Below are 57,671 nucleotides of genomic sequence, written 5' to 3'. Positions count from 1 at the left end.
CACGGTGCTCGCCAGCGTGGTACGCCGCCAGGCGAGCCGGGTCCGCTCCGGCTGGAGCCCGGGGTCGCGCGCCTGGCCCGCGTGGGCGGTCATCCCTCCCACCCGACGAGTACGACGACGACCATCGCCACGGCCACGACGGCGACGACGATGCTCAGCAGTGCCGGGAACCGCGAGACCGGCAGATCCTCGCCGCGGCGCATGGCCCGCTCGCAACGCATCCAGTGGTTGACCGCGCGCAGCGAGCACAGCACGCCCGCACCGAGCAGCGCCAGCGCCAGGCCCACGCGCCAGGCCCAGCGCAGGTCCGGCAGGAACTGGTCCACCGCGAAGCCGCCGCCGATCAGGGCGAGGGCGGTGCGCAGCCAGGCCAGGAAGGTGCGTTCGTTCGCCAGCGAGAAGCGGTAGTCCGGCGTTCCGCCCTCGCTCCGGACCTGTTCCGGGGCGAACCAGAGCCGGACGTTCCGTCCGAATTCGATCACGCTTACGACTTTATCCAGCTTCAGTCGGCGTCGTCCGCCGGGGGCTGCCGCTCCCAGTCCCTCAGCCGCTCGTACGCCGCCAAACCGTCCGGCACCCACTCCCACTCGCTCAGCCGGCGCTCCACCTCCGCCTCCGGCAGGAAGGCGTGCCAGGCCACCTCCTCCGCCTGTGGGCTCACCGGCAGCTCGCAGCGGACCTCGTAGACCGCCGACCACCACGTCTGGCCGGCGCCGTCGTCGTACAGGAACTTGAAGAGGAAGCGCGGGCTCGGCAGCCCGGAGATGCCGAGTTCCTCCTCGGCCTCGCGCAGTGCGGCTTCGTCGTAGGACTCGCCCGCGCCGACCACTCCGCCGACCCACATGTCGTAGAGGGAGGGGAAGACCAGCTTGGTGGCGGTGCGCCGGTGGACGAAGAGGCGGCCTTCCGCATCTCGGGCCTGGATGAAGACGCAGCGGTGGCGCAGGCCCTTGGCGTAGGCCTCGCCGCGCGGGGACTGGCCGATGACCTGGTCGTTCTCGTCGACGATGTCGAGGATTTCGTCTGCGGGGCTCGTCATGCCGCCATCCAAGCAGGACGGGGTCAGCCGCGCTGCAGGGCCTCGGCCCGCTCCGGCTTCGTCGTGCCGCTCGGCATGCACGGGTGCAGGCCGAGCAGGACGATGCCTCCGACGATCGCCGCGAGGCCCGCCGCCTCCCAGGCGAGGGCGCCCGTGTCGGTGCGCAGGCGGTCGCCCAGGAAGCCCACTCCGCACAGGATGCCGGCCAGTGGCTGGGCGGCGGTGAGCGCGGGCAGCGACATCCGCAGCGGCGCGGTCTCGAAGGCGCTCTGGACCAGGATCAGGCCGGCGACCCCGAGCGCCGCCACGCCGTACGGCTGCCAGCCCGTCACCAGCTCGGTGAGGCCGCCCTGGGTGAAACGCTCGCCGCTGACCCGGGTGAGGGCGTCCTGGACTCCGTAGAGGAGACCCGCGGCGAGGGCGAGGAGGACGGGGGCGGCGCTCAGCCGGGAGCGCTTCGCGTACGTCGTCAGGAGGAGGGCCAGGCCGATCATGGCGCCGATGATCAGCCAGTGCCGGAAGGGGTCGCTGACCGCGGTGCCGCCGCGTGGCTCGCCCGCGACGATGAAGGCGGTGACGCCGCCCGCGAGCAGGGCGAGGCCGGTCCAGCCCTGGCGGCCCAGTGGCTGTCTGGTCTGCTTGCGGGAGAGGGCCAGGGCGAACAGGAGGTTGGTGGCGAGGAGCGGTTCGACCAGGGAGATCTCGCCCTGGCTCAGCGCTATCGCGCCGAGGACCATGCCGGCCACCATCAGCGCGATGCCGCCCAGCCAGCGCGGCACCTGCATCAGGTCGAGGAGCAGACGTGGTGAGAGGAAGTCGCTGAGGGGTGCCCGCTGGGCCGCGTTCTGCTGGAGCACGAATCCGAAGCCCAGGCAGCAGGCAGCGCTCACGGCGAGAATCAGAACCAGAACGGACACGCTGCGTACCTCGAGTCAGATGGGCCGGGCCACGGGGTGCGTAGTGGGTGACTGTAGCGTCCCAGGGCCCGGCTTGCCCCTGGGAGTGCCCGGATCGGGCCGTCGACTCGGTCACGTCTCCCCGAAGAGCAAGGGCGCGGCCGCGGTCGTCCCGCCATGGTGGGGTGCGGGGGCGTGCGGCGCCATGGTGTGCGCCACACGCATGACCGCGTGCGGCGGAACGAACGTCCCGCGCGATCACAATTGCCCCGCCAGTAACGGAAGTTGACGCGTGTAACAACCGTCCCTCCCTTGACGCAAAGCGTTGGCTGGGGGTTTGCTGTGCGTGACCAGCTGACGGCAAACCGATATCAGGCCGGACCGATACCAGACGTCGAGCCGCGTCGCGTGAGGAAGATCCCGCGGTGTCCCCACCCCCGCCCCCCTTCGGCCGGGGCCGCAAGCGCGCGGCCCAGCCCCTCGACGCGGCCCTCGACGACGCCGAACTCGTCGCCGCCCGGGCCGCGTTGACGCAGGGGCGGTGGCAGGCCGCGCGGTCGTTGCTCGTTCAGACGGGGGACGACTGGGACCGCCGCGGGCACCGGGTCACCGTGCTCGCGCTGGAGCCGTACAGCGCCGCCTGGGCGCGGGACTGGCTGCTCGCCGAGCCCGACTCCGCCGACGCCGCCGTACTGCTCGCGCTCGCCCTCGTCCAGCGTGCTTTACGGGGCAAGGAGAAACCGGAGCGCGCCCGCGAGGCCTGCCGGGACGCCGCCGCACTCGTACCCGCCGACCCCACCCCGTGGCTCGGCCTGCTCATGCTGGAGCGCGACCCGGGCCGGGACTGCGAATTGCTCTTCGCCGAGGTCCGCGGACGGTACGCCGACCACCACCACGCCCACCACCTGATGGTCGCCCGCCTCGCCGAGCGGCACGCCGACGCCGGCCCGGACCCGCTGCACGAGGTCTACGACTTCGCCAACCGCTCCGCCCTGCACGCCCCCGCCGACTCCCCCCTCGCGATCCTCCCGGTCGTCGCCCACGCCGAGCGCTACCGCGTACTGGCCGCCGCCGGGCACGAACCCGCCGACCCCGCCGCCTCCGGCCACTGGAGCGGACGCCGGGCCCGGCAGGTGATGAAGGCCGCCTTCGACTGGTGGCTGGAATGGGAGCACGAAGGCCACCCGCGCCGCCTGGTCGACCTCAACTTCCTCGCCCACGCCAAGGTCTGCGAGGGCCGCGGCGCCGAGGCCGCCGCCCTGTTCCACCGCATCGGCGAGCACGCCACCCCCGCCCCCTGGTCGTACCCGGACCGTGATCCGCACTCCGCCTTCCGCGCCGCGCGTGCCACCGCGCTCGGCACGGCCTGACACTCCCGACCCCGACAGAAGGACGGTCCCCCGAATGACCACGGGCAGTTCCAACGCGAGCAGAGCCGCCGCGGGCGGCATCAGTACCTATCTGGGGCAGGAGCGCGCCCTGCGGGCCGACCGGCTGGGCGCGGGCGGCCTGTTGCTCTCCGTGCTTGCCGCGACCGCCCCCCTCATGGTGGTCGCTGGTGTCATGCCCACCACATTCGCGGTGATGGGCATCGTCGGACAGCCGCTCCTCTTCGTCGTCCTCGGCGTGGTGCTGGTCCTCTTCAGCGTCGGGTACGCCGAGATGAGCCGGCACGTCCACAACGCGGGCGCCTTCTACGCGTACATCTCCCGCGGCCTGGGCGGCACCGCCGGGGCGAGCGCGGCCCTCGTCGCCCTCGCCGCCTACAGCGCGCTCCAGGTCGGCATCTACGGCATCTTCGGCTTCGAGGTCTCCAACCTGTTCGCCACCTACGCCGACGTCCAGGTGGCGTGGTGGATACCGGCGCTGGCGGCCGTGGCCGTCGTCGGGCTGCTGGGCTGGCTGAAGATCGACGTCAACGCGCGCGTGCTGGGCGTTCTGCTGGTCGTCGAGGTGATCCTCGTCGTCATCTTCGACGTCGCCTCGATCACCGACCCCGCCAAGCAGGGCCTGTCGCTGCACGCCTTCAACCCGGACACCCTCACCGGCGCCGGAGTCGGCACGGCACTCTGCTTCTGCATCGCGGCCTTCACCGGATTCGAGCAGGCACCGGTGTACGCGGAGGAGACCAGCCGGCCGCACCTCCTCGTCCCGCGCGTGATGCTGCTCGCGGTCGGCTTCGTCACCGTCTTCTTCGCGATCAGCTCCTGGGCGTACACCGTTGCCACCGGCCCCTCCGCGATCGTCGGCGCCGCGCAGAAGGAGAGCGCCGGGCTGCTGTTCTCCCTCACCGAGTCCCGGCTCGGCTCCACCTTCACCGACGTCCTGCACGTCCTCTTCGTGACCGGCATGTTCGCCGCCCTGCTCAGCTTCCACAACGTCGTCGCCCGGTACGCCTTCGCCATGGGCCGCGAGGGACTGCTGCCGCGCACCTTCGGCCGTACGACGGGAACGAGCGGCGCGCCCGGCACCGGCTCCCTGCTGCAGACCGTCGTCTCCGCGGTCGTCGTGATCGCGTTCGCGGTCGCCGACGACAAGCCGACCGGCGACCCGACCGCACCCGTCCTGCACCTGTTCACCTGGCTCGGCAACATCGGCGCGCTCGGCGTGATCCTGCTGATGGCGGCCGCCTCCGTGTCGGTGATCGTCTTCTTCGCCCGGCGTGGCGCGGCGGGCGCCCAGGCCTGGCGGCTGGTCACCTCCGCCCTTGCGGCCGTCGCCCTGCTCGTGATCGCCGGCTACACGGTCAAGGACTTCGACGTCCTGGTCGGCGCCGGCCCGGACTCGGCCCTGAGCTGGGCGCTGCCCGGCATCATCGGCCTCGCCCTGGTCGTCGGCCTGGCCCAGGGCCTGGTGCTGCGCTCCCGCTCGCCCGAGGCGCACGCCCGCATCGGGCTCGGCAACGAGGCGTTCCAGCTGGACAAGGCGGCGGGGGACGCGTCGTGACGCCTCCCGGATGCGGCGGTTTTCTGAGAAGCCCGTAAGAAGTGCTTACGGAACCCTGACGATCACCCGCGATTCCTGGTCCCGCCGGGGTCGCGGGTGTTCGAATGGATACGTGAACTCCGAACAACCCGAGGAGCCGGGCACACCGCAGCCACCGCCGGAGCGCGGCACACCGGTCGGCCGTCGTGTCCTGCTCGGCACCATCGGCCTGGGCGCCCTCGGCGTGGTCGCCGCCCCCACCCTGCAGCGCGCCCTGGAGGGCTTCCTCGGCGCGGCCGCCGACAAGGACCCCACCGGCCTGACCGGCCTGCTCCCCAACGGCGGCGGCTTCCGCTACTACTCGGTCGCCTCCTCCGTGCCGCACAGGAACGCCACGAACTACCGCCTCACCGTCGACGGCCTCGTCGACCGCCCGAAGACCTACACCCTCGACGACCTGCGCGCCCTGCCGCAGACCCGGCTGGTCAAGGACGTCCAGTGCGTCACCGGCTGGCGGGTCCCCGGCACGCCCTTCGAGGGGGTGCGGCTGTCCCGGCTGCTGGACGCCGCGGGAGTGCGCTCCACGGCCGGGGCGGTCCGCTTCACCTGCTTCGACGGCACGTACACCGAGAGCCTCACCCTCGACCAGGCCCGCCGCTCCGACGTCCTGGTCGCGCTGCGCATGCAGGACAAGAACATCGGCCACGACCACGGCGGCCCGGTCCGCCTCTATGTGGCGCCCATGTACTTCTACAAGTCCGCCAAGTGGCTGTCCGGCATCACCGTCACCGAAGACGTGAAGCCGGGCTACTGGGAGGACCGCGGCTACGACGTCGACGCCTGGGTCGGCCACTCGAACGGGCGGGACGATGAGCCTACGAGCTGAGGCGCACACACCGCCGGTCGCCGGGGTCCGCCGCTTCGGCCCCGTGCAGCGCTGGGTGCACCGTACGACGGCCGCGCTGATGGGTGTGTGCGTGGTGACCGCGGCCTTCCTCTACATCCCGCAGTTCGCCGAACTCGTCGGCCGGCGGGAGCTGGTGGTCCGTGTGCACGAGTGCGCAGGGCTCGCCCTGCCCGTGCCCGTCCTGGTCGGTCTCGTCTCCCGCCACTTCCGCGCCGACCTGGGGCATCTGAACCGCTTCGGACCGCACGACAGGGTCTGGCTGCGGGCGGCTCTGCGCCGGGACAAGCGGCGGTCGTCGCGACCGGCGGCGAAGTTCAACGCGGGGCAGAAGATCTACGCGGCGTGGATCGCCGGGGCCACGCTGGTGATGCTCGGTACCGGGCTGATCATGTGGTTCACCCATCTGACCCCGCTGATGTGGCGCACCAGCGCGACGTTCGTCCATGACTGGCTGGCGCTGACCATCGGGATCGTGCTCGCCGGGCACATCGGAATGGCGATCGGGGATCCGGAGGCGCGGGGCGGGCTACGGACCGGGAGGGTGAGCCGGGAGTGGGCCGAGCGGGAGCACCCCTTGTGGCGGCCCTGAAGGTGCCTCCGGCGGGGGCGAGGATGCTACGGCGGGTGCAGCTACCGTGAGGGCGTTTTTGAGGCGGGCCTCCGTGTTTCCGTAGCGGACGACTATGTCCACGGGGTCGTTGTCTGCGGCGCCGTCGGGGCTGGTCGCGCCCCGCGGCGGAGCCGCAGATCGACACAGCCCCGCGCCCCTTTGGGGCGCCGCCGTACCGCAGAGAGATGGCACCACCGCCGACAGCACCAGCCCATCACCCGTCTGCGACCGCAGGACCGGTGGTCCGGCGGTCTGCTGTCCGCCGATGAACACGCTTCCGAACCGGAGCAGTTCCGCATGGTCGAAGAAGGTGCCCCGCAGTTCGATGGCGATCGTGTCGCCCGGTTGTGCCGCGCCGTCGCCGCCCGGGTCCACGCCGGCGATCCGGTAGGTGCAGGCGGGCGTGCCGCCTGATGCAGCCTTCAACTGCACGGTGGCTTCCGGGTGTTGGCGATGAAAGTGCAACAAGCCGCCGAGCACCGCGTAGGCGGCGCGGCCCTTGCAGGTGTCTGCCCTGCCTGCGAGAGCCGGGTACTCCTTGGCCGCCGTGGCCCAGTTGCCGCCCTCGCCCTGGACGGCCAGGCAGGCGGTGGCGAGGGCGTGCAGCAGGCGCCACTCAGGGTCCGTGGAGGCCGTGGGGATCAGCTTGAGGGCGGTCCGGCACTGGCCGGGGTCGCGGAGCTGGTCGTAGACGCTCGACGGGTCCGGTGTGGTGTCGGCGTTGGGAGAGGCGGGACCCGGCGGGAGCCAAGTGGGGCTCAGGAGGGGCCTGTTGCTCGGGGAGCCGGCACTTGGCGAGGGAGTGGCGGTACGGGTGGGGCCCCGGCCGCTCGGCAGTGCGGTGCTGCCCGCCTCTCCGGCGGGCGACTGCCGAGGTGTGGGTGAGGGCGACGCGACGCCGTGCGACGGCCCCGCGGTCACGATCGTGCTGCCGCCGCCCCGGCTGTCCGGGGTGTCACTCCCGTCACCGTTGAAGGCCGTGACGGCCACCGCCACCGCTCCGACCACGAGCAGCCCCGAGATACGCATCCCGAGGGAAACCGCCATGACGCCCCCCGACCCCCCGACCCCCAGCGCCCCTGGAGGCTGTGTCCAGGGTCCCCTCATCATCGGGCCCACCCGGGCGGCGGGGAAGCCGCCTTGGGCTGATCCTTGGGGAAAATTCAGGATTCGAAGTCGAGCAGCACCTTGCAGGAACGGCTGCGGTCCGCGGCCAGCGCGAACGCCGACTCCGCCTCCCGGACCGGGACCACCGCGCTGACCAGCCCGTCGAAGGCCGGCTCGGCGGCGAGCAGCCGCAGTGCCTCGTCGAACTCCGTGTCGAAACGGAATGCTCCCCGCAGCTCGATCTCCCGGCTCACGACCAGGTTCCCGGCGAAGGGGCTCGGCCCCGGCGGCAGCATCCCGAGCTGCACGACGACCCCGCCGCGCCGCACCAGACGCAGACAGGTGTCGAGACCCGCGGCCACCCCGGACGCCTCCACCGCCACGTCCACCTCGGACGGCCACCCGGCATCCTCCGGATCGTCGGCCCGTACGAGGCTGTCGGCGCCCGCGGCACGTGCGTACTCCAGGGCCGCCGGGAGGAGATCGGTGACCGTCACCCGTGCGGCGCCCGCCGCCTTCGCCGCCGCGACGACGAGACAGCCGATGGGCCCGGCCCCGGTGACCAGGACGTGCCTGCCGCGGACGTCTCCGGCCCGGCGGATCGCGTGCAGGGCGACGGAGAGAGGCTCGGCGAGGGCCGCCCGGCGCAGGTCGAGACCCTCCGGCAGTGGCCTCAACTGCTCTGCCGGTACGACGACCTGGGCCGCGAACCCGCCCTGTACGTGCGGGAAGCGGGCCGCGCTGCCGAGGTAGCGGGTGTCCCGGCAGACGCTACGGCGCCCCTCCACGCATTCCGGGCACATGTCGCACGGAGTCGCCGGGTGCACCGCAACCGCCGTACCCACGGCCGGGCCGGACGCGTCCGGGGAGCCGTGTGCGACGACCGTCCCGACCACCTCGTGCCCCAGCAGCATCGGCTCCTTCAGGCGGAAGTCGCCGACCCCGCCGTGCTTCCAGTAGTGCAGGTCGGAGCCGCACACGCCGCCGTAGCGGACGGCGACCAGCGCCTGGCCGGGGCCGGGCTCGGGGACCGGCAGCTCCTCGACGCGCAGGTCGTCCTGGCCGTGGATCACGCAACCGAGCATCTCCGTCATCCCGGATGGCCCCTTCACAGCACGCTCGTCATTCCGCCGTCGACGTACAGCACCTGCCCGCTGACGAAGTCCGCGGCGGGCGAGGCGAGGAACAGCACCCCGCCCACCAGGTCCTCGGTGCGGCCCCAGCGGCCGGCCGGGGTGCGGCGGCGGACCCAGGCGCTGAACTCCTCGTCCTCGACGAGGGGTTGGGTGAGCTCGGTCTCGATGTAGCCGGGGCCGAGGCCGTTGACCTGGACGCCGTAGGGGCCCCAGTCGGCGCACATGCCCTTGGTGAGCATCTTCAGGGCGCCCTTGGTGGCCGCGTAGGGAGCGATGCCGGGGCGGACCACCTCGCTCTGCAGCGAGCAGATGTTCACGATCTTGCCGTGGCCGCGTTCCGTCATCCGGCGGGCCGCCTCACGGCCGACCAGGAACGCGCTGGTGAGGTTGGTGTTCAGGATGCGGTGCCAGTCGCCGTCCGTGAACTCCAGGAGCGGGGCGCGCAGTTGCATCCCGGCGTTGTTGACCAGGATGTCCAGCGGGCCGACCCGCTCCTCGACATCCGCTATGCCGGCGGCCACCGACGGGCCGTCGGTCACGTCGAACACGGCTGTGTGGACGTCGCCGGGCAGCTCCGCGGCCGCCTTGGTGAGGCGGTCCGCGTCGCGGCCGTTGAGGACCACCGTGCAGCCGGCCTCCGCGAGGCCCCGGGCCAGGGCCAGCCCGATGCCGCGGCTGGAACCGGTGACCAGGGCCGTGCGGCCGCTGATGTCGAAGAGCGGATGACTCATTGCCGTACCCCTAGATGACCAGCGAGAGGAGGAGGACCAGACCGCCCGCGACCACCGAGATGATCGTCTCCATGACGGACCAGGTCTTGACGGTCTGGCCGACGCTCAGGCCGAAGTACTCCTTCACCAGCCAGAATCCGGCGTCGTTGACATGGCTGAAGAAGAGCGAGCCGGCGCCGATGGCCAGGACCAGCAGGGCCGTGTGCGTGGTCGACATGCCGGCCGCGAGCGGGGCCACCAGGCCGGCCGCCGAGACCGTCGCCACCGTCGCCGAACCGGTCGCCAGGCGGATGCCCACCGCGATCAGCCAGGCCAGCAGCAGCGCCGGGATCGACCAGTCCTTGGACATGTCCAGGATCATCTGGCCCACACCGGTGTCGATCAGCGTCTGCTTGAAGCCGCCGCCCGCGCCGACGATCAGGAGGATGCCGGCGATGGGCGCAAGACCCTTCTCGACCAGCGGAGTCAGCCGCTCCCTGCCGAAACCGGCGGGCCGCAGCAGCGTGAAGATGCCGACCAGCACGGCGGCGAGCAGGGCGATCAGCGGGGAGCCGATGACGTCGAAGACGCGCTGGGTGAGGTTCGTCGGGTCGTCGATGACTATGTCGACCAGGGCCTTGGACAGCATCAGGACGACCGGGAGGAGGATCGTGGTGAGGGTGGCGCCGAAGCCGGGGCGCCGCTCCAGTTCCTCCGAGGCGCGCTGCGGGAGCATCCGGTCGGGGGCGGGGACGTCCACCCAGCGGGCCGCGACCTTCGAGAACAGCGGGCCGGCGATGATCACCGTCGGGATGGCTATGAGGACGCCGAGGGCCAGCGTGACACCCAGGTTCGCCTTGACCGCGTCGATCGCGACCAGTGGGCCGGGGTGCGGCGGGACCAGACCGTGCATCACCGAGAGGCCCGCGAGAGCCGGGATGCCGATGCGCATCAGGGAGTAGTTGCCGCGCTTGGCGACCATCAGCACGACCGGGATCAGCAGCACGACGCCGACCTCGAAGAACAGCGGCAGCCCGATCACCGAGGCGATCAGCACCATCGCCCACGGCATCGCCCGGCCCCCCGCCTTCGCGAGGATCGTGTCGACGATCTGGTCCGCACCGCCGGAGTCGGCGAGCATCTTGCCGAGGATCGCACCGAGCGCGATCAGCACGCCCACCCCGGCGACCGTGGTGCCGAGCCCGGTGGTGAAGCTGGTGAGCACCTTGTCGAGCGGCGCCCCGGCAATCGCGCCGAGCGCCAGCGAGCCGATGGTCAGGGACAGGAAGGCATGCAGCTTGAACCGGGTGATGAGCAGGACGATGACGGCGATGCCCGCCAGTACGGCGAGGCCCAGCTGAGCGTGGCCAGCCGAGGTGATCGGCGCGGGTGCGTCCGCTGCCAGCATCTCAACGCTGAGTCTGGTCACGGGAGTTCCCTTGCAGGTACGGGGATGGGGGAGGGAGTGCGGGGGGTGGGTGCTACGCGGCCGGGTGGGGCAGGGCGTCCAGTGCTTTCACGGCCCGGGCGGTGATCTCCTCGGGGCTCCCGGTGACGTCCACCGCGACGCCCGCCTCGTCCGGCTGGAGCGGCTGGAGCGTGGCGAACTGGGAGTCGAGCAGTGCCGTGGGCATGAAGTGACCCTGGCGGTGCGCCATCCGGTCCTCGATGAGGGCCCGGTCGCCCGTCAGGTGCACGAAGACGACACCGGGGGCGGCGGCCCTGAGCCGGTCGCGGTACGACCGCTTCAGCGCCGAGCTGCTGACCACCCCGCCGAGCCCGGCCCGCCCGTGCGCCCAGGCACCGATGGCGTCGAGCCAGGGCCACCGGTCCTCGTCGTCGAGCGGGACGCCGGCCGACATCTTGTCGATGTTGGCCTGCGGGTGGAAGTCGTCGCCCTCGGCGTACGGAACGCCGAGCCGGGCCGCGAGGAGGGGACCGATGGTGGTCTTGCCGGTGCCCGCCACGCCCATGACCACGACGACATGGGGGGTGCGCAGCTGCTGCATGGTGCTCTCACTGTCTTCTTCGACATCCGGACGCCGGCCGTTCAACCGACGCCGACGACACTGAAACCGATTAGGTACGACGAATTCAAGACCCTGTGACATATAAGTCTGACTTTTTGTTCCCGTGACCCGCCCCGTACGCTGAGCGCATGACCACTCCGGGCCGGGGTCTGCACGGCCATGTACTGGACTCCCTCGGCCCCGCGATCACCGCGGGCGAGTACCCGCCGGGCAGCGTTCTGCGCACCGACGAGCTCGCCCAGCGTTTCGACGTGTCACGCTCGGTGATGCGCGAGGCCGTCCGGGTGCTCGAATCCATGCATCTGGTCGAATCGCGGCGGCGGGTCGGCGTCACCGTGCGCCCGAAGTCCGAGTGGAACGTCTACGACCCGCAGGTCATCCGCTGGCGGCTGGCCGGCGCCGACCGCCCCCACCAGCTGCGCTCGCTGACCGTCCTGCGCTCGGCCGTCGAACCGGTCGCCGCGGGCCTCGCCGCCAGGAACGCCTCCGCCGAGCAGTGCGCCGAACTCACCGAGTGCGCGCTCGGCATGGTCGCCAACTCCCGCGGCCACAAGCTGGAGGAGTACCTCGTCCACGACATGGCCTTCCACCGGGTGATCCTGGTGGCGTCCGGCAACGAGATGTTCGCCCGGCTCGGTGACGTCGTGGCCGAGGTCCTCGCGGGCCGCACCCATCACGAGGTGATGTTCGAGGACCCCGACCCGGCCGCCGTCACCCTGCACGTCCAGGTCGCCGAGGCGGTCCGCGAGGGCGACGCGGCCCGCGCGGAGAAGCTGACCCGGGAGATCACGGTGGGCGCGCTTCAGGAGCTGGACATCCTGGCGCCCTGATCCTGCGCGTCTACGCCTCGGGGAACTCCCCGTCCACGTACACCCAGGCCCCCTCGACCCTCCCCCAGCCTCCGGCCGGGGGGACCCCCATCTCGCTTCGCTCGAACCGGCTGCGTTCCAGCAGCGAGCCGCCCTCGTACGAGGCGCGGAAGGTCACTGTGCCCGTGCTGTGGAAGGCCGAGCCGTCGGTGGTGTCGAGGATCTCCAGGCCCCTCCAGCGCATGCCGGGGTCGAGTTTGAGCGTCGCCGGGCGGGTACCCGGGTGCCAAGTCCTCAGCAGGTACTGCTCGTTGAGCTTCACGAAGGCGCTGTAGCGCGAACGCATCAGCGCCTCGGCCGTGGGTGCCGCGGCCTCACCCCGGTGGAATCGGCCACAGCACGTTTCGTACGTCTCCGCAAGACCGCAAGGGCAGGAGGGCTTGTGGACTGGGGCGGAGCCGTGCTGCCGCCGGGATTGCGAGGTACGTCGGGACATGTGGTCCATTCTGCTGCACCAAGGGCTGTGTGGGATCTGTGAAGCGCCTGTTCCGACACGCGCACATCCGGTGCGAGTTGTGCACACCCGCCTTCATCGAACCTCCTTTCGGACTGGCGTGAACACGCCTTGCTCCCGCAATGGCCGACTCGCAGTCTGGGCAGAGCACTTGAGCATCAGGAGTCACAAGCGTGCGTGCTTGACCCGGGCGGCCGTCCGCCCGGGGCACTGACGGGGGAAGCTGATACGGGGTGTGCGGTCCGGCGCGGCAAGGACGCGTCGGCAGACCGCTGCGCTCCGCCGTGCCAAGACCTCTCCCCTCTGCCGCCTCTTGGTGCCTTTGACCGGTGCCTGAGAAGGGATAGGAGGGGGAATGCCGACGAATGCCGCGGCCGCCAGGCCGACGTATCCGGGCGTCTACGTCGAAGAGCTTCCCAGCAGCACCCGCGCCATCTCCGCCGTGACCACTTCGGTGACCGCATTCGTGGGACACACCCGGCGCGGCCCGCTGAACGAGCCGGTGCGCGTCACCGGATTCGCCGACTTCGAGCGGCGCTTCGGCGGGCTGAGCGCCCAGAGCCCGCTCGCCTACGCCGTGCACCAGTTCTTCGGCAACGGCGGCTCCGTCGCCGTGATCGTCCGGGTCGCCAAGGCGGGCAGCGGCAAGGCCGCCTGCGTCGTCCTGGAGTCCACCGAGGGCCACAGCGAGAGCCGCGTCCTGGAGGTCCACGCCAAGGAACCCGGCGTGTGGGGCAACGGCCTGCGCGTCGCCGTCGACTACGACACCCCGGACTGCGAAGCCACCTTCAACCTGCGGGTCTACGACGCCAAGGGCGACGCCCGCGAGAGCTTCACCGGCCTGTCCATGGACGCCGGCAGCGGAAGCCACGCGCCCACCGTGATCAACGCCGGATCGCGGCTGATCCGCGTCGAGGCCGTCGGCGAGGGCCGCCCCGACCCGTCCGGCACCGTCTCCAAGCCGTTCGGCCACGACCTGCCCGACCTGGCCGTCGACCTGACGGTGAAGATCGGCGACGTGGAGCGCGAGTTCAAGCTCTACGACCCCGACTGCGACGGCGAAGCCCCGTCCTCCGTGACCGAGCTGGCGCTGCTCCTGGAGCGCAAGCTGCGCGCCCTGCCCGACGCGCCCGGCAGGCACGCCTTCGCGGGCGTCGAGGTCACCGCCTTCGGCCGCCGCATCCAGGTGGTCGCCGGCTCCACCGACCCCGAGGACGTGGTCCGCTTCCTCGGCGAGTGCGCCAACGACCTGGGCCTGGAGGGCTCGGTCAACCCGCCGGTGTTCCCCCTGGAGGGCGGCGAGGACGGCGAGGCCCCCGGCCCGCGCGACCTCATCGGCTCCGAGGCCGACAAGACCGGCATCCAGGCGCTGCGCGGGGTGGCCGACGTCAACCTGCTCGCACTGCCCGAACTGGCCTCCTACGAGAAGACCGACGACGCCCTCACCGTCGTGTCCGCAGCTCAGCGGCTGTGTGAGGAGCGTCGGATCTTCCTGCTGGTCGACGCGCCCAGCTCCTGGGTGAGCGTGGACAGCGCCCGTGCCGGGCTGTCCGCCTTCGACCCGGTGCGCGGCAACCACGCCGGCCTGTACTTCCCGCACATCCAGCTCACCGATCCGCTCACCGGGCGACTGCGCGCCTTCCCGCCCTCCGGGGCGGTCGCGGGCGTCATCGCGCGCACCGACTCCGAGCGCGGGGTCTGGAAGGCACCGGCCGGTACGGAGGCGCAACTCGTCGGAGTGCACTCGCTGACCGTCGACCTGACGGACCGTGAGACCGGACTGCTCAACCCGCTCGGCGTCAACTGCCTGCGCACCTTCCCGGTCACCGGCCCGCTGGTGTGGGGCGCGCGCACGCTGGAGGGCTCCGACGCCCTCGACAGCGCCTGGAAGTACGTGCCCGTGCGACGGCTCGCGTTGCATGTGGAGGAGAGCCTCCAGCGCGGCCTGCAGTGGGTCGTGTTCGAGCCCAACGACGAGAGCCTGTGGCAGCAGATCCGGCTGTCCGCCTCCTCGTATCTGCACACGCTCTTCCGCCAGGGCGCCTTCAAGGGCAGCACCCCGCGCGAGGCGTACTTCGTCAAGTGCGACAGCGAGACCACGACGGACGAGGACGTCGCGAACGGCGTCGTCAACGTGCTCGTCGGGATCGCGCCGGTGCGGCCGGCCGAGTTCGTGGTCGTCAGGATCCAGCAGACGTCCGGGCAGTTCGCTCTCTAACGGCCCGTCAATCTCGGAGAGCTGAAGGAAATCGATGGCTGAGTTCACGGTCAACGCGCATCGCTTCGACCCCTACAAGAACTTCAAGTTCCTGGTCCTGTGGGACGGTCGGACGGTCGCCGGCATCAGCAAGATCAGTCCGCTGAAGCGGACCACCGAGGTCGTCAAGCACCGTCACGGCGGCGACCCCTCCTCCCCGCGCAAGTCGCCGGGCCGCTCCGAGTTCGAGGGCATCACCCTGGAGCGCGGGGTCACCCACGACCCCGAGTTCGACCGCTGGGCCAACAAGGTCTGGCAGGTCGGCGCGGGCCTCGGCTCGGAGGTGTCCCTCGCGGACTTCCGCAAGGACATCGTCATCCAGGTCCTCAACGAGGCCGGTCAGGTCGCCGTCTCGCACAAGCTCTACCGGACCTGGCCGAGCGAGTACCAGGTCCTCGGCGAGCTGGACGCCAACGCCAACGCGGTGGCCATCCAGTCGCTGAAGCTCGAGTGCGAGGGCTGGGAGCGGGACTACGAGGTGCCCGAGCCGGAGGAGCCCTCGTTCCTCAACCCGGCATGACCCTGGGGTAGTCGAGGGAAACGGGGAGGGACATGGCGATCACCGGGGCGGCCGAACTGCTGGCCGCCTGGGAGGCCGGGCTCGGTCAGGCACCGGCCGGACGGGCACTGCTGCTGCACCGCACGGCACGGCCCGACGTCGACACCGGGAGGCTGCCGCAGCTCCCGGTGGGCGAACACGAGGCGGACCTGTTCGCGCTGCGCCGGGCGCTGTTCGGCGAACGGATGCAGGTGCGGCTGGACTGCGCCGTGTGCGGGGCGGACATGGAGTTCGACCTGGACGCGGGGGAGCTCGCGGGGTCACTCGGCTCTTCCGGGGACTCGGTCGTACGGGTCCGGCAGGACGGCTGGGACGTCGAGTTCAGGCTCCCCGGGGTCGCCGACCTGCAGGCCGCGGCCCGTTCGGCGGACCCGCGGGCCGTGCTGTTCGCCCGGTGCCTGGTCTCGGCGACCCGCGACGGTACGGCCGCGGAGGCGGGGGAGCTGCCCCTGCCGGTGCAGCGCCGGATCGCCGAGGCCGTCGAGGCCGCCGACCCGGGCGCCGACCTGGTGATCGACGTCGCCTGTCCCGAGTGCGGCGAGGCCACCCGGGCCGAACTGGACATCGCCTCCTACCTGTGGACCGAACTGGACGCCTGGGCACGGGACGTGCTCCTCGACGTCCACCTCCTCGCCACCGCCTACGGCTGGAGCGAGCCGGAAATCCTGGCGCTCAGCCCGACGCGGCGCCGCTACTACCTGGAGCTGTGTGCCGATGTCTGACACCCGGGGTGCGCCGGACCGCCCCGACTTCTTCGACCGGCTGATCGCGCGGCACGCATCCCCGCGACCGGCCGCGGTGCGGGTACGGCCCCGGCTGCCCGGCCCGTTCGAGCGGGTCGAGGCGGTACGGGCCGCCGGACCAGCCCCGGACGAGGACACGCTGCTGTGGCCCGCCGGCACGCCGGCGGCTGCCGTGCCGCCGGATGCGCCGCGTCCGTCGGCGATCCGGACGCGCACGCACACGGAGCGGGAGCGGACCGTCGTACGCACCGAACGGGAGCCCGTCGCACCGGCCCCGCGTCCGTCCGAGCCGGTCCGGGCCGAGGCACCCCTGCTGCGTCCTGTCGCGCCCGTCGCGCCGGGCCCGCGTCCGCTGCCCGAGGCCGGGCGGCGTGCGGCCGGGCGAGGGCACACGGAGTCAGGACCTGCACAGACCGCGGTGTCCGTGCCCATCCCCCCGGGTACGGAGGCCGCCCCCCAAGCCGTGTCGGCGGCGCTGCGACCCAGTGCCGCCGACACGGCGGCGGCACGCGACGCCGTACGGCAGGCCGCGGCCCGCCGCCCGTCCAAGCCCGCCGAGCAGGTGGTGCAGGTGCAGATCGGACGGCTGGAGGTGACAGCCGCCGGCGCCGCTCAAGGCGACGGGCAGCGGCGGAAGGCGGCGGAGCGGCCGGGGACGGCCCTGAGCCTCGCGGACTACCTGGCCCGGGGGCGCGAGTGAGCCGCCTTGCACACAGCAGCAGGACGAGAGGAACCGAGGAACTGACGTCATGAGCAACGCACTTGCCATCGCCCATGTCACCCAGGCTCTCGCCCTGCTGATCGAGAACAACGTGGGCCCGGAGTTCGGTGAGGCGGTGAAGGTCGAGCCGCGCAAGCCGCCCGCCGACCCGCAGCTGGAACAGCCCACGATCTCCGTCTTCCTCCACCAGGTCACGCCCAACACCTCGCTGCGCAACAACGACCTGCCCACCCGCGCGGCCGACGGCACGCTGGTCAAGCGGCCCGCGGCGGCGCTCGACCTGCACTATCTGATCAGCGCGTACGGCGACGAGCGGGAACTGGTCGGACAGCGGCTCATCGGCTCCGTGGTGCGCACCCTGCACGAGATCCCCGTCCTGCCGAAGGACGTCATCGAACAGGCCGGTGAACGCCCGTACTTGGCAGGCAGCGATCTCGCCGAGGCGGCACAGCGGGTGCGGTTCACGCCGACGGTGATGGACGTCGACGAGACGTCGAAGCTGTGGGGGATGCTCTACCAGACGCCGTACACCCTGTCGGTGGTCTACCAGGCGACGCTCGTCCTCATCGACGGCCGCGAGAGCCCGGTGCCGGGCAGGCCGGTCGAGCGGCCCGAGGTACGGGTGCTGCCGTTCGGAGCGCCCGGTGCGCCGGTCCCGCCGACGGCGGATCCGCGGGGCGAACGGCCGTCAAGTGACGGCGGCTCCAAGGAGCTTGTGAAGGCGGAGACCGCCGAGCCGGCCGCTCCGCCCGCCAAGAAGGCGGCGAAGGCCCCCGCGAAGACCGTCGCCAAAGCCCCGGCCAAGACTCCGGCTCGTACGAGGAAGGCGGCGCCCCGCGCCACCAAGTCCGCGGGACCCGAAACCCGGAACACGGACCGCGGCGACGACGGCAGGGAGAACTGAACGACATGGCGGCGGCGGGGGCAGGTGACGGCATGGGGATGGACGAGCAGGGCGCACAGGAGCGCAGGACGACACTGACCGCGGAGATCCGGCGCGTCCTGGCCCACGTCGACGCCCACGCGACGCGAGCCGCGGCCGGGGCTTCCACTGCCCGAGACGGGTCGGGAGCCGGGGCTTTCGCGCCCGCGGGCGGGCCTGCTGACGGCGCTTTCGTACGCTCGTGCGGGGATGCCGACGCGGCGGCCGCGGCACCCGGAGGGGCTGCTGCGGCCTCCGCCGAGGAGCCGGCCGCCACGGGCCGCCACGGTTCCGGCGGGGCTTTCGTGTCCGCGGGTGAGGCTGGTGTGGCCTCCGATGAGTCCGGCGCCGAGGAGCCGGCTGCCGCGGGCTGCCACGGTTCCGGCGGGGCTTTCGTGTCCGCGGGTGAGGCTGGTGTGGCCTCCGATGAGTCCGGCGCCGAGGAGCCGGCTGCCGCGGGCTGCCACGGTTCCGGCGGGGCTTTCGTGTCCGCGGGTGAGGCTGGTGCGGCCTCCGGTGAGTCCGGCGCCGAGGAGCCGGCCGCCCTTGCTGCTCTCCCCGGCCCCGGCACCGCCCCCCTCGACGCCCTCGTCGCCTGCTTCAGCCTCACCTCCTTCGAGCGAGACCTCGTACTCCTGGCCGCCGCCCACGAGTTGGAGCCCACGGCCGCCGCCCGGTGCGCCGCGGCCTGTGGTGACCCGGAACGCGCGTACCCGACCTTCTCCCTCGCCCTGGCCGCCCTCGCGGAGCCGCACTGGAGTGCGCTCACGCCCGTGGCGCCGCTCAGGCGGTGGCGGATCGTCGAGCTGGAGGACGAGTCACGGCTGACGACGTCCCGGCTGCGGCTGGACGAACGGATCCTGCACTTCCTGCTGGGCTCGCCCTACCTGGACGCCCGACTGCACGGGCAGCTGCGACGCACCTCCGTGCCGAAGGTGCTGACACCGTCGTACGACCTGGCCGCCACCCGGCTCGCCGACGGCTGGACGAACGCGACCGAGGCGCCGCTGGTCGAGATCACCGGCGGTGATCTGCGCAGCCGGGCCGACATCTCGGCGGCCGCGGCGGCCCGCGCAGGGCTGGGCCTGTATTCCATGAGTGCCGAGGACATCCCGTCCGACCCGGCCGAACGCGACCGGCTGGCCCGGCTGTGGCAGCGCGAGGCGATCCTGCTGCCCGCCGCGCTGCTCGTCGAGGCGGGAGAGCTGGACCGCGACCAGCGGGCGGCGACGGAGTCCTTCCTGGCCGGGGCGGCCGTACCGGTGGTGGTGTCGAGCGAGGACCCGCTGCGTTCGGAGCGTTCGTACGGGGCCCGGGTGGCGGTGCCACGGCTGGACGACGACGAGCAACTCGGCCTGTGGGCGGGCGCTTTCGAGGAGATCGGCCTGGAGGAGGGGGAACTGCGCTCTCTGGTCGCCCAGTTCCAGCTGCCCCCGCACGTCGTGCGGTCCGCGGCCGCCGCCGTGCACCGCCGGCTGCCGCACGAGGACGAGCTGGACGCCGGCGAACTCGCCTGGCAGGCCGGGCTCGACGAGGCGCGGATCGGCATGGACGAGCTCGGGCGGCGTATTGCCCCGCAGGCCGGCTGGGACGACCTGGTGCTGCACGAGCGGCAGACCAGCGTGCTGCGGGAGATCGTCGCGCATGTCCGGCAACGGGCGACCGTCCACCAGGAATGGGGATTCGCCGCCACCCTGCGCCGCGGGCTCGGCGTCACCGCGATGTTCGCGGGCGGCTCCGGCACCGGCAAGACGCTGGCCGCCGAGGTCATGGCGAAGGAACTCGGCCTCGACCTGTTCGTGATCGACCTCTCACAGGTCGTCAGCAAGTACATCGGCGAGACCGAGAAGAACCTCCGCCGGGTCTTCGACGCCGCCGAACGCGGTGGTGCCCTGCTCCTGTTCGACGAGGCCGACGCCCTGTTCGGCAAGCGCAGCGAGGTCAAGGACAGCCACGACCGGTACGCCAACCTGGAGGTCAGCTATCTGCTGATGCGCATGGAGGCCTACCGGGGCCTGGCCGTCCTCACCACCAACATGAAGAACGCCCTCGACACGGCGTTCCTGCGGCGCATCCGCTTCGTCGTCGACTTCCCCTTCCCCGCCGAGCACGAGCGCGCCGAGATCTGGCGCCGCGTACTGCCCCCACAGGCCCCGGTCAAGGACATCGACCCGACCCTGCTCGCCCAGCTCACCGTCGCCGGCGGCTCGATCCGCAACATCGCCCTGTCCGGAGCCTTCCTCGCCGCCGAGGAGGGCGACCGGCTGCAGATGCGGCACATGCTGGCCGCGGCCCGCACCGAGTACCTGAAGCTGGAGCGCTCGCTGACGCCCACGGAGGTCCGCGGATGGGTGTGAATTCCTCCAGGGACCGGGAGCCCTCGGCGATCCGGATCGAGGTCGGCGAGCTGCTGCTCGACGGCTTCCGGGCCGACCCGGAGCGTGTGTCGGCCGCGTTCGAGAGCGAGTTGACGCGTCTCGTACGGCTGCACGGCGTACCGCTGGCCGCGGGCGGCCCCCTCGCCATCGACGCACTGTCCGGGCTGCCGCCCCTGCCCGCCGGGCTCTCCGCACGGCGCCTGGGCCAGGAGCTGGCGCGGGTCGTGCACGAGGGGCTCAGCGGGCACGGGGAGGTGGGCCGGTGAGTACCCGGACGCGGGACGTATGCGCGGGGTGGTCGGTCGAGCCGGAGGACCACGTCAGCAGTGCCGGGCCGGCCGTCTGTATGTCCGTCTGCCGCCCGGGCCAGGAACCGGCGCGGGACGTGCACGCAGCGCTCGGCAGCCGTGGGGAGGTGGGCCGGTGAGTTCCCAGACCCAGGACGCCGCTTCGGAGCAGGCCGCCGAGCAGCGGCGCCGCAAGCGCAAGGAGCGGGCCGCCAAGTCCCGTACGCCCGAGCCGAAGAACATCGTCAGCGGCGCCGGACAGCCCCTCGACCCGGGCCTCCGCCGCGAGCTGGAGGAACAGCTCGGCCACGACCTCAGCCGGGTACGGCTGCACACCGGCCGGGACGCCGGGCAGCTGACCGAGCTGCTGGGCGCGGACGCGGTCGCCGTCGGCCAGGACATCCTCTTCCGCGAAGGCGCCTTCCGGCCCGGCACCGACGAGGGCCGGCGGCTGCTCACCCACGAACTCCAGCACACGGTGCAGAACCCGCACGGCCTGGGCGCCCTGCGCGCCGGCCGCGAACTGGGCGCCGTGAGCCTGCCGCAGCAGGCGATCGAACGGGAGGCGGAAACCACCGCTCAGGCACTCACGCAGGAGGAGTCCGCCCCGCAGGTCCAGGAGGGCCAGGCCACCCCCGGCTGGCTGCGCTACGCCACGGTCGACGCCGACCGGCGGCGCGCCGAGGCGATCGACCCGGCGACCCTCGTCGACCGGCTCGCCAACTCCCTCGTACGCTCCCTGCGCGGCGACCCCGAGGACCTCTCCAAGCGCACCCGCCGCCAACTGGCCGGGCTGCCCGCCGAGTTGCTCGACGGCGTCCTCGCCCGCCTGGAAGGCCGCCTGCTCGGCCCGGAGCACGACCGGGTGCTCGACCTCGTCGACGAGATCGAGGCATACGACGACTTCGGCGACGACCGCGTGGAGCGCGACGCGCACGACGCCCCGGCAGCCGAACCCGACACGGCCGAGCAGGTGCGCACCGAGCGGGAGAACGCGCAACGCGCGGCCGACGATGACCGGACAGAGGAGAGGCCGGCGAGCGCTCCCGGTCCGGAGAAGGAGCGGGCGGAACGGACCGGCGCCCCCGGCAGCACCCCCCTGAACGGGGGTACCAGAGAGGAACAGCAGCAACGGGCCCAGGACGAGGCGCAGGGCCGCCGGCAGCAGGGCGACTCGGCGGCGCGGGCCCGGCGACAGCCGCCGGGGTCCGCGGCGCGGGACGGCGGGGCGCCGGCAGCCGGGGCGAAGCAGGAGGCTCCGTCGGCCACGGTGGGCAAGCCGGCTGCCGTGACACAAGAGACGGCCCCGCCTCAGACGCCGCAGAGCGCCGGTGCCGAGACCGGGCAGGCCCTGCGGGACTCCCAGCCCCAGCAGCAGGAAGAGCAGCAGAAGCAGGAGGGCACGCAGCAGGAAGACGGCAAAACGCCGGCCGAGGAGCAGGGCGCCCCCACCCCTGGCGCCGAGGAGCCCGCCGCCCGGGACAGACCTGGTGCCGCCGAGCAGACCGCCGCCGGCCGGCAGGTGCCCAAGGCGGACCGGCGTGGGTCGGACCAGCCGACGGGCTCGCCCGCGCCCGGCAGGGACACCGAGCTGCCCGCGCCGACGGGCACCCTGGACGGCGTACGCACCCAGGATCTGGAAGGTCCCGAGGACACGGCCGACGAGGGCGCACTCTCCGACAGCACCTCGGAGGTGGAGGTCGGCGGTGCCGAGCCCAGCGCCTGGGACGTGGAGCTTCAGCCGGAGGACTTCCTGCCGGCCCAGGACCCCGACGTGTCCGGGGTGCCGACGGCCGACCGGCGCGCGGACGCGGCCCCTGGCAGCGAGTCCCTCCCGGACTTCCCGGCACCGCCGCCGACCAGGGCCGATCAGATCCAGGCGGAGCGCGACGCGGAGGACGCCGAGGACGCGGCGGCGGAGGCGGACGTCGAGGACGACACCGACGGGGCCCCGGTGGCCGAGCCGGTCACGTCGACTGCGCCCGAGACGGTGGGCGGACCGGGGGACTCCCTGCTCTCGAGCCTCGAACCGCAGGAGCGGACCCCCGCACTGCCGGGCGCCGGATCCGTCACCCAGGACCCCAAGAGCGGTGACGATCCCAAGGCCGGTCCCGTCACCGCGCAGGCCACCGTGCAGCAGGCGGCCAGGCCGCAAGGGGCGGCACAGGAGAACGCGGCCAAGGAGGAGAAGGGCACCCAGGCCGCGGGCGAACGGGGTACGACCGCTCAGGAGAAGGCCTCTCCGCGGGCGGCGGGCGGTACGGCCACCGCACCGCCGGGGAAGGAACAGCAACAGGCAGGCTCCGCCCCGGCCGGCGGGAACGAACGTACGGGCGACGCTACGGCGCCCGCACCCGCCCGCGAGTCGCAGGTCGCCGGAGGGTCCGCCCCGGACAGGCCCGGCAGTCCCACCGGCGGCGTCCAGAACGGGGCGACGCCTCGACCCGAGGGTGCCGCGCCCGCGCAGCCCGCGCCGGCCCGGGCGACCGCTCCTGCACCACGTCCTGCGCCCAGGCCGCCCGCCGAGTCCACGAGCACCGGGCAGGCCGACGAGGACGCGGTCGGCGCCGCCCCGCGGCCGGAACGGGCGCCCAAGGCAGCCGCACCCACGGCCTCCCCTGCGCCGACCGGCGGCGTCGCCGGCAAGCCCGCCGGCAAGGGCAGGGCGAAGAAGGCCTCGGCACCCGCCCCGAGCCTCTCCGAGGTCTCGCCCGAGGCGGGACTGAGCACGGCAGCCACGTTGAAGCCGCACCAGGCGTACCAGGCGATGGGCGGGGTGAGCGGTTCGGTCGACCGCACCGTGGGGGACGAGCATCGGCAACTCGCGGCAGCCCCGCCCTCCATGCAGCGCCCGGCGGGCGCACCGCAGACCCTGCAGGGCAAACCGAAGACCGACGCGCCCGCCCGCTACTCGCAGGACCCGGCGCAGAAGTCCGAGGCTCCCCGGCAGGAGAACGCCCAGGTCACTGGCGCGAAGGAGCCCGAGGGGCAGATCGAGGCCGAGAAGGCGGAGGAGCCGAGCGGCTGGCAGACCTTCAAGATGGCGCTGGGCTTCGGCATCGGCTGGCTCGCCGAGAAGCTCGGCTTCAAGGTCGACAAGCAGGAACTGGCCGCCAAGTTCGCCGGGCTGCCCACCAAGGACGAGGCCCTCAAGCAGGCCCAGGCGGGCAACGCGCCCGGCGTGCAGATGCAGGGCGCGGCCCAGCAGACGTCCGACGAGCAGGGTGCCGCCGTCGACACCAAGGGCCAGGAGACGGTCGACACGGCGCGGGACGACGCCGGCCGCTCGATGGGCGAGAACCAGGTCTATCCCGACGCTCCCCAGGAGGAACTGCAGGGAAAGGTGCCGGGCGCGGACGGGACCAAGGGCGCGGTGCCCGGCGGGGCCCCCACCGGCGCCGTACCGCCGGACGCGGCCTCCGCGGTGGCCGAGCACGACAAGGGTCCGGAGTTCCAGGCGGCGTTCAGCAAGGGCCAACAGGGCATGTCGGCCGGCCGCCGGACCAAGGACAAGGACTTCCGCGACTCGCAGCAGAAGAACAAGCAGCAGGTCGACGGTGAGATCGGCAAGAACACCAGGAACCAGACCGACCAGCGGACCAAGGCCCTCGACGAGGTCACGGCGCACCGGGAGGACTGGCGCAAGGAACAGGACCAGTCGCTCAAGAAACTCGGCGACAAGAAGAGCGACCGGGCGGACAAGGTCCGCAAGGACGTCCAGGACCACGAGAAGAAGACCGACGACGACGTCGCCCGGCAGAAGACCGACAGCGACAAACAGATCAAGGACAAGGGCGAGCAGGCCGAGTCGGACGCCAAGACCAAGGCGGACACCGCGGCCCAGGACTCGGGCAACTGGCTCTCGAAGGCCTTCGACTGGATCAAGCAGAAGGTCATCGAGATCAAGAACGCGATCGTCAAGATCATCCGGGATGCTCGTGACGCGGTCGTCAACTTCATCAAGAACTTCAAGGACACCGTCGAGCGCTGGATCAACGAGGCCCGCAAGTTCATCGTCGACACGATCAAGACCCTGATCGAGGACCTGATCGAGTTCGCCGTGGAGATGGTCCGGGAGATCATCGAACTGGCCCGGCGGATACGGAAGCTCGTCACCGACCTGATCGCGGCGGCGATCGCCCTCGTCACCCGGCTCGCGGCCCAGCTCAAGCAGCTCGTCACCGACCTGCTCGATCAGCTCGCCAAGACGCTCAGCGACATCCTGAACATCCTCAAGAAGATGCTCATGGACGTCATCAAGTCGATCATCGACGCGGTCAGGACGATCCTCGACTACGCCTCCAAACTCCTGGGCGCACTGGGCGAGTTCATGATGATCGCGATCGACTTCCTGGACGACCCGGGCGGCTGGCTGAGCGGCGCGAAGAACTCGGCCGTCGACGGCGCGAAGCACTACATGTTCCGAGAGGTGCAGGCCGCGGTCAAACAGTGGTTCCAGGAGAAGATCCAGGAGATTCTCGGCGTCCCGAAGGCGATCATCGAGAAGCTGATCAAGGGCGGTTTCTCGCTGGCGCAGATCGTGAAGGAGACCTGGGACGCGGTCGTGCCCCAACTTCCCTTCATCATCGGCGAGATCGTCATCACCAAGGTCGTCGCGAAGCTGATCCCCGGCGCCGGCTGGGCGATGGCCGTCATCGACGCCATCCGCACCGCGATCGGCGCCCTGGGCGCCATCCTCAGTGCCATGGGCGCGGTCCTGTCCTGGCTGCGCGCGGTCCGCCAGGGCGGGGCGGGCCTCCTGTTCGCCAAGGCGGTCGCAGCCGGCATCGTCGCCCTGCTCGAACTCGCCTACCAGTACCTGCTCGACGCCGTCGGCAAGTACGTCGCCAAGGTGGGCCGCCGCCTGAAGGGCATCGCCGCGAAGCTGTTCCGCGGCGGGCGAGAGGGCGGGGGCCCGGGGCGCCGCCCGTCCGCCGGCGCGGGGGACGAAGGCGCACCGCGAGGCGACCGGCCGGCGGAGAGGACTCCGACGACGGCGCGTCCCGCGGGCGCAGAGGCTCCCACCCGTAAGCCCACCACCGGAGACTCGGGCACCCCGACCCGTCCGAAGCCGGCGGAACCGGGCACCACGGGCCCGAAGCACCGCCCGGCCGACAAACCCTCCGGCGAGCCGGACACCCGCCCCACCCCCACGGCCAGGCCGAAGCCGAAGCCGGAGCCCCGCCCGAAGTCGAAGCCCGAGCCGAAGGCCCCGGACAGGCCGAAGGACTCCACGCCCGACAGGCCGAAGGACGAGACCCCACAGCGCCCGAAGGACACAGGGGAGACACCGGGCACGAACAGGCCGAAGGACGAGGCACCCGGCAGGCCCAAGGAGGGCGAGCCGGGGCGGCCCAAGGAGGAAACGCCGGGCAAGCCCAAGGGCGACGGCAGGGAGGCCCCGTCGAGGCGGCCCGGCGACAAGGGTGAGGGCCCGAAGAGGCCCAAGCACGACGAGGACGACCCGAAGGAGCCGAAACACGGCAAGGACCAGGACCCGAAGCGGCCCAGGCGCGACGAGGACGACAAGCCGCGCAGGCCGAAACCGGACGAGCACGGTCCACGCCGGCCCAAGAACAAGCCCGACACGGAAAGGCCTGGGCGACCGAAGTCCAAGCGGGACAAGGACAGGCGCAAGAAGAAGGAGGACTCGAAGGACTCCAAGGAGGAGCGCCTGCAGAAGATCATCGCCCGGATAGAACCGAAGGAAAGGAGCAGTCTGGCAAAGGGAATCACCCGGAACCGGCACCTCCAGCGGCTCAACCTGTACCGGATCTGGTATCGGCTCACCGCCCTGACGCGGAACCATCCGCCGAATTTCGAGATCGAAGCGGAACTCAACCCGAAGGGCAGAGTGATCGGCGGTACAGAGGTTCCGGAGGAGGGCTTCGACGCCGGTGGCGACGACTTGGGCGACAAGACCACACCAGTCGACTGGCTGAATGCGGAGCACCGGAAGAAGGGCCTGCCGCCGGTCAAGTCGCCCCGGTTCCGGGACAATGCACTCGCCTCAAGCTTCATTTCGCAGTACCTCAACGTGCGATTCGCCGAGGCTGAGGGCTCGAAGAACACTGCACGGAAGCCTGATCCGATCGGATTCCGCTATCTGGGTAAGAACACGCTGAACGACAGCGAACAATGGGATCGGACCCATCTCCTGCCATCCGAACTGGGCGGCAACACCATGAACCAGAACCTCGTACCGGCGCGGCACTACCAGAACATGAGACTCCGGGCGACCGAGGGACCTGCCTTCAAGTGGATAAAGAACGGGAGTCGGATCGCCTGGTACCAGGTGGAGATCGCCTATCACCCCGAACTTCACGCCCCGGACGGCCGGATCGTGCAACCCCCGGGCTTCCCCAGCCGCCTTCGCACCGCATGGGGGAAGTACACGCAGAAGCCGGGTACCAGCGGTGAGAGCGAGTCCCACTGGGACAAGAAGGGGCTGGAGGGCGAGGTTGTCCTCTCCAGTCTGGAGAAACCGCCGACTCTCCCCGAGCACCGCACCATCAACGTCAACACGGAGAAGGACCTCTACCGTCTCAAGCTCGCCCTTCAGGCCAGGGACTCGCAGATGACGGCGATCGTGAAACTACGACCCTTCGTTGACGAGAGGGACATGATCAACAAGTTGGCGGCGTACAACAAGAGATTCAAACTGGACAAGATCAGAAATCGCCTGGCCCAGTTGATGGCGGAAGGGCGTCTTCAATTCTGAACGGTGGGAAGCCCCACTTCTATCGAAGGTCAGGACACATGGAAGCATTGACGCGAAGCGAAGAGCTGCAGGTCGAATCCATTAGGGAGCTGAAATCCAATCCGCTGTTCGAGGTGACGGACGAGCGGGAGAAGTTGTCGTTCCCTCTCGCCGACTTCGATCCGCTGTCCGGGACGAAAAAGGAATGGGCGGATGTACGACTCAGCGCCGAACTCAAGAACTGCGCCCTACGGTTCTGGTCCCTGTCGTGCCAATGGCATTGCGTGGACCCTGAGCTGGAGCTGCACGGCGAGTTCTGCCTCCCGCACCTCTACCGGGCACTCCTCCGCGACGCTCCGCGCTACAACGACCTGGCCTCGGATCGGGAACGTTCCCTGATGTCGGAGCTGCGGTTGATCGACTTCGCTCCGGCTCGGGCGACGGGCGAGGCTGCCTACATCCGGATCGAACCGCACAAGGACCAGTTGGAGATCTGGTACCAGGACCGCTACCTGTACGACGAAGACACCAATACCCAGGGATTCCTCCGGATGGAGCTCGACTACTGCGCCTATCTGGAGGCGCTTCGCCTGACGAAGGGCGCCTTCGGCTGGCAGATGCTGTTTGTCGACGTGTCATTGGGCGGTCTTGAGTTCCGGGCACACCGGGAGAACCTCACGGGCATGCTGCAGACCTTCCCCTCGGCCTTCCCGCAGCACGACTACGCGCCGCTCATAAGCCGCCTGGAGGCCCGCCTGTGACCCGCTACGCCGACATCCCCAAACCCATCCGCTCCGGAATAGTCGTCGTCAACCCCGACACCGGCACCCCCCAGCGGATCATCGTGCTGCAGTTCAACCCGGACACCCTCGAGCGCAGCATCGCGCCCCAGTCCGCCGGGGACAGCAGTGACACCGGAAGTGGTGGCGCCGGGAGTGGGGACCGGAACGAGGCGCTGAGGCTGAAAGGGCCGGCGCAGGAGACCTGGAAGTTCACCGCCGAGATCGACGCCACCGATCAGCTGGAGATCGCGGCGCCCGACGGGATTCATCCGCAGCTCGCCGTCCTCGAGATGCTCGTGCAGCCCACCACCGCCCAGCTGCGCGCCGCCAGTCGGCTCGCGCAGAACGGGACCATCGAGATCAGCCCGATCGAGATGCCGCTCACGCTGTTCACGTGGGGGAGCAAGCGGGTCATGCCCGTGCGGCTCACCGAGCTCTCCGTCAACGAGTCCGCCTTCGACGTGAATCTCAATCCGATCCGGGCCTCGCTGAGTATCGGCATGAAGATCCTCACCGTCAGCGATCTGCCCGCCGGGCACCGCGGCGCCGATCTCTACATGGCTCACCTCGCACAGAAGGAGCGGCTTGCCGCTGCCGCCCGCGGCGGGAGTCTCGGGGCCCTCGGGCTGCCGGGTGTCGACGTACTGAGTGGAAGGGGCTGAGACCGCAAGCATGGCTGACATCGAGTCCTACGAGAGCGCCCTGAGCGCGATACCGGGTGCTCACCCCTACCCGCGCACCAGCCGCTACCACGACGCCGAGATCGGCATTCACGTCCAGGAGGACGGCACCGAAGTCCGTTACACCAAACGCCGGTTGCTGCCGCCGCTCGACACCCAGGAGACCCACGAGCATGTCGTCGGGGCAGGGGAGCGACCCGACCTCCTCGCCCAGCGGTACTTCGGCGACCCCGGCCAGTGGTGGCGGATCGCCGACGCCAACCCCGTACTCGATCCACGGGAGTTGACGGACGAGGCCGGGCGGGTCATCGACGTCCCCGAGCCCGGAGGACGTCGGCGTGTCTGAACAGCCCGTGCTGCACGGCCCCGTCCACATCACGCTCCTCATGGGGCCGAAGCTGGTGAAGCCGGTGCCGGCCGAGGTGACCGAGGCGCTGCTGTCCGCGCAGATCACCGCCACGGCGGGGGAGAGGAGCGGGTTCCAGCTCGCCTTCGACCTCACCAAGACCGGGATCATCAACCAGCGGCTGCTGCCCGAGGGGTTCTTCGATCCGAAGACGCGGATCATCGTCACCGTGAGTGTCCGCGGCACCACCGACGTGCTCTTCGACGGGCTCGTCGTGCGCCAGGAGGTCGGTGCGAGCAATCAGCCGGGCCACTCCACCCTCACCGTCACCGGCGAGGACCTGACCTTGCTGATGGACCTGGAGGAGCGCACCGCCCGGTATCCCAACCTGCCGCCCTCCGAGCGGGTGCTGAGCATCCTGCGCCGCTACTCCGACTACGGCATCCGGCCCGACGTCTACGCCGAGAAGATCGCCCAGCCGCCGCACCAGGACCTGCGGGTGCACTACCAGACCGGTACCGATCTCCAGTACGTCACCGACCTCGCCCGTGCCAACGGCTACACCTTCTATCTGGAGCCCGGGCCCAACCCCGGTCAGTCCTCCGCCCGTTGGGGGCCCGAGATCCGTCTCGGCATCCGTCAGCACGCCCTCAACGTCAACATGGACGCCAATACCACCGTCGATCAGCTGACCTTCGCCTACGACGGGACGGCAAGGGAGGAACCGCAGGCCCGCTGGCAGGATCCGGGGACCCGCGTGTCCACCCTCCTTCCCCAGCCGCCGATCAGTCCGCTGCGTCCGCCCCTCGGGCGCCGGCCCACCCCGGCCCTCAAGCGCAGGACCCTCTCCGGCACCGCCAAGCAGCAGCGCGAGCAGGCCGAGGCCGAACTCCTCGCCCGGGCCGCCGTGTCGGCGGACGTCGTCTCCGGGTCGGGGTCGCTCGACGTCAACCGGCACGGCTACGTCCTGCAGCCCCGCCAACTGGTCGGTGTGCGCGGCTCGGGACGTGCGTACGACGGCGACTACTACGTCAAGTCCGTCACCCACAACCTGCGCCCGGGGTCCTTCCAGCAGAACTTCACCCTCTCCAGGGAGGGCCTGGAAGCCCGCGACGACCGCGTCCGGCCGTAACACCTCATCACTCAGGAGCAGTTCAGCATGGCGGCACCCAACAATCGCCACCTCGGCAAGTTCCGCGGCCGGGTCGTGGACAACAACGACCCGCTGCGCATCGGCCGTGTCACCGTCGAGGTCCCGGACGTCCTCGGTGACGAGCCGTCCACCTGGGCGCTGCCCTGCCTGCCGTTCACCGGGCCCGAGGCCGGGCAGTTCGTGGTGCCGCCGCCGGGGGCCGGTGTGTGGGTGGAGTTCGAGCAGGGAGATCCCAGTTTCCCGGTGTGGACCGGGTGCTGGTACGGGGCTGCCGAAGAGCTGCCGCCCGACGCGCGGCGCGCGCTGCAGGCGAACTCGCCCAGCAAACCGGTCGTCGTGCAGACACCGGGCGCGCACAAGATCGTCATGGACGACACCGCCGGTGCCGAGCAGGGGATTCTGCTGCAGGCCCAGGGCGGTGCCTACATCCGCATCACCAAGGAAGTCGTCGTCATCGCGAACGGCGCGGGCGCCGAGATCCTGCTGCAGGGCGACCACGTCACCATCAACCAGGGCCAGTTGACCGTTCGGTCGAAGCGCTAGCAACAACGGGGGAGAAGAGAAGTTGTCCGGGAGTCTGCTCGACGCGAGCGCCGTGATCGGCTGCCCGCACGGCGGCCGGGTCACCGCCGCCACCACACCTTCCGGCGGCGTACGCATCGGGGGCGCCGCCGTCGCCACGGGCGCGCACACCTACGTCGTCACCGGCTGCCCGCACACCGTCGCCGGGGTGCCCTCGCCGTGCGTGTCGGTCCGCTGGACCGCCGGCGGCAGCGGGGTCACGGTCGACGGCGCGCCCGTGCTGCTCGACACCTCCGCAGCCCAGTGCTTCAGCGCGGCCTTCGTGCCGCAGGGGCCGCCCGTGGTCCAGGCCGCACAGCGAAAGGTCACCGTCCGATGAGCCGCGCCACACGCCGACAGCCGCGCACCGACATCGCGTTCCCCTTCCACGCCGACCGCCGCGGCCGCACCGCGCACGCCCGCCACGCCGCGCACGTCCACGACCTGATCGAGCAGCTGCTGTTCACCAGCCCGGGAGAGCGTGTCATGCGCCCCGACTTCGGCTGCGGCCTCCTCGATCTCGTCTTCGCGACGAACAGCCCCGAGCTGGTCAGCACCCTCGAACTCTCCGTACAGGCCTCGCTCCAGCGCTGGCTCGGCGACCTCATCGACGTCGTGGCCCTGGACGTCTCCGGCGACGACAACGCCGTACGCGTCCACCTGTCGTACGTCCTGCGGGCCACCGGAGCCCGGACCGACGACGTATTCGAAGGGAGGGCGGCATGAGCACCGGCACGACCACCTCCCGCCGCGCCAAGGTGAGAGCCGCACAGCTCAACGGAGTCGACGCCGTCGAGGTGAGTGACGACGGGCTGCTGCTCACCGTCACCTTCCTCGGCAAGGCCCCGCACGGCCTCGGCCCTGAGAACGTCCGTATCGACGGCGGCCGCCGCATCACCGGCATCACCGCCGTCGACGTCAGCATCGAACGCGAGGAGGACCCGGAGCTCGACGACCGGCTCTACGTCACCCTCGACCGGACCGGCGACACCTCGCGGTACGTGTTCGCGCTCGTCGAGACCGACCCGTACGGCCGCCCGGGAACCGAACCCTTCCGCGGCTTCGACCAGCGCTACCACCGCGCCTCCTTCTCCTTCCGGCCCGACTGCCCGACCCCCTTCGACTGCAAGGACGACGAGCCGGAGCCGGAAACCTTCCCCGCCGCACCCGTCGTCGACTACACGGCCCGCGACTACGACACCATCCGCAGACTGCTCCTGGACCGGCTCGCGCTCACCACCCCCGACTGGGTCGAGCGCAACCCCGCCGACCTGGGCGTCACGCTCGTCGAGCTGCTCGCGTACACCGGCGACCAGATCAGCTACCAGCAGGACGCGGTGGCCACCGAGGCCTACCTCGACACCGCGCGCCGCCGGGTCTCCGTACGGCGGCACGTCCGGCTCATCGACTACGCGATGCACGACGGCTGCACCGCACGGGCCTACGTCACCGTGCAGACCGGCGGCGACCACACACTCGCCCCGGGCACCTTCCGCTTCGCCTCCGTCGACGTCCGCGCCCTCGACCCGCACGACCGGCCCGAACCGGGCACGGTCATCGACGAGAACGACCTCGGCGACCTGGACGAGCGCGGCTCGGTCGAGGTCTTCGAACCGGTGGTCGCCGCCGACCCGCTGGAGCTGAAGGTCGCCCACAACGCGATCCGCCTGTGGACCTGGGGAGGCGAGGTCTGCACCCTGCCGAAGGGCGCCACCTCCGCCACCCTGCGCGACGAGTGGGACGACCCGGAGACCTGCCGGGAGCGTCAACTCGCCCTCCGGCCCGGTGACTTGCTGGTGCTGGAGGAGGTCAAGGGCCCGCGCACCGGCACCCCCGGAGACCAGGACCCGAGCCACCGGCAGGCCGTACGCCTCACCTCCGTCACCCCGGGTGTCGACCGCATCGAGGACCAGCCGGTCCTGGAGGTCACCTGGGCCGCCGAGGACGCCCTGCGCTTCCCGTTCTGCCTGAGCACGAGCGGCGGCCGCGACTGCCTGCCCGTCGAGGACGTGACCCTGGCCCGCGGCAACGTCGTCCTCGTCGACCACGGCCGCACCCTCACCGGACTCCCCCAGACGGCCACCGTGCCGCCCGCGCCGGCCGTCGTCGCATCCTGCGCCCCGCCGGACTTGGGCTGCCACGACCGCGAGGAGGGCAACGCCCCGGCTCGGCTGATCAACGTCCTCACGGACAAGACGGAGAACGCGGAGGCCCTCGTACCGGACGACGTCCGGGAGCTGTTCGCGGTGGTCGGCGAGGCGGCGACCGTCCGCGCCGGAATCGGGCTGGAGCGCGCCGGGCAGCGGCACGAGCGGGTGGTGCCCGGCACCGCGTACGCCCAGGCGGCAGCCCTGCGCACCCTGCTCGCACAGTCCGTTTACCCGGGCCTCGTGCCACGGTTCCGGCCCGTCCTCTCGCGTACACCCGTCGTGCAGGCGGTGGCCTTCCCCGACCCGCAGGCCGTGGCCGCCGGGCAGGCCGCGCGGCTCGCCGCGATCCCGGGAGCGGTCCGGCAGCGGCTCGTCGAACTGTGGCGCAGCGCCCGCGACCGTGACGGACTCGGGGACGAGGAGATCGACGAACTCACCGTCATCTACGGCCTGAAGGTCATCGAGCGGTTCGAGATGCGGACGCATCCCGTCCGTGCGCTGCGTGAACTCCTGCACCGCAACGACGAGTTGCTCGACACGAAGCAGCGGCGCCTGGCCGTCCTCGTCTCCCGGGCCCGCGCGGGCGCGGTCCTCGACGGGCACATCGCCTGGGAGATCGCCCACAGCTGGGGTCCGGCGTACGCGGCCGGACTGCACCCCGACGAGCCGGTCCTGCGGGGCTCCGCGGCCGCCGCGCTCGCCCAGGACCCGCGCCGCGCCCTGCCCGCCGTACGCGTCGAGGACGGTGACCTGACCTGGCTGCCCCGCCGCGACCTGCTGCACAGCGGCCCCCGCGACCGGCACTTCGTCGGTGAGCTGGAGGACGACGGCCGTATCGCCCTGCGCTTCGGCGACGGGCGGCACGGCGCGAAGCCGAAGCCGGGCGCACGCCTCGCCCTGCACTACCGACTCGGCGGCGGCATCGCCGGCAACGTAGGCGCCGAGGCCATCAACCACCTGGTCGTCCAGAGCGACTGCGCACATCCGCCGGCCGCCGTGGTCCGCAACCCGCTGCCCGCCACCGGTGGCACAGAGCCCGAACCCGTCGAGCAGGCACGCCAGTTGGCCCCGCTCGACCTGCGCCGCACGCGCCTGCGCGCGGTCACCGCCGAGGACTACGCGGCCCTCGCCGCCCAGCTCCCCGGAGTGCAGCGCGCCGCCGCCGAGATCCGCTGGACCGGCAGCGTCCAGGAGGCCCACATCGCGATCGACGCATACGGGAGTGCCGACCCGTCGACCGAACTGCTCGCCCAGGTCGAGCAGTCCCTGGAGGCGTACCGGCGCATCGGCCACGACCTCGTGGTCGGCCCCGCCCGCCTGGTACCGCTCGACATCGCGCTGACCGTGTGCGCCAGGCCCGGCTACCAGCACGGGCAGATCCTCGCCGAGCTGTACCGCGTGCTCGGCAGCGGCCGCCTCGCCGACGGGCGGCTCGGGTTCTTCCACCCGGACGCGCTGACCTTCGGCGAACCCGTACGGCTCAGCCGACTGGTCGCCGTCGCCGCGGCCGTACCGGGAGTGGAGAGCGTCCAGGTCACCCGGCTGCGGCGGCTGTTCGAACAGGACCGAGGAGAGAGGGAGGACGGCGTGCTGCGGCTCGGCCCGCTGGAGATCGCCACCTGCGACAACGACCCCGACCGGCCGGAGAACGGCCTGCTGGCGATATCCCTGGGAGGTGCGGCGCGATGACCGCCACCGATGAGTGCACCTGCGGCTGCGGCGGCCACGACGAGCGCCTCGCGCCCGCCCCGCCGCACAACCCGCCCGGACGCACCGCCCTCGACTACCGCGTCGGCGAGTACGGCTCGTTCCTGGCCGCCCTGCTCGACCGGCTCGCCTCGCCCGCGTACCCGGCCCTGGAAGGCCTCACGGTCCGCACCCCGGACGACCCGGCGATCGGGCTTCTCGATGCCGCCGCCGTCCTCGGTGACCTGCTGACCTTCCACTCGGAGCGGATCGCCGACGAGGCGTATGTCCGTACGGCGAACGAGCACCGGTCGCTGGTGCTGCTCGGGCGGCTGGTCGGACACCGGCCGCGGCCCGGTGTGGCCGCCGCGACGCATCTCGCGTACACGCTTGAGCGTGATCCGCGTGCGGAGACGTTGCCCGTGGTGATCCCGCGCGGGGCCCGTGCCCACAGTGTGCCCGCGTCCGCGGACGAGGAGTCGCTGACCTTCGAGACCAGTCGGGACCTCAGCGCCCGCTGGGACTTCAACGAGCTGAAGGTGCGCAGGCGGCGGCCGTCCTTGGTGACGCCCGACGAGCTTGAGCGGCGCTCCGAGCTGTTTGTCGAGGGGACCTCGAACTCTCTGCAGGTCGGGGACCAGCTGCTGTTTGTGTTCGGTGAGCAGGCGGGTGGGGAGCGGAAGCTGCTGCCGGTCGCCGGTGTGCGGGTTGACCGGGACGAGGACGTCACGGCCATCTCGCTGCCGAGTTCTGCGCCGCCTACGTTGAAGGAGCTCGTCGACGAGGTGCGGCGGTGGGTTGCCCTGCCTGCCGGGCCGGGGGAGCCGGGGGAGGAGCCGCCTACGCCGGAGGTGCCCAATCCGCGGCCTGTCAGCCGCATGATCGAGGACTTCGAGGATCAGGTGCTGGCGTCGCTGCGGGTCGCTTTGGACGGGGTGAAGACGCCGGAGAGGCTTGCGGCTGTGCTGGCGGAGCCCGTTGCTCGGCTCGGCGAGGCGGAGGTGTTGGCGGGGCCTTGGGAGGATGTGGCTGCGTGGTTCGAGCAGTTGCAGGCCGTGCTGGCTGAACTTGCCCAGCGGGCACTGGAGTTGGCTCCTGCGCAGGGCACGCGCGAGAGTGCCTCGGCAGGTGGGTTGGTGTCTGCTGCGCCGTCTGGGCTTGTCGCGCCCGCGCGGCGGAAGCCGCAAATCCAATACAGCCCCGCGCCCCTGACGGGGGGTTCGCGTGCCGCCGCCTTTCATGCTCTGGCGGCGGTCCTTCCCGCCCTGCGGGCCCAAGCTCCCGCCTCGCCGACCGGACCCGGCCCCCAGCTCCCCGGTACCGACACCGCCCGGCTCCTACGCACCCTCAATCCTGGCCTCGGCAGTCTCTATCCCGCCTGGCGCAAAGCTGGTGTCCCTGGATCCGCCCAGCTCCTCCGTGCCCTGCTCGCCATGCGAGTCACCGCCGCCCCCTTCGGTTCCACCGCCCCGCTCAAGCCCGTTCAGGACGACAGGGGGCGGGTCATCAGGAGTGCGGACTGGCCGCTGACGGGGGCCGTGCTGACCGGGATGCGAGTCGTGTACGACACCGCGGGCAAGGTGCCGGTCCGGGCGGAGTTCCAGTACGTCGAGGGGAACAGCTCCGATCAGCGGGCCGTGACGCTGCCGCTCGCCCAGCAGGTCAACTTCGGGCTCGGTCCCGGGCATGTCGACCTCTCCAGCGGCTCAAGCCAGGAGCCCGCCGTCAGCATCCACCTCCGCGACGGTCTTCCCGAGCGCACCCTGACGGTGTCCCGGCCGGGCGACGACGGGCTGGTCCACGTCGGCGTCAAGAACGGCACCGCGCAGGAGATCTCCCTGCTGCCGGGCGCCACCGAGCAGTTCACCCACGGCGAGTACGAGGTGAGCCTGCGCTACACGGTGGGCAGCACCGAGCCGAACGTCGAGATCGTCATCGCCAGCAAGCCGGCGCCGGTCAACCGCGCTGTGCTGCAGCTCGACAGCGTGCACACGAGCATCACCGTCGGGAGTTGGGTCGCCATCCTGCGGCCCGCCAAGGGTGCCCAGGACGGCATACCGGGCGACCCGAAGCTCGCGTTCGTCACCACCCAGGTCGTGGCGGCGCGTACGGCGGCCTACTCCAACTACGGCATCACCGGCCGCGGCACCGAACTCACCCTCGCCGACCCGTGGCTGGACGAGTTCGACGTGCTGCTCTCGCACATCCGCGACACCACCGTGTACGCCGGAAGCGAGCCGCTGCGGCTCGCGGACGAGCCGCTGGGCGAGGACGTGCACGGCAACGAGATCGAACTCGCCGAGCTGTACGACGGACTGCGCCCCGGGCGGCTGCTCGTCGTCACCGGTGAGCGCAGCGACATCCCCGGGACGACCGGGGTGACCGCCGACGAGATCGTCACGATCGCCGCCGCCGACGCCACAGTGGACCCGCAGCTGCCCGGCGACCGTGTTCACACCCGGCTGACCCTGACCGCGGATCTCGCCCACCGCTACCGCAGAGAGACGGTCCGCATCCTGGGCAATGTCGTCGAAGCCACCCATGGTGAGAGCCGGGAGGAAGCCATCGGCAGCGGTGACTCGGACCGCGTGGGCCAGACGTTCGCGCTCTGGCAGTCCCCGCTGACCTGGCTCGCCGGCGACAATCCCCTCGGCGCCACACCGGTGCTGGAGATCCGGGTGGACGGGGTGCTCTGGCACGAGGTGGACAGCCTCGCCGGACGTGGACCGCGCGACCGGGTCTACATCACCGGCACCGCCTCCGACGGCCGTACGACGGTCACCTTCGGCGACGGCATCCACGGCGCGCGGCTGCCCAGTGGCCACGAGAACGTCCACGCCCGCTACCGCTTCGGCACCGGCAAGGCGGCCAACCTCCCGGCGAACCGCATCACCCAGCCCCTCACCCGCCCGCTCGGCGTCACCGCGGTCACCAACCCCCGCCCGGCGACGGGCGGCGCGGACGCCGACGGCCCCGGCCTGACCCGCCGTACGATCCCCCTCGCCGTCTCCGCCCTGGACCGGCTCGTCTCGCCGGCCGACTACGAGGACTTCGCCCGCTCCCGCGCCGGCATCGGCCGGGCCGCCGCGCGCGAACTCTTCGACGGGCGGCGGCGCGTGCTGCACGTGACCGTCGCGGGTACGGATGATGTGCCGCTGGACGGCGACTCGGACACACTGCGTGCCCTGCGCGGGGCGCTCACCGAGTACGGCGACGGCGACCTGACCGTCCGCGTGGACGTGCGCGAACTGGTCCTGCTGCTCGTCGCGGCCAAGGTGAAGGTGGCCCCGGACCACGCCTGGGAGAACGTCGAACCACGGCTGCGGGCGGCACTGCTGCGCCGGCTCGGCTACGAGGGACGGGAGTTGGGGCAGCCCGCCCGGCTCTCCGACCTCCTCGCCACCGCCCACACCGTGCCCGGCGTCGACCATGTGGACGTCGACGTCTTCACCGGCGTCCCCGCCTCCGCCACCCCCGGCGAGCTGGCCGCGTTGCTCAGCGACCCCGGCGAGCCCCGCTCCAGTGTGCCCGCGCACCCGGCGGCGTACGACGAGAAGATCCACACCGTCCGCGACCCGCACGGCGAGACCCTGTCGTCCGTCTGCGCCCGCTACGGCGTCCCGCTCGCCGAACTCCTGCGCCTCAACCCCGACATCACCGACACCAGGCGCCTGAAGAAGGGCCGGTCGGTGTACGTCTTCCGCGGCATCCGCCCCGCCCAGCTGGCCCTGCTCTCCCCGCGGGCCGCGGACACCCTCATCCTCACGGAGGTCAAGTGATGGCCGCGAACCAGGCGGACGTCCAGTTCGACACGGCAGTCCCGGTGACGTCCCGCGAGCCGGACGGCCTCGCCGCCCTGCTGCCCCGCTGGCACCTCCTGCGCGACGCCGAGGAGGGCGAGCCGCTGCGCGCGCTCCTCGCGGTGATCGCCGAGCAGCTCGACCGGGTCCGCGACGGCGTGGAGCAGGGCTACGAGGACCTGTTCGTGGAGACGGCGGCGCCCTGGGTGCTGCCCTACCTCGGCGATCTCGTCGGCTACCGCACCCTGCCCGGCTACGAGCGCGTGCTCACCACGGGCCTGCACGAGGGCGGGCGTGCCGCGCTCGCCGAGGCCATCGCGCCGCGCGCGGACGTGGCGGCCACCGTCGCCAACCGGCGCCGCAAGGGCACGCTGCACCTGCTGGAGGAGATCTCCGAGCAGGTCGCCGGGTATCCGGCCCGTGCCGTCGAGCTGTCGCGGCTCGTCGCCCACAACCAGTCGGTGAAGCTGTACCGGGACACCGGCAGGGGCCGCCTCCTCGACCTCCGGGACGGCTCGGCACTCGCCCTCCAGGGCGGCCCCTTCGACACCACGGCCCGCACGGTCGACGTCCGCCGCGCCAACTCGGCGCGCACTCAGGGCGGTTGGAGCCCGGCCGGTGTCGCCCTGTTCGTCTGGCGGCTGAAGGCGTACTCGCTGACGTCCTCCCCGGCGTACTGCATCGACCGCGCCCGCAACCTGTACACCTTCTCGATCCTGGGCAACGACAGCCCTCTGGTCACCAAGCCGGTCCCGGAGCCGTCGCCCACGCACATCGCCACCGTCGACAACGTCCCCGCGTTCATCACCCGCCGTCTGCTCCACGACCGGCTGCTGGACTACTACGGCCCCGGCAAGAGCTTCGTGATCCGGCGCGACGGCGAGGACAAGCCCGTACCGCCGTCCGACCTCGTGGTCGCGGACCTGTCCGACTGGCGCTACCGGCCGAAGCGGGGGCAGATCGCCGTCGACCCGGAGCTCGGGCGGATCGCGTTCGGGTCGCGGTCGGCGCCCCGGCAGGGCGTGTGGGTGGACCACCACTACGCGTACGGCGCCGACATGGGCGGCGGCGAGTACGAGCGGCCCGACCGGGTGGACCGGCCGGACGCGAGCTTCTATCGGGTAGGGCCGGGACAGCCGTACCGCCAGATCATGGACGCCTACCGGGCCTGGCAGCACGACCGGCGGGCCGGCAGCACCGGCCCCGACGGCATCATCGAGATCACCCACAGCGGCGCCTACCAGGAACAGCTCGACTTCGACCTCGACCCCGGCGACCGGCTGGAGCTGCGCGCGGCCGAGGGCACCCGGCCGGTGATCCGGCTGCTCGACTGGTACAGCAACCGGCCCGACGCCCTCAACGTCCGTGCCGTACAAGAGGACTGCGCGCCGCACGAGCGGCCGCGGATCGTCCTCGACGGGCTGCTGGTCGCCGGGCGCGGCATCAACGTCACCGGCCCGATGGGTGCCGTCGTCGTACGGCACAGCACCCTCGTACCCGGCTGGTCCCTGGAGCCCGAGTGCGAGCCGCACTCGCCCGAGGAACCCAGCATCGTCCTGGACCGCACCACCGCCTGCCTGCAGATCGAGCACAGCATCCTCGGCACCATCGAGGTCATCGGCGACGAGGTGAGCGAGGACCCCCTCGACATCCACCTCCGCGACAGCATCCTGGACGCCACCGGGCACGACCGCGAGGCCCTGTCCGCCCCGGACTGCCGCCACGCCCACGCCGTGCTCCACGTGCACCGCACCACCGTCATCGGCGAAGTCCACACCCATGCGGTGGAGATCGCCGAGAACTCGGTCTTCACCGGCAGGCTGAACGTGGCCCGGCGCGGCATCGGCTGCCTGCGGTACTCGGCAGTCCCCGCCGGCTCGCGCACCCCGCGACGCCATCGCTGCACCGACGTACGGCCGTTGTTCGTATCGGTGCGCTACGGGACGCCCTGGTACGGCCAGTTGGCCGACCGGTGCCCCGAGGAGATCCGGCGGGGCGCGGACGACGGTGCCGAGCTGGGTGCCTTCCACGACCTGTACCGGCCGCAGCGCGAGGACGGTCTGCGGGCGCGGCTCGCGGAGTACACGCCCGCGGGTGCGGACGCCGGGATCTTCTTCGTGACCTGAGCAGTGCCGCCGTACGACCCACCCGCAGAATCCTGAACCAGGGGGACCCCCTTCATGCACGCTGATCTCTCCCGTCTCACCTTCCGGCCGGAGCGGCACTACTCCGCGGTCGTCGCCCAGCAGGGCCGCGTCCAGCTCGACGCCGACACCAACGAGCAGACCGCGATCCAGCTCCACCAGGCCCGCACCCTCGCCGCCGACCTGATCGGCCGCCACGGCGGGCCGCGCGACGCGGCGGGCCGCGACATCGCGGGCTTCCGCATCGACTACGTGGGCGGCAAGCACGACATCGACACGCTCCTCATCCAGAGCGGCCGCTACTACGTCGACGGCATCCTGCTCGACGCGACCAGGCCCGCGCCCGGAGTGCCCGTACCCGACGAGGACGCGCCCGACGAGGACACGCCGACACCGCCTGACCGGTGGACGTACTGGGACCAGCCCGACGCCTACCGCGACCCGGAGAGGCCCGGCGACCGGCTGCCCTCGCCCGCCCAGGAGCCGTTCGTGGTCTACCTGAACGTATGGGAGCGGTCGGTGACCGCGGCCGAGGACCCGGCGCTGCGCGAGGTCGCCCTGGGGGCCGCGATGCCGGACACCGCGGCCCGGGTGAAGGTGGTCTGGCAGGTACTGCCGCTCTCCCTCGCCGAGCTGGCGATCGAGGACAGCGACCTGACGAAGGACGTCGTCCGCGCGGCCTTCGAGAAGTGGGCGCAGAAGCAGTCCCTGTCCTCCACCCGCCTGGCCGCCCGCAGCCGGCGGCCCGACCACGCCGACGAGGACCCGTGCCTGGTCAGGCCCGACGCCCGCTACCGCGGAACGGAGAACCAGCTCTACCGTGTCGAGGTGCACACGGGCGGCGAGGCCAAGGACGCCACCTTCAAGTGGTCCCGCGAGAACGGCTCGGTGGTCTTCCCGGTCGACGAACTCGACGGTACCTGGGTGCAGTTGGCCTCCCTCGGCCACGACGACAAGCTGAACCTGGATGTCGGCGACTTCGTCGAGTTCACGGACACGGCGTATTCCTCGCGTCTGGAGGCCCTGCCCCTGCTGCGGGTCGAGGAACTGGACCTGCCCGGCCGCCGGGTCCGGCTGTCCGCCGAGCCCGAGCCGGGTGTCGGCCGGCGGCCCGACCTGAATCCGTTCCTGCGCCGCTGGGACCACCGGGAGGGGCCCCGCCGCCAGGGGCGTTCCACCTCCCTGAAGGGCGGCGCGGTGCCCGTGACCGAGGGGGAGTGGCTGCCCTTGGAGGACGGCGTCGAGGTGTACTTCGCCAAGGGCGGCGGCTACCGCACCGGCGACCACTGGCTGATCCCCGCGCGCACCGCCACCGGCAGCGTCGAATGGCCGACCGACCCCGCGCGCCGCCCGCTGCTCCAGCAGCCCGCCGGCATCACCCGCCACCTCGCCCCGCTCGCCCTGGTCAAGGGTGAGGAGGGCGCCGTCGACCTGCGCTTCGGCTTCCGCCCGTTGGCCGGCAGCATGCCCGCCGCCGACGAGGCGACCCTTGCCGCGGAGGCACAGGCACGCCGTGAGGAACTGGCGGCCGAGGACCCCTCGCACGGAAGGTCGCAGACCACCGCGGAAGCGGAGGCAGCCGTGGACGGAGACGAGTGATGGCCACACCCATGAGCGCGTCAAAGCTGGTGGAGATCCTGCGCGCCGAAGGCGTGACGGTGATCGAGGTGCGCAACTGGCGCACCCACAACCGCAACACGAAGGGCCCCTGGGGTCCGGTCAACGGCGTGATGATCCACCACACCGTCACCTCGGGCACCGACCACTCCGTGAACATCTGCTACGACGGCTACCCCGCCCTGCCCGGTCCGCTCTGCCACGGCGTCATCGACAAGCAGGGCCGCGTCCACCTCGTCGGCAACGGCCGCGCCAACCACGCGGGCCTCGGCGACCACGACGTGCTGCGCGCCGTCGTCAACGAGTCGAAGCTGCCGCACGACAACGAGGCCGACACCGACGGCAACCGGCACTTCTACGGCTTCGAGTGCATCAACCTCGGCGACGGCAGGGACCCCTGGCCCGAGGCCCAGAAGGAGGCCATCGAGAAGGTGTCCGCCGCGATCTGCCGCCACCACGGCTGGAGCGCCGCGTCGGTCATCGGCCACAAGGAGTGGCAGCCGGGCAAGGTGGACCCGCGCGGCTTCACCATGGACGGCATGCGCAAGCGGATCGCCGACCGGCTGGCCGGCCGGTCCCCGGCACCCGACCCGGACCCCAGGCCCGCTCCCTCGAAGCCGTCGTACGCGCCGTTCCCGGGCGCCGGCTTCTTCCACGACGGGCAGAAGTCCGCGGTGATCACCGCCATGGGCAGGCGTCTGGTCGCCGAGGGCTGCGGTCACTACGAGGAGGGACCGAGCCCCGAGTGGAGCGACGCCGACCGTGAGTCCTACCGGGCCTGGCAGCGCAAGCTCGGCTTCAAGGGCAGGGACGCGGACGGCATCCCGGGCAAGGTCAGCTGGGACAAGCTGAAGGTGCCCGCGACCTGAGAGCCTGCGTCACCCGTCCACCTACGCCGACTCGGCGTTGGTGGGCGGGTGCGCCGGACGCGCCGGGATCTGCGCGGGCAGCGGCGGCAGCGCCGTGCCGTACACCCAGGCCTCGAACAGGTCGTCCAGCGGCTCGTCCGCGTACCGGCCGACATGGGCCGTGAACGTCGTGGTCGTCACCGCCCCGCCGCGGTGCAGACCCGCCCAGCCGCGCAGCATCCGGAAGAAGGCGTCGTCGCCCATCGCGCAGCGCACCGCGTGCACGGTCAGGCCGCCGCGCTCGTAGAGCCGGTCGTCGAACATCGACTTGCGGCCCGGGTCGGCCAGTCGGAGGTCCTGCGGCTGCGAGGACAGCAACCGGTGAGCGGCGGCGGCGAGTTGCTGGGCGCTGCGGCCGCCCGAGCGTTCCGACCACAGCCACTCGGCGTACTTGGCGAAGCCCTCGTTCAGCCATATGTGCCGCCAGTCGGCTATGGACACGCTGTTGCCGAACCACTGGTGCGCCAGCTCGTGCGCCACCAGCCGCTCCGAACCCCGCGCCCCGTCCACGTGGTTGGCGCCGAACAGCGACAACCCCTGTGCCTCGACGGGGACATCGAGCTCCTCGTCGGTCACGACGACCGCGTACTCGTCGAACGGGTAGGGCCCGAACAGCTCCTGGAACAGGTCCATCATCTGCGGCTGCCGCGCGAAGTCCCGCGAGAACTCCGGCAGCAGATGCGCCGGGATGTGCCCGTGCTGCGGCACTCCGCCCGGCCCCGGGTCGCCCAGGAGCACCGTCTGGTACTTGCCGATCGCGAGCCCCACCAGATAGCTCGACGTGGGCGCGGACTGCTCGTACACCCAGGTCGTGGTGGAGGCCTTCGTGGTACGGGTCAGCAGCCGGCCGCCCGCCACCACCGCGTACGCGGACGGCGTGGTGATCGAGATCTGGTACGCGGCCTTGTCGGCGGGCCGGTCGTTGCACGGGTACCAGGACGGCGCCCCGATCGGCTGGCTCGCCACCAGCGCCCCGTCCTCCAGCTCCTCCCAGCCGAGCCCGCCCCAGGGGCTGGGGACCGGCTTCGGATTGCCCGACCAGTGCACCTCGACGGTGAAGGCGGCACCGGCCCGGACCGGCTTCGCGGGGCGGATGCGCAGGCGGCCGCCGCGATGCGTGTAGTGCGGCTGGCGGCCGTCGACCCGGACCCGGCCGATCTTGAAGTCGGAGAGGTTGAGGGTGAACTCGGTCAGCGGCGAGCGGCCCGCGATGGCGTTGATCCGGGCCGCCCCCGCCAGGCGGTTCGGGCCCGGGCGGTAGTCCAGCGTGAGCTCGTACCGGTGCACGCGGTAACGCGCGTCACCGTGCTCGGGGAAGTACGGGTCCGAACCCGCCGTCTGCTGAACTGCCACTGCCGCTTCTGCTCCCTGCGCCGTCGTTCCACTCCGATCCGCCGGTACACCGCTCACCGACTCCGAGTGGCCCGCGCTCAGGGACGCCATGCCTCGATCGGGTTGCCGAGCCAGCGGGTGTCGTCCGGGACGGACTCCGCGGCCATGACGAGCGACGCGGGACCCAGGGTGGTGCGGGCCCCGATCGTGCTGCCGGGCAGCACGATCCCGCCAGGGCCCAGCGTGGCGCCCTCACGGAGTACAACAGTATCCGTCCGCAAGATCCGGTCGTGGAAGAGGTGCGTCTGCAGCACGCACCCGCGGTTCACGGTGGCCGCGTCCTCCAGGGTCACCAGGTCGGTCTCGGGCAGCCAGTAGCTCTCCACCCACACGCCCTTGCCGATCTTGGCGCCCAGGCCGCGCAGCCACGCGGTCATCAGCGGCGTACCGGGCACCGAACCGGCCAGCCAGGGCACGGCCACGACCTCGACGAAGGTGTCCGCCAGCTCGTTGCGCCACACGAAGCCGCTCCACAGCGGGTGCTCGCCGGTACGGTGCCGCCCCACGAGCAGCCACTTGGCGACGAACGACACGACCGCGGCCGCGGCGCCGGAGGCGAGCAGCACCAGACCGGACAGCAGGGGAGCCCAGGGCCCGAGCAGGCACAGCGCCGCCACCGTCAGCACCGCGAGGCCGGCCGAGCAGAACACCGGCACGATCCGGCACAGCTCCACCAGGCCCCGCGCCCACAGCAGCCGGGCCGGCGGGTCGTAGGTCCGGCTCTGGTCGCCCGTCTCGGCGCTGCGCGGCAGCTTCACCGGCGGCAGCCCCAGGTAGGAGCTGCCCTTCTTCGCCTTCTTCGGCGTGGCGGACAGCACGCCCACCAGACCGCCGTCCGGCACGCTCCGGCCCGGTGCGGTCATCCCGGAGTTACCGAGGAAGGCCCGCCGCCCGATCTCCGCGCGCCCGATCCGCATCCAGCCGCCACCGAGCTCGTACGGCGCGGTCAGGGTGTCGTCGGCCAGGAACGCGCCCTCGCCGACCGTCGTGAGGCTGGGCAGCGCCAGCACGGTGGACACCTCGGCACCCCGCCCGATGCGCATCCCGAGCAGCCGCAGCCACACCGGCGTGACCAGCCCGGCGTACAGCGGGAACAGGGTCTCCCGGGAGCGGTCCATGAGCTGTGTGACCGTCCAGGCCTGCCAGCCGATCCTGCTGTGCGTGGGGTGCGTGCCCTCGCGCAGGCCCAGGCTCAGCAGCCGCACGGCGACGAGGATCAGCAGGGCGTACGCCAGCCCGAACGCCAGCGTGGCGGGGACAAGGGCGAGCGCGGCACCACGCAGGGGCGCCTGGGCGTCGACGAAGGCGTACGCCACGAGGAGCGCGGCGCCGCCCGCCAGCAGCGGCAGCGCGGACAGGGCGAGTCCGGTCAGGCCGTACATCACGCGCCAGTACGTGCCGCGCTGCGGGCGCTCCTTGGGCCAGTTCCGCTTGGCCTTGCCGAGCTTGACCGCGGGCGCACCGGCCCAGCGCTGGCCGGTGGGGATCTGGCCGGTGACGGCCGAGCCGGGGGCCACCTCGGCCCGCTTGCCGACGCGGGCGCCCGGGAAGAGCATGCTGCGGGTGCCGACGGTGGCGTGCGCCCCCACCTTGACCTGGCCGATCTCCAGGCGGTCGCCGTCCAGCCACCAGCCGGACAGGTCGACCTCGGACTCCACGGCCGCGCCCCGGCCCAGTTTCAGCAGGCCGGTGACCGGCGGCAGCGAGTGCAGGTCGACGTCCTGGCCGATCTTGGCGCCCAGCGCCCGCGCGTACCGCTCCAGCCAGGAGCCGGTCAGCGAGGTCGCCCCGCTGAACTCGGCCAGCCGCTCGGCGGTCCACAGACGCAGATGGACGCTGCCGCCGCGCGGATACCGGCCGGGCTCGACGCCCCGCAGCAGCAGTCGCGCGCCGCCCGCGGCGATCGCGAGCCTGCCGGGCGGGCTGAACAGCAGCACCGCGCCGGCCGCGATCAGCCACCAGGGGGCGGTCGGCAGCCAGGAGTAGCCGGGCAGCAGGTTCCCGGCCGCGGCCAGGGCCACCGTCCAGCGCAGGCCGAGCAGTGTGAACAGCGGCACGAGCAGCAGCAGCTGGAGCACCTTGGCGCGGGTCGGCACCGGGGTGATGGTGCGCCGGCCGCCGTCGTCCTGCGCCGACTTCTCCAAGTGGCGGGCCAGCTTGCGCAGGGTGGGCTGCTGATATATGTCGAGGACGGCGGCGCTGGGGTAGCGGGTGCGCAGCTTCGTCGTCAGCTGGGCGGCGGCCAGGCTGCTGCCGCCGATCGCGAAGAAGTCGTCGCGGGCGCTGGTGACGGGGATGCCGAGGACTTCCGTCCACTGCTCGGCGAGCCACGCCTCGGTGCCGTAGAGCTGCTCGGCCGGACCGCCGGTCTCCAGGCCCTCCAGGGGCCAGGGCAGTGCGTTGCGGTCGACCTTGCCGCTGGTGCGGGTCGGCAGGTCCTCGACCGGTGCGAGCAGCGGCACGAGCGCGGCGGGCAGCTCGGCACGCAGCTTCTCGACGGCCGCCGCGTGGTCCCAGCCGTCCTGGGTGACGACATAGCCGACGAGGAGCTGGTTGCCGCTGCGCGCGGTGCGCACCGCGGCGGCCGCACCCGCGACACCAGGCAGTGCCTGCAGTGCGGCGTCCACCTCGCCCAGCTCGATGCGGCGCCCGCCGAGCTTGATCTGCTCGTCGGCCCGCCCCAGGAAGACCAGCCCCTGCGGCTCGGCCTTGACCAGGTCACCGCTGCGGTAGGCCCGCTCCCAGCCCAGGGACTCCAGCGGCGCGTACTTCTCCGCGTCCTTCTCGGCGTCGAGATAGCGTGCGAGCCCGACCCCGCCGATCACCAGCTGCCCGCTGCCGCCCATCGGCACCGGCTCCCCGGCCTCGTCGACGACGGCAAGCTCCCAGCCGTCCAGCGGCAATCCGATGCGGATCGGCTCCTCGCCGGACATGAGCGAGGCGCAGGCGACCACGGTGGCCTCGGTCGGCCCATAGGTGTTCCAGACCTCGCGCCCCTCCGTCACCAGCCGCTGCACCAGCTCGGGCGGGCAGGCCTCGCCGCCGAAGATCAGCAGACGGACGTCGTTGAGCGTCTCGGGCTCCCAGAGCGCGGCGAGCGTCGGGACCGTGGAGACCACGGTGATCTCCTGCTCGACCAGCCAGGGCCCCAGGTCGGCGCCGCTGCGGACCTGCGAGCGCGGCACCGGCACCAGACAGGCGCCGTAGCGCCACGCCAGCCACATCTCCTCGCAGGACGCGTCGAAGGCGACCGACAGACCAGCCATGACCCTGTCACCGGGGCCGATGGGGTCGTCGGTGAGGAACAGCGCGGCCTCGGCGTCCACGAACGCGGCGGCGCTGCGGTGACTGACCGCGACGCCCTTGGGCTTCCCCGTGGAACCGGACGTGAAGATGATCCACGCGTCGTGCTCGGCACCGGGCCGGGCGGCGGGTACGTCGCTCCGCCCGGTGACCGTCAGGTCGTGCCCGGCGCCGACGACCGCCCGGACCTCAGCCTCCCCGAACACCAACTCGGCCCGCTCCTCCGGATCCTCGGCATCCACGGGCACATAGGCGGCACCGGCGGCGAGGACGGCCAGGATCGCGACGTACAGGTCATTGGTGCCGGAAGGGACCCGCACCCCCACGCGGTCCCCGAGCCCGACCCCGGCCGCGGCCAGGCGCCGGCGCAACTGCTCCACCTCGGCGGCCAGCGCACGGTAGGTGAGACGGGTCGAGCCGTCGTCCAGGGCGAGCTCGTCCGGGTAGGACCGCACGGATGCGTCGAAGATGTCGACGAGCGTGCGCGGGGAGGCCGCCTGACCTCCGGAGAAACGTGCGGTGTCACCGAACTGCTGGTGGATCTCTGCGCTGAGCTCATCGTCGAGCAGGCCGAGAGCGCTGCTCTCGTCAATGGCTGCCATCCGGTCCTCGCGTCTCGATCCCGGAAGCCTCCGGGGCGCTGGCGGGCCCGCAGGTCTGCCTGGGGTTGTCCGGGTCCAGCTCCGTAACAAGCCGGAAATTTTAGTACGACGCTAGGTTCGGGACGGCGGATCGGCCACTCGGGTGGGCCGTTGGGAGTGCTCGCAAGCACGGTCGATGTGCTGTGACCTGCTGTTCTTCACTCCAGGGAGAGATGCCCCACACAGTGCGTGAGGTGAGCATGTGCGGGGCGCGAAAAGGCACTTGCTCCTCCGTCGGGCAACCGCACTCACTCCCCGTGCGAGGACCGGCGTGCGAGCAGCGTCCAGGCCAGGATCGCCGCACCGAACGACACCCCCGCAACCACCCACAGCGCGCTGTGCACGCCCGCCGTGAACGCGTCCCCGACCGCGCCCGTGATCTGCGGTGACGAGCGGCCGGCGGACCTGCCTCCGCTGCGGGCGACCGAGACGACCTGGTCGATGACCGGCGCCGGCAGATGGTGGGCGGCGAGGCGGTCGGGGAGGGTGCCGAGGAAGCGGACGGCGAGGACGGCGCCGAGTATCGCCGTCGCCAGCACCGAGCCGACCTGGCGGAAGGCCGTCACGGCCGAGGAGGCCGCCCCCATCTGCGCGCCCTCGACCACCTCGAAGGCGGCCGCCGTGGACGGAGCGACCACCAGGCCGCTGCCCAGCCCGGCGAGCACCAGTCCCAGCGCCGTGACCGCATAGGAACCGTCCGGCTGCTGACCCAGCAGGGCCAGAGCGGCAGCGGTGGTGACGAGCGAGCCCGCCGCCAGCAGCCGGCCCGCGCGGACCCGCCCCGCCAGGCGCTGCGCCGTGGCCGTCGCCGCGACGAACGCGAGCATCGCGGGCAGCAGCCGTATGCCGGTGGCCAAGGGGCCGAAGGCACGGACGCGTTGGAGGAAGAGCACCTCCAGGAAGATCACGCCCACGAACACGAACAGGGCGGCCGCAGCGACGCACAAAGCCGCCGTGTAGCGGGCGTTGGCCATCATGCGGACGTCCAGCATCGGCACCGCCCTGCGGCGCTCGGTGAGGACCAGTGCGGTGAGGGAGAGGGCGGCCACCGCCAGCACGGTGACCACCACCGGGTCGTCATAGCCCGCCCGGCCGCCCACCGCTATGCCGTAGACCAGTGTGGACAGCCCGAGCACGGCCCAGAACTGGCCGGCCAGGTCGAGCGGCCGGTCCGGGACACGGGACTCGGCGACCGCTCTCAGCGTCACCGCAATCGTGATCACCGCGAGCGGTGTGTTCACCAGGTAGACCGCCCGCCAGTTCCACGTCTGCAGCAGGGTGCCGCCCAGCAACGGACCCACGGCCAGCCCCACGCCCGAGACCGACACCCACACGGCTATGTAGCGCACCATGCGCGGCAGATCGACGAAGAACGTGGTCGTGATCAGGGCGAGGGAGGTGGGCAGGACCAGGGCGCCGCCCAGTCCGCTGACACCCCGCCCTATCAGGACCTGCGGATAGCTCTGTGCCGACGCCACGACCAGGGAGCCCGCCGCGATCAGCGCCGTGCCGGTGAGGAACACCCGCCGCCGCCCGAACCGTTCGCCCAGCGCACCGCCCGACAGGACACAGGCCGCCACCACGAGCGTGTACGTGCTGGACACCCAGCTCAGGTCGGCGGGCGCCACCTGCATGTCGACCTGGAGCGCCCGCAGCGTGGAGATGGCCGCGGTCACCTCGATGAACGACATGAACAGGCCGAGGCAGGCGGCGAGGAGGACGAGGCGGCCGTGCGGGACAACGGGCGCAGGCGGTGCGTCCGTTGTCAGTGACGGGCCTGTGTTGAGCGGTGCGTCCGTGCTCATGTCGCCTGCGCCTCCCGCTCGGCCTGCTCGGCGAGGCGGCGCTGCGCCTCGTCCCAGGAGATCGGCAGCTGGTCGCGCTCGGTGTTCCAGAACACGAACACCGAGCCCTTCATCCCGGGACGCAGCCCGCGCACGCTCCGCGCGTGCGGATCCTTCGCGGAGAACGTGTTCAGCGCCTCCTGGTCGCGCCAGGCCGACAGCGTCCAGAACGTCCTCTTCAGCGGCTCCGCCTTCAACGAGGCACCCAGCAGCCCGGGCGAGCTGCGCACCTGCTGGAATATCACCAGGGACAGCAGGAAGAACCTGGGCACGCCCAGCAGCGAGCGCAGCTCCAGCCGGGAGGCCATGACCAGTGGCGGGCCGGCGGGCTCGGTGCCGTCCTCAGCGGTGCCGGGCATCCAGGGAATCGTCGGCATGAAAGGTCTCCTCGGCTGAGCGGTCGGGAAGGCCGTGCAGGAGCAGGCGGTCGGTTCGGTCGGTCATTCACAAGAGTCCGTGAGCGCCGGATTCCGTACACCCCCGCAGGGGTGAATCCCGCCGCACTGCGTGCAGTCGAGCGCACGGAAGGTGTGGCGCAATCGCGCCCACGGAGCCCCGTACGACCGGATCCGGACAGTCCGCAATCCGCGCCATCGGAGCCTTCGATAGCGGAAATCCGGGCGCCGATGGGCCGATTGACCCCGATTTCCGGCCCGGCCTACGGTTCTTGTGCGCCGTCCGACGGGCAACTCGCGGACCGCGACCCCTTTCAGAGGTATCAGCCCTCTGCGCCTCACCGTGACCGTTCCCGAGAACTGTTCGAGCCGAGGTGCAGCCCTGCCATGACCACCCGTGTCGCTGTCGTCGGAGCCGGGATCTCCGGACTCTCCGCCGCCCACCACCTGCCGGACGACGTCGAAGTCACCGTGTACGAGAGCCAGGACCGCCCCGGCGGCCACGCCCACACCGTGGAGGTCGACGAGGGCGGCCGCACCATCGGCGTCGACACGGCGTTCGTGGTCTTCAACGCGCGGACCTACCCCGAACTCACCGCCTTCTTCGAGAAGCTCGGCGCGCGCGCCCTCGACCACACCGGCGGCTTCGACTTCTTCGACCTCGACCGCGGACTCGACTACGGCACCGCCGAGTTCGAGCTCTCCGAGGACGAGATCGCCGCCCGCTACCCGGCCGACTTCCTGCCCCTGTGGCGCGACGCGGAGCGCTTCCACCGCGAGGCCCCGAAGGACTTCCTGCGCAAACGCACCGACCTCTCCCTCGGCGACTACCTGGACCGCGGCGGCTACAGCGACGCCTTCAAGTACGGCTATGTCGTGCTGCTCGCCACCGCCGTCTGGTCGGTGCCCGCCGAGCTGATCTGGGAGATGCCCGCGACCACGGTGATCGCCTTCTTCATGTCCCACGACCCCGGCGGCCTCGGCGGCCGCTCGGTCGCCTGGAAGACCGTGTCGGGCGGCAGCATCGAGTACGTCCGCCGCGTCGTCGCCGGCGTCAACGGCAAGGTCCGCACCGGCGCCGAGGTGACCCGGGTACGGGAGGACGGGGACGAAGTCGTCATCGGCACCGCGGCCGGCGAGGAGCGCTACGACTACGCCGTCCTCGCCGCGCACGCCGACCAGACCCTCGCCGTGCTGGAACAGCCCACCCCGCTCCAGGCGCAGATCCTCGGCAAGGTCCGCTACAGCGCCACCCGGGCGATCCTGCACACCGACCCGTCGAGCATGCCGCCGAACCGGGACCGCTGGCAGAGCTGGAACTACGGCCTGAAGACCGTGGACGGCCGCCCCCGCACCTGGGTCGCCTACTACATGAACTCCCTGCAGGGCTTCACCGCCGAGCAGGACTACTTCGTCACCCTCGACTCGCCGATCGTCCCCCGCGACGAACTCGTCGTCCGCGAACTGCCGTTCACCCACCCGGTCATCGACCTGGAGGTGCGCGCCATGCAGCGCACGATCTACGACGTCAACGCGCCCGGCGGCCGCATCAAGCTGGCCGGCTCCTACTTCCACGCGCCCCGCATCGGCGTCGACCTCATCGGCTCCCACGAGGCCGGATTCGTCTCCGGGCGCAAGGCGGCCGAAGCCGTCGCCCGCGAGATCAAGACCCGTCACTGAACCGCGAACCGCACAGCACGAACGGACAAGGGGATTCCCAATGCAGCGTGTCACCGCCGAAGAAGCACAGGCCTGGCTGGTCGAGAAGCTGGCGATCCGGCTCGGGGTCGGCCAGGAGCAGATCGATGTCGAGCGCTACTTCGACGAGTTCGACCTCGACTCGACGGAGGCGCTGATCCTCGCGGGCGAGCTGGAGAAGTGGCTCGGCTTCGAACTGGAGGCCACGGCGCTCTGGTACCACCCGACGATCGCCGCCCTGTCCGAGCACATCGCCGAGGAGAGCGACCGTCATGTCGCCGCGGCCTGACCCGGCCACCCCACGTCGACCGGGCGCGCCCCGCCCGCTGCTGACGACGCTCGGGCCGGTGGATCCGGCCGCCCGGCCGGTCGTCGCCGTCCATCCGGGCGCACTGCCCGCCACCGCCTGGCAGCCGGTCGCGGCACGGCTGCCCGAGGACCACGCACTGCACCTGTGCGACCTGGGCAACGTCCCGGAGTACTTCGCGGCGGCCCTCGTCCCGACGCTGTCCGTCATCGGCGTCCGCGAACTCGCCCGGCGCTGCCTGGGTGAACTGACCGCCGCCGGACTCACCGACCGGCCGTTCACCCTCGCCGGCTGGTCGTTCGGGGGAGTGGTGGCCTACGAGATCGCCGCCCGCCTCGACGCCCAGGGGCTCGGCGACCGCGTCGAGGACCTCGTCGTCCTCGACTCGATCGCCCCCGTACCCGCCTTCCAGCGGCCGGACGAACTGCTCCGGCCGGACATGCTGCTCACCTGGTTCGCGATGTACCTGGGCGCCAAGCGCGGCCGCCGCCTCACCCTGGAGCCGGCGGCCCTGGACGGCCTCGGCGAGGAGGACGGCCTGGGCGTCCTGCTCACCGAGGCCATCGAACAGGGAGTGCTGCAGGACGGCACCGAACCGGCGGGACTGCGCAAGCTGTACACCGCGTTCCACACCGGACTGGTCCGCAACAACCGGTGCACCGCCGGCTATCTGCCCGCCCCGCTCGACCGCACCGTCACCGTCGTCAAGCCGGAGCGCTCGCTCCTGCCCGACAGCCCCGACCTCGGCTGGAGCGGCCTCAGCGGCCGCCCGCTGCGGCAACTGGCCGTCCCCGGCGACCACTACACGATGCTCCACGAACCGGAGACCGCGGACGCCCTCGCCGCCCTCCTCGCCACCGGCTCGCGAACCGGCTGAGCCACCAGAGCACTTGACGTACCCGCCGCACACGACCCGCGCGACGCGCAAGCCCGAGAGGACCACCATCGTGCACTACTCACGTCTGGCCGAGACGCCGATCGCGATCGTCGGGTTGGCGGGCCTCTTCCCCAAGTCGCGCGACCTGCGCGAGTTCTGGCACAACATCGTGGACGCCCAGGACTGCATCGAGGACGTCCCCGAGAGCCACTGGAACACCGCGGACTACTACGACCCGGACCCCGCGGCCGAGGACAAGACCTACGTCCGCCGCGGCGGATTCCTCCCCGAAATCGCCTTCAACCCCATGGAGTTCGGGCTGCCGCCCAACACCCTGGAGGTCACCGACATCCTCCAGCTGCTCTCCCTCACGGTGGCACGCGACGTGCTGCGCGACGCCGGCGCCGACAACGGCAGCTGGTACGACGCCTCCCGCACCGGGGTCGTCCTCGGCATCACCGGCGCCAACTCCCTCACCCAGCCGCTCTCCGCGCGCCTGCAGACCCCGGTGCTCAAGGAGGTCGTACGCAGCGTCGGACTGAGCGAGGCGGACGCCGAGGAGATCGCGAGCCGGTTCAAGAAGGCGTACATCCCGTGGGAGGAGAACTCCTTCCCCGGCATGCTCGGCAATGTCGTAGCCGGCCGGATCGCCAACCGCTTCGACCTCGGCGGCACCAACTGCACCGTCGACGCCGCCTGCGCCAGCTCCCTCGCGGCCGTCAAACTCGCGGTGAGCGAACTCATCGAGGGCCGCGCCGACATGATGATCACCGGCGGCTGCGACGCCGAGAACACGATCCTCATGTACATGTGCTTCAGCAAGACCCCGGCGTTCTCGAAGACCCAGCAGATCCGCCCCTTCGACGAGTCCGCCGACGGCACACTGATCGGCGAGGGCATCGGCATGCTCGCCCTCAAGCGCCTCGCCGACGCCGAACGCGACGGCGACCGCGTCTACGCCGTCCTGCGCGGCATCGGCACCTCCAGCGACGGCCGCTTCAAGAGCATCTACGCCCCGCGCGCCGAGGGCCAGCAGCTCGCCCTGCGCCGCGCCTACGAGGACGCCGGCGTACCCGTCGACTCCATCGAACTGTTCGAGGCGCACGGCACGGGCACGGCCGTCGGCGACCACACCGAACTGTCCGCCCTCTCCTCCGTCGTCGCGGACGCCAACGACGACCACGGCTACGCCGCCATCGGCAGCGTCAAGTCCCAGATCGGGCACACCAAGGCCGCCGCGGGCGCCGCCAGCCTCATCAAACTCTCCCTCGCCCTGCACCAGAAGGTCCTCCCGCCGACCATCAACGTCGAGACACCGAGCGAGGCGGTCGACCCCACCAGCACACCCTTCTACGTCAACACCGAGGCGCGCCCCTGGGTGCTGGACCCGGAACGCGGCAAGCGCCGCGCCGCCGTCTCCTCCTTCGGCTTCGGCGGCACCAACTTCCACATGGTGCTGGAGGAGCACGAGGGACCCGCGGAAGCCAAGTCCCTCGGCCCGACGGTCCGCTGGGGCCTGTGGCACGCGGCGGGCCCCGAGGCGCTCGCCCTGCGCATCGAGAACGGCGCCGCTCCGGACGAGTCCGGTGCGATCCCCGCCTCCGACGCCCGCATCGGGATCGTCGCCCGCAGCGACGACGAATTCAGCGAACTGTGCGCTACGGCAGTGGAGTTGCTGCGCGCCCGACCCGACGCCGACTCCTGGCAGCACCCCAAGGGCATCACCTACCGGCGTCAGGCCCTGCCCACCTCGGTCAAGACGGCGGCCGTGTTCGCCGGACAGGGCAGCCAGTACGTCGGCATGGGGCGGAGGGCCGCCGTCGCGCTGCCGCCCGTACGAGCCGCGTTCGACCGCGCCAACCGGCTGACCGAGGGCCCCGACACCCTCGCCCGCACGGTCTTCCCGCCGCCCGCCTTCACCGACAGCGCCCGCGCCGAGCAGGAAACGGCCCTGCGCCGCACCGACTTCGCCCAGCCCGCCATCGGGGCGCTCGCCTCCGGCCAGTACGCCTGGCTGCAGGAACTCGGCTTCCGCGCCGACGGGGTCATCGGCCACAGCTTCGGCGAACTCACCGCGCTCTGGGCGGCCGGGGCACTGGACGACGACCGGTTCGCCCAACTGGCCCGCGCCCGCGGCCGCGCCATGGCCCCGCCGGAGCAGGCCGCCGCTGACTTCGACCCCGGCGCCATGGCGGCGATCCGCGCCTCCCTCTCCGACGTCCAGGGGCTGGTCGCCACGTACCGCAATGTGGCCATCTGCAACATCAACGCCCCCGGCCAGATCGTCGTCGGCGGCCCCACGGACGAGATCGACCGCCTGGTCGCCGACGTCTCCGGCCGCCGCATCCCGGCCAAGCGGCTGCCGGTCTCCGCCGCGTTCCACACCGGCTTCGTCGCCCATGCCGCCGACGCGTTCCGGCAGGCAGTGGAGTCGACGGGGCTGGGCGTCCCGACGATCCCGGTCTACGCCAACACCCCGGGCTCGGCGTACGGCAGCGACGCCGCGGCCAACCGCCGCACCCTCGTGGACCAGCTCCTCCAGCCGGTCGACTTCGTCTCCGGCATCGAGAAGATGTACGCGGACGGGTTCCGCGTCTTCGTCGAGTTCGGCCCCAAGCGCGTCCTCACGGACCTGATCGACCGCATCCTCGAAGGCCGCACCGACGTCGTGACCCTCGCGGCGGACGGCGGACCCAGCAAGGACAGCGAGGTCTCGCTGAAGCGCGCCGCGATCGAACTCGCGGTCCTCGGGCTGCCCCTCACCGGCTTCGACGACCACGTCGAGCCACGGACCGAGCTGCCGGCCCGCAAGGGGATGAACATCCCGCTGCGCGGCATCAACTACGTGACCCAGGAACGGCGTTCGGCGTACCAGGACGCGATTGCGCAGCCGTTGGCGCTGACGGCGGGGGCGAGTACCGGCAACGGTGGGGGTGGCTCCGACGGCGTCGAGGACGTCGTACGCGACGGGCTGGCCCTTCAGGCGGAGATCCTCACCGCCCACGCGGACACGGTGCACGCCTCGGTCCGTTCCCTGGAGGAGTCCGTACGGGCCGGAGGGCACCCCGACACGGATGCCGCGCTGCGGCTCATACGGGAGCAGAGCGCGACGATCGGCGCGGCGCACGAACGGTCCACCCGACTGCTGCTGGACGCGCTGCGGGGGCGGGCGGAGGCCGAAGCCGAGCCTGCGCCTGAAGCCGAGCCTGCGCCTGAACCCGAGCCCGCTTTCGTGGCCCCCGTCGAACCGGAGCCCGTGGCTGTCGTCGAGCCAGAGCCGGAGCCGGAGCCGGTGCCGGAGCCCGAGCCCGTCTCTGTCGCCGATTCGGCCGTTGCCGCCGGTGTGATGGAGGCGTTGATGGGTGCGGTGGCGGAGAAGACCGGCTACCCGGTCGAGATGCTGGAGCCGGGTATGGATGTCGAGGCCGATCTGGGCATCGATTCGATCAAGCGGGTGCAGATTCTGGGGGCGTTGCAGGAGTCGTATCCGGTGTCGGAGGACGTTGATCCGGAGGTGCTCGCGGAGCTGCGGACGCTGGACGACATCGCCGGCTTCCTTGCCTCCACGGTGCCTGCCGAGCCGGCTCCGGAGCCGATCACTTCCGCGGTCGAGATCGTGAACCTTCCCGAGCCCGAGCCCGAGCCCGTCGTCAACTCGTCTGTCGCCTCGGGCGTGATGGAGGCGCTGATGGGTGCGGTGGCGGAGAAGACGGGTTATCCGGTGGAGATGCTTGAGCCGGGTATGGATGTCGAGGCCGATTTGGGCATCGATTCGATCAAGCGGGTGCAGATTCTGGGGGCGTTGCAGGAGTCGTATCCGGTGTCGGAGGACGTTGATCCCGAGGTGCTGGCTGAGCTGCGGACTCTGGACGACATAGCTGGCTTCCTCGCCTCCACCGTCTCCGCCGAGCCCGCGCCACAGCCCGTCTCCGCGCAGCCCGAGCCCGAGCCCGTTTCCGTCCCTGCCGCCAACTCGTCTGTCGCCACTGGTGTGATGGAGGCGCTGATGGGTGCGGTGGCGGAGAAGACGGGTTATCCGGTGGAGATGCTGGAGCCGGGTATGGATGTCGAGGCCGATTTGGGCATCGATTCGATCAAGCGGGTGCAGATTCTGGGGGCGTTGCAGGAGTCGTATCC

General features: G+C 71.7%; 43 protein-coding genes (1 of these 43 only partly in view). 29 read left to right on the top strand and 14 right to left on the bottom strand.

Features of this window, described 5'->3' with window-relative positions; genetic code table 11:
* The 4 genes in view from ACFY1E_RS15205 to ACFY1E_RS15190 are tightly spaced (at most 23 nt apart) and all read right to left on the bottom strand, a layout consistent with a single transcriptional unit that may run on beyond the window.
* Nucleotides 1–93 carry the start of a DUF202 domain-containing protein gene (locus tag ACFY1E_RS15205; protein ID WP_389075711.1) on the bottom strand. 231 nt of this gene lie to the left of the window's left edge, so 93 of the gene's 324 nt are visible here — the first part of the coding sequence; the start codon lies at nt 91–93; its stop codon lies off the left edge, out of view.
* Nucleotides 90–482, bottom strand: coding sequence for a DUF202 domain-containing protein (locus tag ACFY1E_RS15200; protein ID WP_344404236.1), 393 nt, complete (start codon nt 480–482; stop codon nt 90–92). The genes ACFY1E_RS15205 and ACFY1E_RS15200 overlap by 4 nt, the downstream gene beginning before the upstream one ends.
* A gap of 20 nt (nt 483–502) precedes the next feature.
* Nucleotides 503–1,039: an NUDIX hydrolase gene (locus ACFY1E_RS15195; RefSeq protein ID WP_389075708.1), complete on the bottom strand. Its 537-nt coding sequence runs from the start codon at nt 1,037–1,039 to the stop codon at nt 503–505.
* Nucleotides 1,040–1,062: 23 nt separating this feature from the next.
* Entirely contained in the window at nt 1,063–1,956 is an 894-nt protein-coding gene (locus ACFY1E_RS15190; RefSeq protein ID WP_389075706.1) for a DMT family transporter, read from the bottom strand.
* Between the two features lie 404 nt (nt 1,957–2,360).
* On the opposite strand from ACFY1E_RS15190, the gene ACFY1E_RS15185 reads away from it, so the two are divergent.
* The 4 genes from ACFY1E_RS15185 (at nt 2,361) to ACFY1E_RS15170 (ending at nt 6,356) form a co-directional block, all read left to right on the top strand.
* Nucleotides 2,361–3,305 (top strand): hypothetical protein, encoded by a 945-nt coding sequence (locus ACFY1E_RS15185; protein WP_389075704.1) that lies wholly within the window; start codon nt 2,361–2,363, stop codon nt 3,303–3,305.
* A 34-nt stretch (nt 3,306–3,339) separates the two neighbouring features.
* Nucleotides 3,340–4,881 (top strand): APC family permease, encoded by a 1,542-nt coding sequence (locus ACFY1E_RS15180; protein WP_389075701.1) that lies wholly within the window; start codon nt 3,340–3,342, stop codon nt 4,879–4,881.
* A 112-nt stretch (nt 4,882–4,993) separates the two neighbouring features.
* The gene (locus ACFY1E_RS15175; protein WP_099927718.1) at nt 4,994–5,746 is read left to right on the top strand and encodes a molybdopterin-dependent oxidoreductase; all 753 of its coding nucleotides are present in this window, start codon (nt 4,994–4,996) and stop codon (nt 5,744–5,746) included.
* Nucleotides 5,730–6,356: a cytochrome b/b6 domain-containing protein gene (locus tag ACFY1E_RS15170; protein ID WP_389075698.1), complete on the top strand. Its 627-nt coding sequence runs from the start codon at nt 5,730–5,732 to the stop codon at nt 6,354–6,356. Before ACFY1E_RS15175 ends, ACFY1E_RS15170 begins: the two co-directional genes overlap by 17 nt.
* Here the strand turns inward: ACFY1E_RS15170 and ACFY1E_RS15165 are convergent.
* The 5 genes from ACFY1E_RS15165 to ACFY1E_RS15145 form a co-directional block, all read right to left on the bottom strand.
* Nucleotides 6,294–7,424: a hypothetical protein gene (locus tag ACFY1E_RS15165; RefSeq protein ID WP_389075696.1), complete on the bottom strand. Its 1,131-nt coding sequence runs from the start codon at nt 7,422–7,424 to the stop codon at nt 6,294–6,296. The two genes, ACFY1E_RS15170 and ACFY1E_RS15165, sit on opposite strands and share 63 nt — an antisense overlap.
* 116 nt (nt 7,425–7,540) lie before the next feature.
* Nucleotides 7,541–8,569, bottom strand: a complete 1,029-nt coding sequence (locus tag ACFY1E_RS15160; RefSeq protein ID WP_389076036.1) for an L-idonate 5-dehydrogenase — start codon at nt 8,567–8,569, stop codon at nt 7,541–7,543.
* A 23-nt stretch (nt 8,570–8,592) separates the two neighbouring features.
* Nucleotides 8,593–9,351, bottom strand: a complete 759-nt coding sequence (locus tag ACFY1E_RS15155) for an SDR family oxidoreductase (RefSeq protein WP_389075693.1) — start codon at nt 9,349–9,351, stop codon at nt 8,593–8,595.
* A 10-nt stretch (nt 9,352–9,361) separates the two neighbouring features.
* A complete protein-coding gene (locus tag ACFY1E_RS15150) occupies nt 9,362–10,759 on the bottom strand; it encodes a GntP family permease (RefSeq protein ID WP_389075691.1) in 1,398 nt (465 codons plus the stop codon).
* Nucleotides 10,760–10,811: 52 nt separating this feature from the next.
* Nucleotides 10,812–11,339 carry a gluconokinase gene (locus tag ACFY1E_RS15145; protein WP_389075688.1) on the bottom strand — a complete coding sequence of 176 codons (528 nt, stop codon included), beginning with the start codon at nt 11,337–11,339 and terminating at the stop codon, nt 10,812–10,814.
* Between the two features lie 149 nt (nt 11,340–11,488).
* On the opposite strand from ACFY1E_RS15145, the gene ACFY1E_RS15140 reads away from it, so the two are divergent.
* The gene (locus tag ACFY1E_RS15140; RefSeq protein WP_351465924.1) at nt 11,489–12,190 is read left to right on the top strand and encodes a FadR/GntR family transcriptional regulator; all 702 of its coding nucleotides are present in this window, start codon (nt 11,489–11,491) and stop codon (nt 12,188–12,190) included.
* Between the two features lie 10 nt (nt 12,191–12,200).
* Here the strand turns inward: ACFY1E_RS15140 and ACFY1E_RS15135 are convergent, their stop codons facing one another.
* A complete protein-coding gene (locus ACFY1E_RS15135) occupies nt 12,201–12,665 on the bottom strand; it encodes a YchJ family protein (RefSeq protein ID WP_389075685.1) in 465 nt (154 codons plus the stop codon).
* Nucleotides 12,666–13,038: 373 nt separating this feature from the next.
* On the opposite strand from ACFY1E_RS15135, the gene ACFY1E_RS15130 reads away from it, so the two are divergent.
* The 20 genes from ACFY1E_RS15130 (at nt 13,039) to ACFY1E_RS15035 (ending at nt 43,038) form a co-directional block, all read left to right on the top strand.
* Nucleotides 13,039–14,901, top strand: coding sequence for a phage tail sheath subtilisin-like domain-containing protein (locus ACFY1E_RS15130; protein WP_389075682.1), 1,863 nt, complete (start codon nt 13,039–13,041; stop codon nt 14,899–14,901).
* Between the two features lie 34 nt (nt 14,902–14,935).
* Complete coding sequence (locus tag ACFY1E_RS15125; RefSeq protein WP_004003113.1) at nt 14,936–15,460, top strand: phage tail protein; 525 nt, start codon at nt 14,936–14,938, stop codon at nt 15,458–15,460.
* 32 nt (nt 15,461–15,492) lie between these two features.
* The gene (locus ACFY1E_RS15120) at nt 15,493–16,221 is read left to right on the top strand and encodes a hypothetical protein (protein ID WP_389075681.1); all 729 of its coding nucleotides are present in this window, start codon (nt 15,493–15,495) and stop codon (nt 16,219–16,221) included.
* Complete coding sequence (locus ACFY1E_RS15115) at nt 16,214–16,942, top strand: hypothetical protein (RefSeq protein ID WP_389075680.1); 729 nt, start codon at nt 16,214–16,216, stop codon at nt 16,940–16,942. Before ACFY1E_RS15120 ends, ACFY1E_RS15115 begins: the two co-directional genes overlap by 8 nt.
* Before the next feature lie 49 nt (nt 16,943–16,991).
* On the top strand, nt 16,992–17,867 hold the full coding sequence (locus ACFY1E_RS15110) for a DUF4255 domain-containing protein (protein ID WP_389075678.1): 876 nt from the start codon (nt 16,992–16,994) through the stop codon (nt 17,865–17,867).
* Between the two features lie 32 nt (nt 17,868–17,899).
* Entirely contained in the window at nt 17,900–20,242 is a 2,343-nt protein-coding gene (locus ACFY1E_RS15105; protein WP_389075676.1) for an ATP-binding protein, read from the top strand.
* Nucleotides 20,233–20,529: a hypothetical protein gene (locus ACFY1E_RS15100; RefSeq protein ID WP_389075674.1), complete on the top strand. Its 297-nt coding sequence runs from the start codon at nt 20,233–20,235 to the stop codon at nt 20,527–20,529. The genes ACFY1E_RS15105 and ACFY1E_RS15100 overlap by 10 nt, the downstream gene beginning before the upstream one ends.
* 157 nt (nt 20,530–20,686) lie before the next feature.
* Nucleotides 20,687–27,271, top strand: a complete 6,585-nt coding sequence (locus ACFY1E_RS15095; RefSeq protein WP_389075672.1) for a DUF4157 domain-containing protein — start codon at nt 20,687–20,689, stop codon at nt 27,269–27,271.
* A 38-nt stretch (nt 27,272–27,309) separates the two neighbouring features.
* Entirely contained in the window at nt 27,310–28,011 is a 702-nt protein-coding gene (locus tag ACFY1E_RS15090; RefSeq protein ID WP_389075670.1) for a hypothetical protein, read from the top strand.
* Complete coding sequence (locus ACFY1E_RS15085; protein ID WP_389075667.1) at nt 28,008–28,694, top strand: hypothetical protein; 687 nt, start codon at nt 28,008–28,010, stop codon at nt 28,692–28,694. Before ACFY1E_RS15090 ends, ACFY1E_RS15085 begins: the two co-directional genes overlap by 4 nt.
* A gap of 10 nt (nt 28,695–28,704) precedes the next feature.
* Nucleotides 28,705–29,058 carry a hypothetical protein gene (locus ACFY1E_RS15080; protein ID WP_389075665.1) on the top strand — a complete coding sequence of 118 codons (354 nt, stop codon included), beginning with the start codon at nt 28,705–28,707 and terminating at the stop codon, nt 29,056–29,058.
* Nucleotides 29,051–30,190, top strand: coding sequence for a hypothetical protein (locus ACFY1E_RS15075; protein WP_389075664.1), 1,140 nt, complete (start codon nt 29,051–29,053; stop codon nt 30,188–30,190). Before ACFY1E_RS15080 ends, ACFY1E_RS15075 begins: the two co-directional genes overlap by 8 nt.
* Nucleotides 30,191–30,217: 27 nt before the next feature.
* Nucleotides 30,218–30,754, top strand: coding sequence for a phage baseplate assembly protein V (locus ACFY1E_RS15070; protein WP_389075662.1), 537 nt, complete (start codon nt 30,218–30,220; stop codon nt 30,752–30,754).
* Nucleotides 30,755–30,776: 22 nt separating this feature from the next.
* Complete coding sequence (locus ACFY1E_RS15065; RefSeq protein WP_389075659.1) at nt 30,777–31,112, top strand: hypothetical protein; 336 nt, start codon at nt 30,777–30,779, stop codon at nt 31,110–31,112.
* Nucleotides 31,109–31,498, top strand: coding sequence for a GPW/gp25 family protein (locus tag ACFY1E_RS15060; protein WP_389075658.1), 390 nt, complete (start codon nt 31,109–31,111; stop codon nt 31,496–31,498). Before ACFY1E_RS15065 ends, ACFY1E_RS15060 begins: the two co-directional genes overlap by 4 nt.
* Nucleotides 31,495–34,611 carry a putative baseplate assembly protein gene (locus tag ACFY1E_RS15055; protein WP_389075655.1) on the top strand — a complete coding sequence of 1,039 codons (3,117 nt, stop codon included), beginning with the start codon at nt 31,495–31,497 and terminating at the stop codon, nt 34,609–34,611. The genes ACFY1E_RS15060 and ACFY1E_RS15055 overlap by 4 nt, the downstream gene beginning before the upstream one ends.
* Entirely contained in the window at nt 34,608–38,387 is a 3,780-nt protein-coding gene (locus ACFY1E_RS15050) for a putative baseplate assembly protein (protein WP_389075653.1), read from the top strand. Before ACFY1E_RS15055 ends, ACFY1E_RS15050 begins: the two co-directional genes overlap by 4 nt.
* Complete coding sequence (locus tag ACFY1E_RS15045) at nt 38,387–40,534, top strand: hypothetical protein (RefSeq protein WP_389075651.1); 2,148 nt, start codon at nt 38,387–38,389, stop codon at nt 40,532–40,534. Before ACFY1E_RS15050 ends, ACFY1E_RS15045 begins: the two co-directional genes overlap by 1 nt.
* Before the next feature lie 54 nt (nt 40,535–40,588).
* Entirely contained in the window at nt 40,589–42,151 is a 1,563-nt protein-coding gene (locus ACFY1E_RS15040) for a DUF6519 domain-containing protein (protein ID WP_389075649.1), read from the top strand.
* The gene (locus tag ACFY1E_RS15035; RefSeq protein WP_389075647.1) at nt 42,151–43,038 is read left to right on the top strand and encodes a peptidoglycan-binding protein; all 888 of its coding nucleotides are present in this window, start codon (nt 42,151–42,153) and stop codon (nt 43,036–43,038) included. The genes ACFY1E_RS15040 and ACFY1E_RS15035 overlap by 1 nt, the downstream gene beginning before the upstream one ends.
* A 21-nt stretch (nt 43,039–43,059) precedes the next feature.
* Here ACFY1E_RS15035 and ACFY1E_RS15030 read toward each other — a convergent pair whose 3' ends face one another.
* The 4 genes from ACFY1E_RS15030 to ACFY1E_RS15015 all read right to left on the bottom strand — a co-directional run bounded on the left by ACFY1E_RS15030 (nt 43,060) and on the right by ACFY1E_RS15015 (nt 50,634).
* Nucleotides 43,060–44,430, bottom strand: a complete 1,371-nt coding sequence (locus ACFY1E_RS15030; protein ID WP_389075644.1) for a M1 family metallopeptidase — start codon at nt 44,428–44,430, stop codon at nt 43,060–43,062.
* Between the two features lie 77 nt (nt 44,431–44,507).
* Nucleotides 44,508–48,374 (bottom strand): Pls/PosA family non-ribosomal peptide synthetase, encoded by a 3,867-nt coding sequence (locus ACFY1E_RS15025; RefSeq protein WP_389075642.1) that lies wholly within the window; start codon nt 48,372–48,374, stop codon nt 44,508–44,510.
* A gap of 287 nt (nt 48,375–48,661) precedes the next feature.
* Nucleotides 48,662–50,218, bottom strand: a complete 1,557-nt coding sequence (locus ACFY1E_RS15020) for an MFS transporter (protein WP_389075640.1) — start codon at nt 50,216–50,218, stop codon at nt 48,662–48,664.
* Entirely contained in the window at nt 50,215–50,634 is a 420-nt protein-coding gene (locus ACFY1E_RS15015) for a DUF3291 domain-containing protein (protein WP_389075638.1), read from the bottom strand. The genes ACFY1E_RS15020 and ACFY1E_RS15015 overlap by 4 nt, the downstream gene beginning before the upstream one ends.
* A 405-nt stretch (nt 50,635–51,039) precedes the next feature.
* Here ACFY1E_RS15015 and ACFY1E_RS15010 point away from each other — a divergent pair, with 405 nt between their 5' ends.
* The 4 genes from ACFY1E_RS15010 to ACFY1E_RS14995 form a co-directional block, all read left to right on the top strand.
* Nucleotides 51,040–52,332, top strand: coding sequence for an NAD(P)/FAD-dependent oxidoreductase (locus tag ACFY1E_RS15010; RefSeq protein WP_389075636.1), 1,293 nt, complete (start codon nt 51,040–51,042; stop codon nt 52,330–52,332).
* A 40-nt stretch (nt 52,333–52,372) separates the two neighbouring features.
* Nucleotides 52,373–52,639, top strand: a complete 267-nt coding sequence (locus ACFY1E_RS15005; protein ID WP_123964082.1) for an acyl carrier protein — start codon at nt 52,373–52,375, stop codon at nt 52,637–52,639.
* Complete coding sequence (locus ACFY1E_RS15000; RefSeq protein WP_389075633.1) at nt 52,623–53,534, top strand: thioesterase domain-containing protein; 912 nt, start codon at nt 52,623–52,625, stop codon at nt 53,532–53,534. Before ACFY1E_RS15005 ends, ACFY1E_RS15000 begins: the two co-directional genes overlap by 17 nt.
* Before the next feature lie 70 nt (nt 53,535–53,604).
* Nucleotides 53,605–57,671: beta-ketoacyl synthase N-terminal-like domain-containing protein (locus tag ACFY1E_RS14995; protein WP_389076034.1), on the top strand; the 4,067-nt coding region annotated here is incomplete at its 3' end.

This window comes from Streptomyces sp. NPDC001604 (assembly GCF_042893475.1).
Taxonomy (GTDB): Bacteria; Actinomycetota; Actinomycetes; order Streptomycetales; family Streptomycetaceae; genus Streptomyces.
Note: the sequence above shows the minus strand (reverse complement) of the source record. Positions and strands in the feature narration are given on the sequence as shown.

Bases quoted from the DNA above. Each gene is read 5' to 3' on its own strand.
- ACFY1E_RS15005 (WP_123964082.1), top strand. From the start codon at position 52,373: ATGCAGCGTGTCACCGCCGAAGAAGCACAGGCCTGGCTGGTCGAGAAG.
- ACFY1E_RS15060 (WP_389075658.1), top strand. From the start codon at position 31,109: ATGAGCCGCGCCACACGCCGACAGCCGCGCACCGACATCGCGTTCCCC.
- ACFY1E_RS15055 (WP_389075655.1), top strand. From the start codon at position 31,495: ATGAGCACCGGCACGACCACCTCCCGCCGCGCCAAGGTGAGAGCCGCA.
- ACFY1E_RS15130 (WP_389075682.1), top strand. From the start codon at position 13,039: ATGCCGACGAATGCCGCGGCCGCCAGGCCGACGTATCCGGGCGTCTAC.
- ACFY1E_RS15115 (WP_389075680.1), top strand. From the start codon at position 16,214: ATGTCTGACACCCGGGGTGCGCCGGACCGCCCCGACTTCTTCGACCGG.
- ACFY1E_RS15050 (WP_389075653.1), top strand. From the start codon at position 34,608: ATGACCGCCACCGATGAGTGCACCTGCGGCTGCGGCGGCCACGACGAG.
- ACFY1E_RS15105 (WP_389075676.1), top strand. From the start codon at position 17,900: ATGGGGATGGACGAGCAGGGCGCACAGGAGCGCAGGACGACACTGACC.
- ACFY1E_RS15070 (WP_389075662.1), top strand. From the start codon at position 30,218: ATGGCGGCACCCAACAATCGCCACCTCGGCAAGTTCCGCGGCCGGGTC.
- ACFY1E_RS15080 (WP_389075665.1), top strand. From the start codon at position 28,705: ATGGCTGACATCGAGTCCTACGAGAGCGCCCTGAGCGCGATACCGGGT.
- ACFY1E_RS15025 (WP_389075642.1), bottom strand. From the start codon at position 48,374: ATGGCAGCCATTGACGAGAGCAGCGCTCTCGGCCTGCTCGACGATGAG.
- ACFY1E_RS15160 (WP_389076036.1), bottom strand. From the start codon at position 8,569: ATGCTCGGTTGCGTGATCCACGGCCAGGACGACCTGCGCGTCGAGGAG.
- ACFY1E_RS15100 (WP_389075674.1), top strand. From the start codon at position 20,233: ATGGGTGTGAATTCCTCCAGGGACCGGGAGCCCTCGGCGATCCGGATC.
- ACFY1E_RS15000 (WP_389075633.1), top strand. From the start codon at position 52,623: ATGTCGCCGCGGCCTGACCCGGCCACCCCACGTCGACCGGGCGCGCCC.
- ACFY1E_RS15015 (WP_389075638.1), bottom strand. From the start codon at position 50,634: ATGCCGACGATTCCCTGGATGCCCGGCACCGCTGAGGACGGCACCGAG.
- ACFY1E_RS15120 (WP_389075681.1), top strand. From the start codon at position 15,493: ATGGCGATCACCGGGGCGGCCGAACTGCTGGCCGCCTGGGAGGCCGGG.
- ACFY1E_RS15010 (WP_389075636.1), top strand. From the start codon at position 51,040: ATGACCACCCGTGTCGCTGTCGTCGGAGCCGGGATCTCCGGACTCTCC.
- ACFY1E_RS15045 (WP_389075651.1), top strand. From the start codon at position 38,387: ATGGCCGCGAACCAGGCGGACGTCCAGTTCGACACGGCAGTCCCGGTG.
- ACFY1E_RS15195 (WP_389075708.1), bottom strand. From the start codon at position 1,039: ATGACGAGCCCCGCAGACGAAATCCTCGACATCGTCGACGAGAACGAC.
- ACFY1E_RS15155 (WP_389075693.1), bottom strand. From the start codon at position 9,351: ATGAGTCATCCGCTCTTCGACATCAGCGGCCGCACGGCCCTGGTCACC.
- ACFY1E_RS15090 (WP_389075670.1), top strand. From the start codon at position 27,310: ATGGAAGCATTGACGCGAAGCGAAGAGCTGCAGGTCGAATCCATTAGG.
- ACFY1E_RS15020 (WP_389075640.1), bottom strand. From the start codon at position 50,218: ATGAGCACGGACGCACCGCTCAACACAGGCCCGTCACTGACAACGGAC.
- ACFY1E_RS15040 (WP_389075649.1), top strand. From the start codon at position 40,589: ATGCACGCTGATCTCTCCCGTCTCACCTTCCGGCCGGAGCGGCACTAC.
- ACFY1E_RS15145 (WP_389075688.1), bottom strand. From the start codon at position 11,339: ATGCAGCAGCTGCGCACCCCCCATGTCGTCGTGGTCATGGGCGTGGCG.
- ACFY1E_RS15110 (WP_389075678.1), top strand. From the start codon at position 16,992: ATGAGCAACGCACTTGCCATCGCCCATGTCACCCAGGCTCTCGCCCTG.
- ACFY1E_RS15170 (WP_389075698.1), top strand. From the start codon at position 5,730: ATGAGCCTACGAGCTGAGGCGCACACACCGCCGGTCGCCGGGGTCCGC.
- ACFY1E_RS15135 (WP_389075685.1), bottom strand. From the start codon at position 12,665: ATGTCCCGACGTACCTCGCAATCCCGGCGGCAGCACGGCTCCGCCCCA.
- ACFY1E_RS15125 (WP_004003113.1), top strand. From the start codon at position 14,936: ATGGCTGAGTTCACGGTCAACGCGCATCGCTTCGACCCCTACAAGAAC.
- ACFY1E_RS15140 (WP_351465924.1), top strand. From the start codon at position 11,489: ATGACCACTCCGGGCCGGGGTCTGCACGGCCATGTACTGGACTCCCTC.
- ACFY1E_RS15165 (WP_389075696.1), bottom strand. From the start codon at position 7,424: ATGGCGGTTTCCCTCGGGATGCGTATCTCGGGGCTGCTCGTGGTCGGA.
- ACFY1E_RS15180 (WP_389075701.1), top strand. From the start codon at position 3,340: ATGACCACGGGCAGTTCCAACGCGAGCAGAGCCGCCGCGGGCGGCATC.
- ACFY1E_RS15035 (WP_389075647.1), top strand. From the start codon at position 42,151: ATGGCCACACCCATGAGCGCGTCAAAGCTGGTGGAGATCCTGCGCGCC.